The following is a 57,671-nucleotide window of genomic DNA, read 5'->3' on the forward strand; positions in this document are numbered from 1 at the left end:
CGCGGTATGGCTTTCAGTGAAGTGAGAGAATACCAATATGGTGATGATGTACGTGATATTGACTGGAATGTTACGGCACGTTTTCATCGTCCTTATGTGAAAGTGTTTGAGGAGGAACGCGAGCTGACAGTAATGCTGTTGGTGGATGTCAGTGGTTCACTCGACTTTGGAACAGTTCGTCAGACTAAACGTGAGCTGGTTACAGAGATAGCTGCTACGTTGGCTTTCAGTGCTATTCAGAACAATGATAAGATTGGTGTAATCTTCTTTTCTGACCGCGTAGAGAAGTATATTCCACCAAAGAAAGGGCGTCGTCACATTCTTTATATAATCAGGGAATTGCTGGATTTCAAGCCTGCGAGTGTTCGTACAGACATCGGTATGGCAGTTTCTTACCTCACACGAATAATGAAACGTCGTTGTACAGCATTCCTCTTAAGTGATTTTTACACGCGTGATGATTTCAGTCAAGCAATGCAGATTGCCAATTCTAAGCATGATATGGTTGCTGTCCAAGTGTATGATCCGCGTGCCAAGACTTTGCCTGATATTGGGCTGATGAAAGTACGTGATGCAGAAACGGGACATGAAATGATTATTGATACCGGTTCTGCTAAGTTACGTCAGGCACATACTCAATATTGGTTGGAGCGTGAAGATATGTTACGTAAATTGTTTGCTAAGAGTAAGATGGACTGGACTTCAGTGGGCACGGATGAGGATTTCACGAAAGCACTGATGCTGTTATTTAAGAAAAGAGCTTAAATGAAGTTGTTAAGGAATATAATCATTGTCGTTGGATTGATGTGTTCAACTATCGGTTGGGCACAGAAGGCTTTTGTGGAACAAAGTATAGATTCCGTTGCAATTCTGATTGGTCAACAGACACATATGACTTTATCGGTGACGGCGAAGCCTGGAGCAAGAATATCTTGGCCACGGCTGAAACCAGCGCAATATTTGATACCTGGCATTGAAATTGTAGAATTGCAGAAAGGCGATTCAACAGATGCCGATGGTATGATAAAAATCAGTCGTGTCTATACCTTGACGAGTTTTGACGAGAAACTTTATGCTATACCGGCACTGAAGGTAAAGGTTGATAATCAATCGTTCAGTGGTAGACAATTGGCATTAAAGGTGATGACTGTTCCTGTTGATACGCTGCACCCCAATCAATTCTTTCCAGCTAAAGATGTCCAGGATAATCCATTTCAATGGGAGGAGTGGCATTTGGTTTTTTGGCTGAGCATTATAGTTTTAGTGCTTTGCTTATTAATGATATATCTGTTTGTCAGGTTAAAGCAGAACAAGCCTATTGTAACACGTATTAGAATTGTGAAGCATGTGCCTGCACATCAGAAGGCTTTAAAGGCTATAGAAGATATCAAGGCCGCTCATATGGTGACTTCGGAAAATCAGAAAGAATATTATACCCGTCTGACTGATACTTTACGGCAATATATCAAGGAGCGTTTTGGTTTTAATGCTATGGAAATGACCAGCAGCGAAATTATCTATCGATTACGCGAGGCAGGTGATCAGAAAGGAATTGATGAACTGCGTGAACTCTTTACTACGGCCGATCTTGTGAAGTTTGCAAAGCATAATGCATTGATAAATGAAAATGATTTGAACTTGGTCAATGCTGCAAAGTTCATAGACGAAACTAAAACAGAAGCTCAGGAGGTAGAGGAACGAATTGTCCCTAAATTGAGTGAAGTTGAACAGCTCACACAAAAGAATCGTGTGTTCCTTAAGACTTTGATTTATGCTTCAATTGGTGTAATTATAGGGTTAGCTGTCTATATTGTATATCAGATAGCACAATTGTTAGGTTGAAGGTCATGGAATTTGCAAGTAAAGAATATTTCAGTTTATTGATATTGCTGATACCTTATATTCTATGGTATTTTCTTTATCGTAACAAGCGTGAGCCAACAATATTGATGAGTGACACGTTTGCCTATCGCTATGCACCGAAAAGTTGGCGAATGCGACTGATTCATCTACCGATGTGGTTGCGTTGTGTCGCCTTTGTGCTGATAGTCATAGTCATGGCTCGTCCACAGACTCATAACTCATGGGATAATAAACAGGTAGAAGGTATTGATATTATGCTGGCTATGGATGTTTCAACTTCAATGTTGGCCGAGGATTTGAAACCTAATCGGTTAGAAGCAGCTAAGAATGTAGCTTCAGAATTTATTGCAGACAGACCTAATGATAATATTGGCTTGACGATCTTTGCGGGGGAAGCTTTTACGCAATGTCCGATGACCACAGATCATGTATCGCTCATCAATCTGTTACAGAGTGTCAGAACGGATATCGCTGCTCGTGGTTTGATTTCTGATGGAACAGCTGTTGGTATGGGCTTGGCCAATGCGGTAAGCCGATTGAAAGATTCTAAGGCCAAGAGTAAGGTTGTTATTCTTTTGACCGATGGTAGTAATAATATGGGAGATATTTCACCAATGACCAGTGCGCAGATTGCCCGAAGTTTTGGAATACGTGTCTATACAATCGGTATTGGTACGAATAAGGTAGCACCTTATCCGATGCCTGTAGCAGGGGGAATACAATATGTGAATATTCCTGTAGAGATAGACAGTAAGACGCTGAAAGATATCGCTGCAACAACGGAAGGTAATTTTTATCGAGCAACAAATAATCGGCAGTTAAAACAAATCTATAAGGATATTGATCAGCTTGAAAAGAGCAAGATGGATGTAAAGAAATTCTCGAAACTTTATGAAGTTTATCAGCCGTTTGCCATTGGTGCATTATTGATTTTATTGTTGGAGGTAATCCTTCGAACAACAGTGTTGAGAAGAATTCCATAAAAAAGAAACAACATGTTGAGATTTGAAGACCCTACATATTTATGGTTATTGCTTGTCATTCCAATTCTGGCTATGATGAGATTTGGTGTCTGGCGACAGCGGAAAAAGAAATTACAGCGTTTTGGTAATCCGGTGTTATTGAAAGAAATGATGCCCGATGTATCCAAGTATCGGCCTACTATAAAGTTTTGGCTGTTGCTTTCAGCTATGGCTATTTTAATACTAATGATAGCTCGCCCGCAGGCAGGAACAAAGATTTCTCATGACAAACGAAATGGCATAGAGGTTATTATCGCTCTGGATATCAGTAATTCGATGCTGGCTGAAGATGTTACACCTTCGCGATTAGAGAAAAGCAAACTGTTAATAGAAAATCTTGTTGATCATTTTACAAATGACAAAGTTGGATTAGTGGTGTTTGCAGGTGATGCATTTGTTCAGCTTCCAATAACGAGTGATTATGTTTCTGCTAAAATGTTCTTGCAGAATATCAAACCTTCTTTGATTGCTACTCAAGGAACAGACTTGGCACGTGCTATTGAGTTGAGTCAGAATAGTTTTATGCAGAGGGATAATATTGGTAAGGCTATTATCGTCATCACAGATGGTGAAGACCATGAAGGAGGAGCGCTTGAGGCGGCAAAAGCTGCGCATAAGAAAGGCTCAAATGTCTTTATCCTTGGAATTGGTGATCCTAAAGGAACTCCAATTCCTGATGGAGAAGGTGGATATATGAAAGACAACAAAGGACAGACTGTGATGTCAGCACTCAATGAGCAGATGTGTCAACAGATTGCTCAGGCTGGCAGCGGTACTTATATTCATGTAGACAATACTAATGATGCGCAGGAAAAACTGAATGCAGAATTGTCGAAGTTGCAGTCGGGAATGACCGATGGTGTTATTTATAGTGAATATAGCGAACAGTTCCAAGCCTTTGGAATAATTTTGTTATTGCTATTAATAGTTGAAGTTATCTTGCAGGAATCGAAGAATCCAAAGTTCAAGAATATTAAATTATTTAGAAGAAGAGAGGCATGAAATATTATCAATATATGGTTCTGCTGATTGCCTGTATGCTGACTGGGATTACCTATGCACAGACTGACCGGCAGTTTATCCGAAATGGTAATAAACTGTTTCACAGTCAGAATTTTGTCAAGGCTGAAGTTGAATATCGTAAAGCAGTTTCTAAAAATCCTAAAAATTTCCAAGCACTTTATAATCTTGGTACAGCTTTGTTGATGCAGCAAAAAGACTCTGCTGCAACTGATATATTACAAAGAGCAGGAAAACAAGAAACGAGTAAAATACGTAAAGCACAGAGTTATCACAATATTGGTTATATTTGTCAGCATCACCAAATGTATGCAGAAGCTATTCAGGCTTATAAGGAAGCTTTGCGTAATAATCCGGCAGATAGTGAAACGCGTTATAATCTTGCCCTGTGTAAGAAGTTATTGAAGAATAAACCTCAAGATAAAAAGCAACAGAACAAAAAAGATAAAAACAAAAAGGAAGATAATAAGGACAAACAGCAAAAACAAAAGAAGCAAAGTAAGGAGGAACAACAAGATACTAAAGACCGCATGAGCAAAGAAAATGCAGAGCAGTTGCTCAAAGCTGCCATACAAGATGAGAAAGTAACACAGCAACGTATATCAAAAGCAATACAACAGTCTGGCAATCGTAAGTTGCAGAAAAATTGGTAATTATATAGTGTGATAGAGAATTCCTATGAATAGATATTTCAAATTCTTTGTATTCTTTTTATTGCTTGTTGTATGTAGCAATAAAGCGGTTGCCCAACGTGTGACAGTGGAAGTTCCAACGAAAGTTTCTGTTGGAGAAAATTTTAGGTTATCGTATATTGTCAATACACAAGATGTAGAAGATTTCAGGGCAGGTAATATTCCTTCGGGAATTGAAGTTATTGCAGGTCCTTATACGTCTCGGCAATCAAGTTATCAGATGGTAAATGGACACACAAGTTCGTCTTCATCTATAACTTTTACTTATACTTTGTATGCGACTAAACAAGGAACTTATACAATTCCTGCAGCCAATGCTATAATTAATGGTAGAAAAATTGCTTCACGTTCGGTATTGGTAACTGTTGTTGGTAATGCTCATGGAGCTAATAGAGTTGCTGGACAGAGTGGAGATGATGCAGGTCTTCGTTCTACAGGTTCACATATATCGGGCAATGATTTGTTTATCCGTGTCAGTGCAAACAAGCAGAGAGTACATGAGCAGGAACCGATAATGTTAACCTATAAAGTTTATACTTTGGTTGAATTGACACAGTTGAAGGGAGATATGCCAGAATTGACAGGTTTCCATACACAGGAAGTAAAGCTGCCTCAGCAAAAAAGTTTCCATGTCGAGCGCGTTAATGGACGAGCTTATCGTTGTGTTACATGGAGTCAGTATGTTATGTATCCTCAGATGACGGGCAAGTTAACTATTCCAAGTATTACTTTCAAGGGTATAGTAGTGCAACAAAACCGAAATATTGATCCTTTCGAAGCATTCTTTAATGGAGGTTCAGGTTATGTGGAGGTGAAAAAGGAGATTAAGGCACCAAGTCTGACAATACAAGTAGATCCTTTGCCTAATCGTCCTTTGAATTTCTCTGGTGGTGTAGGTATATTCAATATTTCAGCACAACTTAATAAGAAAGAAGTAAAGAGTGGTGAGCCATTGAACCTACGTATTGTTGTTGGTGGTATTGGTAACCTCAAATTAATAAAACAGCCTGAAGTTGTTTTCCCGAAAGATTTTGAGAAGTATGATGTGAAGATTACGGATAAAACGCATCTTACAGCCAATGGAGTTGAAGGTAATATCATCTATGACTTTCTTGTAGTTCCACAGAATCAAGGGGAATATAAAATACCAGAGGTGGCATTTACTTATTATGATACGTCTATTCATAGTTATAGGACAATTAAGACACAATCATTTCATATAGCAGTTGCTAAGGGTAATGGAAATCATAACAGTGAGGCTGATTATTCACAGAAGGACAATGATATCCATGATCTGATGGAGGGGGATATAGGACAGAGGAGTCTTAACGATTTCTTCTTTGGTTCGGTTGCCTACTATATGTTGCTGCTTTTACCGATGGTCTCTTTTGTTATTCTGCTTATAGTATTTCGTAAACGTGCATTGGAAATGACAGATATGGTCAAACAGCGCGGTAGGCGTGCAAATAAAGTTGCTGTTAAACGATTGCATTATGCAAATAAGCTTATGCAGGAGGGAAAATCAAATGATTTCTATGATGAAGTCCTACGGGCTTTGTGGGGATATGTAGGTGACAAACTTAATATGCCTGTAGAGAAGATTTCGCGTGATAACATTTCTGATAATTTGTCAGCACATACTGTTGATATACATACGATTCATACATTTATCGAAGCGCTTGATGAATGTGAATTTGAGCGTTATGCTCCAGGAGATGTTGCTGGCAATATGAATAAGACCTTTGAGTCTGCCATTATTGCCATTACAGAGATAGAACGTATTTTCAATAAGAGGAAATATTGATTGGAAAATAAAATGAAACATTATATAATACAAATCTTTTTGCTATTTACCTGTTGTTTTTTTGCCATCCCTGTTGAAGCTGTAACCAAGGCTGAAGCTGATAAAGCCTATCAGGAGAAGAAATATCAACAGGCAATCAAAGACTATGAAAGTCTGCTACATTCAGGTGTAAGTGCCTCACTTTATTATAATTTGGGTAATGCTTATTATCGAACAGATAATATTACGAAAGCTATTCTGAATTATGAACGAGCAGCTCTGCTTGAACCGGGAAACAGTGATATCAGGTTCAACCTGCAATTTGCTCGTAGTAAGACGATTGATAAGTTCTCTGAACCTGATGAGATGTTTTTTATTACCTGGTATAAGGCTATAGTGAATTTCACGAGTGTTGATGGTTGGGCAACTTTCAGTATTATCACAATTACTTTAGCTCTCATAGGGTTCTTGGTTTATTTGTTTGTCAACCGTATTGCATTGAGGAAAGTTGGATTTTTTGTGTCTTTGGTATGTTTATTACTCTTTGTTTTAAGCATTTTCTTTGCCATTCAACAAAGGGTGGCTTTTGAAAATCGTAATGGTGCTATTATTATTGTTCCAACAGTCAGCCTCAAGAAAACTCCAGTCAAAAATAGTGTAGATGTAGTTGTTGTTCATGAAGGAACGAAAGTCAATATAATAGATAGAGGTATAAGGGGCTGGTATAATGTTCGTTTATCTGATGGTCATGAAGGTTGGCTGTCTGTTTCAAGTGTGGAAAGAATTTAATCGTATTAGTTTTTAGTTTGGATATAGCAAGTCTTTTAGAGTTAGATAGACACATTCTGTTTGCAATCAATGGATGTGACAATCTGATGTTGAATGGTGTCATGGTCACGCTTACAAATGCTTGGCTTTGGCTCCCATTATATCTGGCATTATTTTATATCGTTGTTAAGAATAATGAAACGATGGGGCAGATTGTGCTTGTTGTGTCAGCTTGCCTTGTTGCTGTAGCTTTGGCAAGTGGTGTTGACAATCTTTTGGTAAAGCCATGGATTGCTCGTTTAAGACCTTGTAATGCTCCAGGGATAAAGTATTTCATCAATACAGTTATTTGGATGGGTAAGGAACAATACAGTTTTTTCTCTGCTCACGCTGCCAATACCTTTGCTGTAGCAATATTCTTTGCTTTCTTAGTGAGAAGTCGTCTATTAAATATCGGTCTGTTTTTATGGGCTTTATTAAATGGTTACACTCGGATTTATCTTGGAGTTCATTATCCATCAGATGTATTAGTCGGTGCACTTTGGGGCATCTTGTGTGGCTCTATAGCTTATTGGTTCTATAGTTATGTCTATTTTAAAAGTAATCCTCATGTGAATTATGTCTCCAGCCAGTATACATCAACAGGGTATAATCGTTCGGATATTGATGCTGTTTTAGTATATCTTACTCTGTTGTTAATTGTTAGCTGTATAGTAGGGACCTTTGTATATTTATAATTTTGGATAAATAAGAAAATGGAAACAAAACATATAAAGATTAGTGAATACGACTATGTATTGCCTGATGAGCGGATAGCAAAATTTCCTTTGCCACAGCGCGATCATAGTAAGCTGTTGATTTATGAACACGGAAAAGTGAGTGATGATGTTTTTTTCAACTTACCGAAATATCTGCCACAACATGCTTTGATGGTTTATAACAATACGCGGGTTATTCAGGCACGTATGCATTTTCGTAAGGAGACAGGAGCACTCATTGAGGTGTTTTTAATGGAACCTGCAGCTCCGACAGATTATGAATTAATGTTTCAAACGAAGGGACAATGTTCTTGGCTATGTATGATAGGGAATCTCAAGAAGTGGAAAGAAGGTTCTTTGAAACGGGACTTTGATATAAAAGGGGAGCATCTTACACTTTCTGTACTGTTGAACTATGAGAAGAGTGCACATAGTGCTACAGGAACTAACTATTGGGTAGACTTTTCTTGGGATAATGCAAATATCAACTTTGCTGAAATCCTTGAAGTTGTAGGTGAATTACCAATCCCTCCTTATTTGAATCGTGAAACCGAAGAAAGCGATAAGTTAACCTATCAAACGGTTTATAGCAAGATAAAGGGTAGTGTAGCTGCACCTACGGCTGGACTTCATTTCACGGATGATGTGTTACGGGCAATAGAGGCTCGTGGGATTGAGCGTGAGGAAGTTACCTTACATGTAGGGGCTGGAACTTTCAAGCCCGTTAAGAGCAAGGAAATTTATGGGCATGAAATGCATACCGAATATATTGTAGTTCACCGTCATACGTTGGTAAATCTTATTAAGTATGAGTGTAAAGCTATTGCTGTAGGAACAACGAGTGTGAGGACTTTGGAAAGTCTTTATTACATGGGAGTCAAGTTAGAGAATAATCCTGACGCTACAGAAGAAGAATTACATGTAAGCCAGTGGGAACCTTATGAGAAAGAGCGTGAAGGTGGGCTGATAAATGGTATTACACCAGTCCATGCCATTCAAAATCTTATCGATTGGCTTGACAAAGCAGGTGTAGATGTTTTACATAGTAGCACGCAGATACTCATAGCTCCAGGCTATGAATATAAGATTGTAAAGATGCTTGTTACTAATTTTCATCAACCTCAGAGCACATTGCTGCTTCTTGTAAGTGCTTTTGTTAAGGGAGATTGGAGAAAAATCTATGACTACGCCTTGGCTAATAACTTCCGATTCCTTAGTTATGGTGATAGCTCGTTGCTTATCCCCTAACTGGAATTATATGAAAAACGTTTGAAAAAGAAATAAAATGAAAAAGGGAGATACAGTAAGATTTCTAAGCGAGACTGGTGGAGGTAAGATCGTCGGTTTCCAAAGTAATAATATTGTACTTGTTGAAGATGAAGATGGTTTTCAGATTCCATTTCCTATCAACGATGTCGTTGTTGTAAGTAGTGATGACTACACATCTTCTAAACTTGTACAGGCTAAGTTCGACTCTGTAGGACAGAAACAAAATAAAGTCGTTAGCCAGCAGAATAATCGTAGCATAAAGTCGATGATGCATGAAGGACAAGATGAGATTATAGACGTCTTTGATGACAAGATAGACAATGATGTTGTTGATGACAATAAAGAAATCTCTTTCAAAAAGCCTGTTGAGGAACGTAAAGGAGGAAATTCTTTGACGGCTTATCTTGCATTTGTACCTCTTGATATAAAGGATGTTGCATCTACTCGTTTCGAAACTTATTTTGTCAATGATAGCAACTACTATATGCAGTTCTGCTATATGACGGCAGAAGGGAATAGCTGGAATTTGAAATTTCAGGGCGAGGTAGAGCCCAATACTAAGCTATATATAGAAGAATTTAGCCGTGAGGAGCTTAATGATATGGCTCATATTGCTGTGCAGCTGATAGCTTATAAGCGTGAAAAACACTTTGTTCTTAAGCCCGGTATTGATGTGCAGTTCCGTCTTGATCCTGTAAAGTTTTACAAATTACACACCTTCCAAGATAATGACTTTTTTGAGACGCCGGCGTTGTTGTATGGTATCGTTGTCAATGATATTCCTGTGAAACCACTTGTTGTTGATGCTAAGGCATTGAAACGCGAGATGTATGCTGATAATGCTACTTTGCAGCAAGAAACGGAGCAAGATAGTGTAGAAAGTTATGTTCGTCGCTATGAGAATGGTCAGAAGAAAGGCAATCCTTTTCTGATTAAACATCGCGATAATGGTGATATTGTTGTCATTGATCTGCACGCGGATGCATTACTTGATACTACGGCAGGTATGAGCTCAACCGATATTCTCAATTATCAATTAAAGAAATTTCGTGAAATACTCGCTGAATATGATGGCAAGAAAGGTCAGAAACTCATTTTCATCCATGGCAAAGGAGAAGGAGTTCTTCGCAGTGCTATTGTAAATGATTTGAAGTATAAATACAAAAAATACACCTATCAAGATGCCTCTTTCCAAGAATATGGTTATGGGGCAACTCAGGTTACAATCAGATAGATTATGAATTACGGATTTATCAAAGTTGCCAGTGCCATACCTTCCGTGAAGGTGGGCGATGTGAAATACAATACTTTGCAGATTGAAAATCTCATAGTACAGGCCGAAAGTCGTGGAGTTGAGATTATTGTTTTTCCAGAACTGTCTATAACAGGTTATACCTGTCAGGACCTCTTCCGTCAGACCCTTCTGCTTGATGCCACGGATACAGCAGTGATGATGCTTCTTGATTTCTCGCGTAAGCTGAATGTCATTTCCATTGTTGGTGCTCCAATCCTTGTCGGCAATCTGCTTTTGAATTGTGCTTTAGTTATTCAGCAAGGCGAAATCCTCGGCATTATTCCAAAGACTTATCTTCCAAACTATAATGAGTTCTATGAGAAACGATGGTTTACCTCATCACAGGATTTGCGTCCTACGGAAATTCGGTATGCAGGTCATAAGTTACTTGTCTCTGCAGATCCGAAACTCTTTGTTACCTCTCAGGGGGTAAAATTTGGTGTTGAAATTTGTGAAGATGTGTGGGCTCCTATTCCCCCAAGCAATCACCTGGCGCTTTCGGGGGCAGATATTATTTTTAACCTTTCGGCAACTAATGAACTGATTGGTAAGCACAAATATCTCAAGAGTCTGTTGGCCCAGCAGAGTGCACGGATGATGAGTGGCTATGTTTATAGCAGTTGCGGATTTGGCGAGAGCACTCAAGATGTGGTATATGGAGGTAATGCACTCATTTATGAAAATGGTGTGTTGTTAGCTGAAGGAGAGCGCTTTTCCCTTACTCCTCAGTTAGTAGTGTCGCAGATTGATGTGGAGCGTCTTCGTGTCGAACGTTCTAATAACACAACATTTGTCAATGCTCAGCGCCAGGGTATAATGAATGGCAGCGAAGTCTTGTGCCACGGCATTGATGCCAAGACCGATTTTTGTTTAGAACGCACCATTGAACCTTGTCCATTTATCCCCCAAGATGACGGATTGACGACTTCCTGTGAAGAGATATTCAATATCCAAGTGCTTGGCTTAGCTAAACGATTTGTGCATACCGGTTGCAAACATGTTGTATTGGGGATTAGCGGCGGACTTGATTCAACACTGGCCTTGTTGGTATGCATCCGTACATTTGATAAGTTGCAGATGGATCGCAAGGGAATCATTGGGGTCACGATGCCTGGCTTTGGAACAACAGATCGCACCTATCAGAATGCAATTCAATTAATGGAAAGCCTGAAGATCACAATTCGCGAAATTCCGATAGCCAAGAGTGTCACGCAGCATTTTGAGGATATCGGCCATGATATGACTGTTCATGATGTAACCTATGAGAATGGGCAAGCTCGCGAACGGACACAAATACTGATGGATTTAAGCAATCAGGTCGGTGGTATGGTGATTGGCACAGGCGATCTTTCGGAGTTAGCTTTAGGCTGGGCCACTTATAACGGTGACCATATGAGCATGTATGGAGTCAATGCAAGTGTGCCAAAAACATTGATACAGTATCTCATGCGTTATGTGGCGACAACAATGTCAAGTAGGGTTTCTGATATCCTTATGGATATAATCGACACCCCAATCAGCCCGGAACTGATACCTGCTGATGCGGGCAATACTATTTGTCAAAAGACAGAAGACCTTGTAGGCCCCTATGAACTGCATGACTTCTTTCTCTATTATTTCTTGCGTTTCGGTTTTCGTCCACGCAAAATATTTATGTTGGCACAGAAAGCCTTTGCAGGTCATTATGATGACGAGGTGATTAAGAAATGGCTGACAACATTCTGTCGTCGTTTTTTCAGCCAGCAGTTCAAGCGTAGTTGTCTGCCTGATGGCCCGAAAGTTGGCAGTGTCAGCCTTAGTCCGCGTGGTGATTGGCGCATGCCGAGCGATGCAACGAGTGCATTGTGGTTAAAGGAATGTGAGGAACTTTGATACATGTCAGGTTTTGCATATCATTATCTTGATGTGTAGTTCGGGTAAAGAAACAAAATAAAAAAACGTATATCCCATGAAAGATATACGTTTTTTATATTCAAGTATGTCTGTAATCTTACGGCTATTTGACAATACCTTTCTCCAAATATTCAGCCAAATTTGTTCTTACTTTTTCAGCTGCACCTTCAGAAGCAACCTTGGCCATGTCGCTGTCTACCATAAGATTGACTAATTCCTCGAAGCTGGTTTTGCTAGGGTTCCAGCCCAACTCTGCCTTTGCCTTGGTGGGATCACCCCACAAGTTTACTACATCTGTAGGGCGATAGAAGTCGGGACTGACTTCTATCAGCACTTTACCCGTTGCTTTGTCAATGCCTTTTTCGTCCATACCTTCACCTGTGAACTCTAATTCTATGCCTACACGTTTGAAAGCATAGTAGCAGAAATCTCGTACGCTATGTTGTACTCCTGTTGCTATGACAAAGTCCTCCGGCTTATCATTTTGCAGAATAAGCCACATGCACTCTACGTAATCTTTGGCATATCCCCAGTCACGCAATGAACTTAGATTTCCTAAATAGAGTTTCTCTTGCTTACCTTGTTTTATCCGGGCAGCTGCTAATGTAATCTTTCTGGTAACGAAAGTTTCTCCACGGCGTTCACTTTCATGGTTGAACAGGATGCCTGAACAGCAGAACATGTTGTATGCATCACGGTATTCACGTACAATCCAGAAACCATATTGTTTGGCAACAGCGTATGGACTGTAGGGATGGAATGGTGTGTTTTCATTCTGTGGAACTTCTTCTACCTTACCATAAAGTTCTGATGTACTTGCTTGATAGATGCGACAGCTGTCTGTAAGTCCTAATTGGCGCACGGCTTCCAGCACACGTAATACGCCAACTGCATCCACATCAGCAGTGAATTCCGGTGAGTCAAAGCTTACCTGTACATGGCTTTGTGCAGCCAGATTATAAATTTCTGTAGGTTGAACTTTACCGATTACTCCAAGTATACTCATAGAATCTCCTAAGTCTGCATAGTGCAAATGGAAATGGGGGCGGCCTTCAAGGTGGGCGATACGTTCGCGATAGTCTACTGATGATCGGCGAATTGTGCCATGAACTTCATAACCTTTCTCCAAAAGGAATTCGGCCAAAAAGGAACCGTCCTGTCCTGTAATTCCTGTTATAAGTGCTACTTTTCTATTCATTTTGCTTTTATTTTTGCTCAGAAAACTGCTTGATGCGTTGCTCTTCTGAAAGTTTGCAGATTAATAAACGGTTGTCATTCTCGGCAATGATATAGCCATCAAGCCCTTGTATAATAACTTGTTTTTCGTTCATCGTGTGGACAATGCAATTGTGAGAATCATATAAACGAATGTCATTGCCAATCAAGCTGTTTCCATAAAGATCTTTTTTACTTTGTTCAACTAAGCTTCCCCAAGTGCCAAGATCGCTCCAGCCAAAGTCAGCAGGGCATACGAATATCTCTTCAGCCTTCTCCATAATGGCATAGTCTACAGAGATGTTCTCACATTCCGGATAGCATTTATCAATGTTTTCCTGTTCTTCTGGAGTGCCATAGATATGTTCCATGCCCTCAAAAACCTTGGATATCGCAGGCTGATATACTCTGAAAGCATTGACTATTGTACTGACACTCCAGATAAATACACCTGCATTCCAGAAGAAATTATTCTGTTGAACATACTTCTTTGCTGTTTCAATATCTGGTTTTTCCCGGAAAGAATCTACACGGAAAATCTCTTTGTTGCGTGGAGAGGATACCGATAAATCAGCCTGTATATAGCCATAGCCCGTCTCCGGACGATTAGGTTTCATACCCAATGTTACGATAGCATCGGTTTCGCCAGTGAATTTCAGACATGAAGTGATGACACGCTGAAATTCAACGGTGTCAGTAACAATATGGTCGCTGGGCGTTACAACAACATTGGCTTTGGGATTCTTTGATTTAATTCGCCAGCTGACGTATGCAATACATGGAGCCGTATTGCGCCGACATGGTTCTAACAAAATATTTTCTGTAGGAACATCCGGCAACTGCTCACGACAGAGTTCTAAGTATTTTTTATTGGTTACTATCCATATGTTTTCAGGTAAACATATGCCTTGAAAGCGGTCATAGGTCAATTGGAGCAGAGAACGGCCTACTCCAAGCACATCAATAAACTGCTTGGGGCATTCTGTTGTACTCATGGGCCAGAAGCGACTGCCTATGCCTCCGGCCATGATAACTATGTGATTTCTTTTATCTGTCATTTTATTCATAATATTATTCTGCCTCAAAATTACATAATTTCTTTAAAATATACAAATGATATTGATTGAAATTAGCTGCGACTTAGACTTGGCATATTGCACATGGCGTATTAAACTTCATTTTATGTGCACGTTATCTGCATTTCTAATCTGCATCAGATTATCGGGTAATCTATGTCATTTTAGAACGCAATCTGCGTCAAATCATGAGACGATTTGACGCAGATTGAAAACTTATATGCGATAGATTGATTATCAATATGATATATTGCTTTATTCAACTATCTTCACCATGTTGAATGAACTGATTTTATCATCGGGACTGACTTTGGCATTAATACGGAAAAGACTCTTCCCATTCTTTGATGTATCCTCGAATTCCTTTGTCTGAACCGCAGAGAATTTTACCGTATATTCATATTCTCCTTCGCCCACTTCTTTCTTGTCAATGGCATAATCATTATTGATGTGCCAATTCATGTTGGTCATATCGTCTTTCCATATCTTGTCAAGGAAAGTCGCAACGTCATTCTTTGTAGCGTCAGTTTTACCTAAGAAAGAAGTCATAAGAGTCTCACATGTATTTGTCAGTGCTATTTCATCACGTGAGTTTATGCTCTGGAAGAAATGGCGGAACAAGCTACTCAGCATCTGCTTCTCCTCCGGTTGGATAGTCTTGGCATTCAGACTTTTAATACCGTCTTTAGCCTCGTCCACGTGCTCTCCGTTGGGATGTTCCTGCAGATAGGTGTTGTAAGCATCCAATGTGTTGGTTGTTGATACGGTAGCCCAGTCGATAGAGTCTATCTTATGCTCGGCTTCAGCCTTGTGAGGAGAGTCAGGATGGTTGGCAATATAAGCTTCAAGAAGCGATTTTGAATTGCTCACCAAGGCGTTGGTCCAGTCTTTATCGCCCTGCTGTAGCATAAACAGGTGGGCCTGTATGCTGTCGACATGAGCTTTAGGTGCATCGGTGAAAGTGTCAAGATAGGCCTGCAACACGGCTGGATCGGCCGATTTCATGGCGTATTCATATTCACTTTGTTCTTTACTGACCTGTGCATCACGATAGAAATAGAAGATTAGTCCACCGGCAATCAAAGCAATCACAAGACAGATAATAAGTACGTTTTTCGTGCCATTTTTCTTGTTTTCTTCGTTGGAAGATTGCGGGTTGTCGGTCTTCTCTGTGGGTGGGATAGGGGGAGGTGGCGTTGCTGCAGGTTTTATTTTCCCAGCAATTTCCACACCACATTTAGGACAAAATGGAGCCTTGTCACTGACAGGGTTTCCACATTCCGGGCATTTTATTATAGCCATATTGTTCAGTTTGTTATTTGTTATGATTAGTGTTTGAATTTAATTTCACGCAGGCTGTGCTTATCCATAAAGCGACTTTTGTCCACATATCCATTGACGCCATTGATTCTTCCTTTACCGGTGTATTGCCATATGGTGTAGTCGCGATCATCTGCTAATACGGGTATGCGTTGCGTATATTGTGCAATCATCAGCTTGTAATCGTCAATTTTCCCTAATAGATAGTTGTTGTAGAAGTTGACAAAGGTGTAGAGTAACGGCTTCTGGTTATAAGCTTTCTCGACCATATGAAGGAACTTGAACAGAGAATCGCAGAATTCTTCAGTGCCAAGTCCGCTCTTCGTCTCAATATCTATCATAGGAATTAAATCCTGTTCGCTTGGACGACACTGTGTCATGAAATTGAGTAATTGTTTGTTGAGATCGGTTTTGGGGCGGAAGAAATGGTATGAACCCACTTTTAGCCCATATTTATGAGCCAGTTCGATATTGCTTTCGTATTTATGGTCAATGCGGTCACCGCCCTCGGTTGCTTTCAAATAGACATAAGCCATCTTTGAATTGTCTCCCACAGTCTCCCAGAAAACATCTCCTTGATAGTGGCTTAAATCAATCCCATGTACGTGGGTGCATGTGTCTTCACACTGAATGTAGTTTTGAGCATTCATGACCATGGATGTGAAAAAAGTAAAGAAGGCTATTGAATATAATTTTTTTAATCTCATATTTGCAAAATTACAGCAAAAGCCTATAATGACAAAATAAATTAATTATATTTTGCTTATTCTTCAATCTCAGAAAGACTGCGTGAGAAATTCAACAGAAAATTACTGGTTGTTTCAAGAGGGGCATAATCCATATAGCGCATACTACGTCGCAGGTTTCGCCGTAATAGCTTCTGGTTGTTATGTACAAAGACACTGTTCCCTTGTCTGAAGTGCCATTCTTCTGTGTCTTGTTCAATGTTGCAGATAGAGCGAAGCGTCAGTTTTATAGCCTTTCTCTCTATTTGTTTTACGAATGGTAGTTCTTCTTTGTCAAAGCCGAATAGGGCTATCAGAATATTCCCCTGCAGTTGTGCAAAGCGTGAAATATGCAGTTTGGAAAGCCAACGCTCCAATTTGATAAAGTCAACTTTGTCCCCACGGGAGCGGAGATATTGTCCCAATTGTATGATGCCACGCACAGGAATGCCATGGTTCATTGTTGCGTTGACATTGGCAATGATGATGCGGAGCAGATAGACGGTCTCAATAGAGGAGTCTGCAGCTTGTGATTCCGCTTTTTGAATTTTCTTCAATCTCTTGTTCAGCAGCGGATTTGATAATGTCACTTCTCCCGCTGGCATGTCGGCAATATTCTTCATTAATGCCATAAGCTTCTTCATTTTGAACCTTGACATGGGTTCCTGTTCTTCCTTGGTTTGGAAGTTATCAATTCTAAGTTTTGTAAAGAGATTGCGTTGAATGATATTCATAGTGTAGTGACCTGTTATTTAAGAAAATCTCTTGGGGTATCGTAACATGATTGACATGAAGGCAGCAAAGCCTATTGCCATGGGATAATAAAGATAAGGAAGAATTTGGATAGGGCTTACTCCTGACAGACCGGCAGCCAACAACATCTGCACACCATAGGGGATAAGACCTTGAACACAGCAGGAGAATGTGTCAAGAATACTGGCAGCCTTCCGATTGTCAACGCCATATCTGTCGCCTATTTTCTTGGCAATGGAGCCTACGGTCAATATGGCAACTGTATTGTTTGCGGTGCAGATATTGACAAAGGAGACAAGAGTCGCTATGGCAAGTTCGGCACCACGTTTTCCATTTACCTTATTGGTAATCTTGTTGATGATGTAATCAATGCCTCCATTCTCGCGGATAATCTCAAGCATACCGCCAGCCATCATCGCTATAATGACGAGTTCACCCATGCCTAATACACCGTCGCCCATTGCAGCAAACCATCCATATATGCTGTAAGTACCGGTGGCTATGCCAATGACTCCACAAAGAAAAAGACCTAAGGTCAATACAGCCATGACGTTCATTCCGGCAATTGCTGCTATCAGAACAAGGAGATAGGGGAGTATCTTGACGTATTCTACGGGTGGCACTGTTGCCGGTGTACTGACGTTGGCTCCTAAAAAGAAATAGATGACAAGGATAATCAGGGCAGCAGGAGCTACAATCATTGAGTTTACATGAAACTTATCCTTCATCAAACAGCCTTGTGTCTGCGTTGCAACAACTGTAGTGTCGGAGATAAATGACAGATTATCGCCGAAATATGCGCCTCCGACAATCACTGCAGTCATCATAGCTACATTGAAATCTGTTGAGTGTGCCACGCCCGCTGCTATTGGAACAAGTGCAACAACAGTGCCGACACTCGTGCCGATAGATATGGAAATAAAGCAAGCTGCAAGAAAAAGACCAGGCAAGAGCATTGTACTTGGCAGGTAATTCAGCGTGAAATTGACTGTAGCATCAATGGCTCCCATACTTTTAGCCGATGCAGCAAAAGCACCGGCTAATACATAAATCCAGAGCATGAGCATAAGGTTACTGGCACCGGCACCACGACTGAAGGTATCAATCCTTTTCTTTATTGGCAGTCCTCCCGATATAATGATAGCATAGATGCTTGACAGCATGAAAGCTACAGAGAGAGAAAGGTTGGGTTCGTTCTTCTCTTTGTCAACCGAATAGATTGTAAACATCAGGATGAATACAATCAATACAAATAGTGGCGATAGTGCCAGAAGTCCTTTTTTCGTGCTCAATTTTAATTGTTATAATGTTACACCATTCTTGAATATGGCGATTTCTCTGTATCCATTCATCTCGTTTTTCACTTTCTCTCCATTTGCAGTAGCGATAACCTTGTCTATGAAATCATTTCGAAGAGTCAGCATGTCGACACCTTCCACAAGTTTTCCCGCATTAAAGTCAATCCAGTTCTGCTTTGATTTGAAGATTTGTGAGTTGGTACTTATTTTCATTGTGGGCACGAAAGTGCCGAATGGAGTACCGCGTCCTGTTGTGAATAAAACCATTTGGCAGCCTGAAGCAGCCAATGCTGTTGATGCAACCAAGTCATTTCCTGGTGCAGAAAGCAGGTTAAGCCCATTAGTTTTCAAACGTTCTGCATACTCAAGCACACCGCTGACAGGTGCATGTCCGCATTTCTGTGTACAGCCTAAAGCCTTATCTTCAAGTGTTGATATACCACCTGCCTTGTTTCCCGGGGAAGGGTTTTCACCTACAGGCTCACCATGACTGAGGAAATATTCTTTGAAATTATTAATCAGATGAACCGTTTTTTGAAATAAATCAGCTGTCTGACAACGGTTCATGAGAATGGTTTCGGCCCCAAACATTTCCGGTACTTCAGTGAGGATCGTTGTTCCTCCCTGTGCTATCAACCAGTCAGAGAACTCTCCTACGAGTGGGTTTGCTGTTATTCCACTGAAGCCGTCACTGCCACCGCACTTCAAACCGATGCGGAGTTTGCTGACAGGGACTTCTTCACGTTTGTCTTGAGCTGCTGTGTTATATAGCTTTCTCAAGATTTTCATGCCTTCTTCAACCTCATCTCCCTCCACACGTTGGGTCACAAGAAGCTGTATTCGTTCTCTGTCATAATTGCCCAACATCTTCATAAAGTCCTCGGGCTGATTGTTTTCACATCCCAATGACAGCACTAAAACAGCTCCGGCATTAGGATGTAGGCAGATATCGCGAAGCACTTTACGTGTGTTTTCGTGGTCGGCTCCTAATTGTGAACAGCCATAATTATGGTGCCAGGCATGTATGGCATTAACACCTTTGAGCTGAGTTTCCTGTTCAAGTTGACGGGCAAGGCGTTCTGCAATGCCATTTACACAGCCTACAGTCGGTACAATCCATATTTCATTTCGAATGCCAACCTCACCGTTCTTACGCATAAATCCTTTGAAAGATTTATCTTCCTGTTCTATAGAAAGTGGCTTTATCGCAGGATGATATTCATATTCCAGCGTACCGGAAAGGTTCGTTTGTATATTGTTCTCATTCACCCATTCACCGGCTTTCAAATTCTCTTTGGCACGACCAATAGGATATCCGTATTTGATAATCGGTTTATCTTTGGGCGTATCACATAGAAGGATTTTGTGACCGGCAGGAGTATTCCTAAGTGCTTGAACAGCATGGTTGCCGATTTTGATTTCTTCGCCCGCATTTATTGGTCGCAGACAGACAACAACGTTGTCGCCTTTGTTCATTTGTAAATAAGCAGTTTGTTTCATGTAGATTGTTATTAATGAGTTTGTTTTATAATTGTGTACGTCTGTAAAAATCGATATTCTCTTTCATGATCAACTCTATGGGCATGTAATTCACCGGCTGAATCTTTTTCTTAAGCACAATAACTCTGAACAGCGCATCAATACAAGAGTAGCCCTGCATATAAGCATGCTGTGCAATCAGAAACGAAATATTCCCTTTGCGCAGACTCTCTGCATTTCTGGCTACCATGTCATATCCCATAATCTGGATGTCATTGCGATGGGTTTGCAAAAGAAATTCACCAACGAGATATGCTTTGGAATTAAATGTTATGCAATGGTGTGTGTGTGGATGATGCGTGAAATAATCCTCCAAGATAGCAGAATGTTCCTCTTTGCTGCAATCGAGTGGGAGATTGACTTCTATGATCTTAACCTGCGGAAAGAACTTTTTCATGTAGTTGCGGAAGCCTACTTCGCGGTTAGCCTGCTGCGTACTGGTGACATGTCCATTCTTGATTTGCTTCATCAGCATGATTTCCTGTTGGTCGAAAGCTTTCATCATCAGCACTTTTGCAGCGAAAAATCCACTGCTGAAAGAGTCTTGCCCATAGAATGAAAGCGGCTTGAGCTCCGGCATGTAAGAGTCCAACATGATGAAAGGAATGTTGTTTTCGTGTAGGGCTGTCGTAAAATCACGTGTGATTTCAAGTTCTGCAGGAACGACAACCACACCGTCCGGATGTTGGTTAAGGCATTCTTCGCTTTTCGCCTTGAACGAAGCATCATTGAAACGCTCGTAATAAATGATTTTCATGTCAATGTGGAAGTCGCGTCTGTACTCCACAGCCTTGGCTGCACCTTCCTCAATTTCTTCCCAATAAGTCTCCTCTTTATGACCTGGAATGAAAAGATAGAAAGTATAAGATTTGTTATACGCCAGGGCACTTGCATACATATTAGGCTAATAGTTCATTTCCTCAAGGGCCTTTTCAACCTTTTCCCGGGCAGGTGCAGATACGTTGGGACGATCGTGAAGCACACGGTCTACAGTACCGACCGATACTCCTGCTCTTTCAGCAATGTCTTTTATTCTGATTTTTTCAGTCATAGTTTTATTTTGTTTTGAAAGATGAATAGTTCACTTATCATAGAGATTATATAATGCAAAGAGCCACTTTTTTTCTTTGCAAATATAGTAATTAAAGTTGAATTGTGCGAACACACAGCAAGATTTTTCTTGAGAAAGTTTGCTTGTTTTGAGTAGGTGTTAATAAAAAAGTGTATAATTCATATCTATTTCAATAACATCCTAAAAAAAAGACTTTTTTTCTTATTTTATTCATTTGTATAGAGTTTTATTGTTCCTGTCATACTATGACTTAAGTATACCTATTTACACAAAAACCTCTAATGAGATACGTATGTGATATGGTCAATTTCGTTTGAACCCAAAAGCGCAATTTTAATAGTTTCAAACCGGTAAATCTTCTTTGGATAGAAGGGATAAGTTGAATGGCTTTTCCATAGATGACGAAAACCCATACAAGACCTAAAGGCCGTTGATGATACAGAACTGTACAAAAAGTTATTATGGGTGTTTGCATGTGTTCAGACTATAAAAAGGAGTCTGTTGTCACCCTTTTATAATATTCAAAGAGATAATTATAGCTTAAAAGAAGAAAGTTTTGTATCTTTGCAATCAACTTAAGAATATAAACCACGTATGAAATACATTGTTATAAAGACCTATGGATACAGAAACAATCTTAAAGTTTAAAAAGGTTTTAGAGTACTTTGTTGCACATTTAAGTTATATGCAGTCTGGTAAATCTCAGGATATTCCCGGATATGCTCAATATATTAAACCTTATGAGGATAAGGGAAACTTTGCACAGACAGGACAGGGGTATAACGGCGAGGCCATTCAGAACCAGATAAAAGACTGGGATATGATAGATGGTGAAAAATTGTGTATTAATGTTCAGCCTAATTATGGTTCTTACAAGTCAAAAAAATGCTACTTGAACTGGATACGAACTGGTATTAATATTTTTGCCCAATGGAGTGACGATCAGATCAACGAGGTTAGTATAGGTTTTTCATACTGGTGGAAGAGGCCTATAGACTTTAAGGTTGTTAAGCGTGAATCGCTTGACAGGCTTGGTTTGTATGACAATAGTGACCAGCTAAACAGCGAACTCATTAACTTCTTCGACTATTTTATGAATGAAATAAAGGAGTTTCACCGAGGGACAAGCGAATACTATAAAGCAGTTTCTGAGTATTACCGTGATCAAGAAAATAAAACAAAGCTTTTAGAGAATAATGACATTATAAACACAATCCTTGCGAATAGAAATGTTATTTTTACAGGTGCTCCCGGTACTGGTAAGACTTATTGGACAAAAGAATTAGCTGCTCAGATTATACTTAATGATAGTTATGATGAAGGAAATCCAGCACAGAAGAGTATAATGGATGAGCAGTATGATTTTGTACAGTTCCATCCTTCTTATGACTATACGGACTTCGTAGAAGGCTTACGTCCTATAGATGACGGAAATGGAAATATCTCTTTCAGACGTGAGGACGGTATCTTTATGGCTTTTTGCAGAAAGGCTTTAAAGGCATTTAACGAGGTGGAGGATAAACAAGATGCGCCAAAGTATGTCTTTGTCATTGACGAGATTAATCGAGGTGAGCTTTCAAAGATTTTAGGAGAGCTATTCTTTAGTATCGATCCCGGCTACAGAGGAGTAAAAGGAAAGGTCAAGACACAATATCATAACCTGTGGAAGAATTCAGTAGACGAGACACAGAAGAGGTTCGGTGACACAGATTTTTTCTATATTCCAGAGAATGTCTATATCATTGGTACGATGAATGATATTGACCGCAGTGTAGAAAGTATGGATTTCGCTATGCGTCGTCGTTTTGCCTTCAAAGAAGTGTCAGTTTCTGACCGTCTTGATATGATTCGCAAGGATAAAATCCTTGGCAAGTCACCTGATGAGATCTTAAGGCGATTGGAAAATCTGAATCTTTGTATCCTCCCTATCCAAGGGCTTTCAAGTGCCTATCAGATCGGTGCAGCTTATTTCTTAAAACTGAAGAACTATCTGAAAGACGATAATTCAATTGCCCCCGAATCTTGGGAGAGCCTGTGGAAAAATCATATTTATGGTTTGTTGTTCGAGTATCTTCGTGGCTTCCCAGATGCACAAGAAAGCCTACATCTGCTTTATGAGGCTTTTCAACTGAAGAGTATATACAGCCAAACGGGTGGTAAGATTATAAAGGTGGATAACAATGGGTAGGATTATTCATCTTACAGATAACAACATAGAGGGTTCCTATATTGATGATGGGGTGCTTGATATTCTGAAGATTGCCAATATCAGCAAGCTACGAGACAATCCTGACCTTTTAATTTTCCCCTATTCGCTTGTAGAATCGAACTATAGTATCGGTGATTTATCGATATTGACTACGTCTGATCATCACTATGATAAGGAGGGAAAGTGTCTTTCATTAAGGGTGCATACAGGAAATCTTATGGGGTTTATCGGAGTGAATGAAACTTCTATTAGTATTCATTCTAGATTTACCCATAAGAATCAACAAGGTGTTACTGATGAAGGAGGAAAAGATTTTTTCCTTTATTATATGCTTCAGAAGATATTATCAATCAATTTGTTAGACCTTAAACACACGACAAATCAGGAAGATAGAGCATTTGATTTTCTGCTGTTTTTGTTTCCTATTTTACTGAAAAAGGCTATGTCACAAGGAGTCTATAAGGAATATCAATGCAGATATTATGATGATGCTAAAGTGAAAGGACCTGTTGATATTTCGCGCTTTATCAGAAATGATATCCCTTTCAAAGGGCGTGTTAGCTATAAGTTACGTGAACATACTTATGACAATTCTATTACGCAGCTAATCAGACATACGATAGAGTATATAAAACAGAATTCTATCGGTGCTGAAATTTTAAGAAACGACCAAGAGACGATGGATAATGTTGCCCAAATTGTTATGGTAACGCCAAGCTATGACTGGCATAGCAGAGAGCGTGTCTTAAATGAAAACAGGAAACCAAAGGTTCATCCGTATTTTCTAAACTATCAGATGCTTCAGCAGTTGTGTATAAGAATCCTAAGACATGAGTCGCTCAAATATGGTAAAAGTGAGGATAAAGTATACGGAATATTGTTTGATGGAGCTTGGCTATGGGAAGAATATCTGAATACCGTACTCTCTAAGATAGGATTCACACATCCGAGAAACAAGGAACGTGAGGGAGGGGTAAGGATATTTTCCAGTCCAACTGATAAGGATAGTTTTGATAATAATGGTAGGCGTATCTATCCTGATTTTTATCGTCAAGATTATATTTTGGATGCTAAGTATAAGTGTCTAAACGGGACTGTAGGGCGTGAGGACCTTTATCAGGTTATTTCTTATATGTATTGTATGGATAAGCCTTATGGTGGTTATGTTTATCCCGATGATTCCGACCAAAAAACGACAAGGTTAAAACTTGCGGGTAAGGGACTTGAATATAAGGGAGATACGGGTGGTATCTTGTCTACTATCCCGTTTAAAATACCTCAAAAAGCAGAGCATTGGAAGGGATTTCTGCAAGCCATAAATCAGTCAGAGAGCATGTTAAAAGATTTATTGAGCCTTTCTCATTAAGGCTACATATGGAAAGGCCATTCAACTTTGTCCCTTTTGGGAAAAGAAGAATTTATCACTTAAAGCATACATGAGTTCGGTTTAAGAAAGTACTTGTGCAAGTTGGTAATCTCGTTAGTTTCTTGTGACTTTATAGTTAAGAAGCTATAAATTACAAAATAACTAAGCGATGACTACCAGGGACAAAGTTACAGAAATATTCTGCATTATCGATGAGTTTGGCAGGAAGTTGAATGTTGAACTGAGTAAAAACCTATGTTTACCGCCCTATAGCAGTAATGGAGAATATAGCAGGAATTGTAAGAGAAGGCTTTCTGAAAGTGAATTCATGACGATACTCGTGTACTGTCACTTCTGTACATATCGTAATTTCAAGGAGTAATACCAGAACTGTATCCGTAGAAGGCTCAGGCATGAATTTCCTGTAGCCGTTTCCTATAATCGTTTTGTAGAATTCATGCCCCGTATGTTCTTCAATATGATGATATCCATGAAGCTTTATGCTTTCGGCAAGTGTACTGGTATAACGTCCGTTGACAGTACGGTGATTCCTGTTTGTCACAATGTAAGACGGTATTTTAACAAGGTCTTTGCTGGACTTGCCAGGAGTGGCAAGGGTACTATGGGTTGGTGTCATGGATTCAAGCTTCATCTTCTTTGTAATGATTTAGGTGAAGTAATAACATTCTGTCTTACAGGAGCAAATGTTGATGACAGGGATCGTAGAGTCTGGACGGTATTTGCAAAGGTACTCTATGGAAAGGTTTTTGCAGACAGAGGGTTACATCAAGCAGGAACTCTTTGGAAGTCTGTTTAGTCAAGGTATTCAACTTGTTCATGGTCTTAAAGCAAATATGAAGAATAAGATTATGCCCATATGGGATAAGATTATGCAAAGAAAAGATATATCATCGAGTGCATTAATGAACTGCTAAAGAACAAAGCGAACATCGTACACTCACGACATCGATCGATACATAACTTTATCATGAACTTATGTTCAGCCCTTACAGCATATTGTTTTTATGAGAATAAACCTAAAGCACTGGAAAGATCAAGGCAGTTAGAATTATTTGCATACTAAACTTAACCCGAACTGGCGTATATCTTCAAGATAGGCCTTGTAACGGAATGCCGCATTCCTGGTAAGCCAAGCCGTGCTATGGCAGTCTGGGCACGATGGTCCCATTCCCGTGCAAGAAGCATGGAAAGGAAAATGTCCACCGTCATGGACTGCGGCGTGGTGCCGGCAAGGCTTTCCCTGAAAGCCTCCGCCATACCATGCAGCTTCATGCGGTTCATCAAATCAAGCGATATAGTATTCTGATCCAGCTGTCCTGTAACAGGAGCTGTCTTGTTGTTTGTTTCCATAAATCCGAACTTTATAATTCTTGTTTGTCTTTTCTGTAATATTCACGTCCGCGTATGTTCTTGTGGGGCGGTGGCGCAGGGGAAGCCCCGAGGGGCTGTGCCCTTCCGTCCTCATCGGGAAGGAAATCCGCGTCTTCTCCCAGTTCAAGCACCTCTCGTAAGGCCTGATATCCGTATTGCAGCTTCTGGTTTGCGCAGGCGCAGGCCGCGACCAGACGGTCACGCCCGTACTTTTTCTCCAGCGTCAGTATGCCCCGGCAGGCTCTGAACGCTTTTGGAGGATACTGCATGAGCCGCTCCACTTCCCGAAGATAGTTCGATACGATGTTGTCCATTTCCAAGGCACGCAGGAAGAGTTCCTCCAAGTCCTTGTCATAAGGGCGGTAATGTCCCGGCAGATTGTACTCCTTTTTCCATGAATAAGCGTAGGGGACGTCACTGTGGTCATGGGCGGCGACAAGGTTCATGCCACACAGTAGATTTCCACCGTGTCGGCATCGTAGAGGATCGTCACGCGTTTCCCCACATGTTCCTTGGAAACACTGTAATGGTGATTGAACAGCGATACATAGGAGTTCCTGCCGACAGTCATCAGCTTTTTCTCTTTCATGACGTAGCGTTTCTGTGGAAGCGGGCGGAGGCAGTCCTTCTCACCGCGCAGGAACATCTCCTTGCATGACGCCTCCCGGCCGGCCATCACCTTTTCATTGAAATCGTGCAGGGAAACATGGATGGCGGCATTGAGACCGTCCGGACCGGAGAAAGTCATTCCCTCCATGTCCGGGTAAACGGAACGGTAGAGAAGCTTCACTGCGTTTTCAACAAGGGCCTTGTCCTTGGGGTGGCGTACACGGGCGGGACAGACCGCACAGCCGTAATGCTCGGCAAAAGCGGCGAAATCGTCATTGATGACGGGCTCGTTGCGGTCGCTTCGTGTGACGGCCGCCTTCAGATTGTCGGGGACTATCGCCGCCGGAGCCCCTTCGAAATACAGCATGGCATTCTCGCATTCCTTGATCAGGTCTTCCTTGCGCTGCGACCATACGGCCTCACAGTAGGTGTAATGACTGAACGGAAGGATGGCAGCAAAGACTTCGGCCTTCTTCGTCTCGCCTGTCATCTCATCGACAACTTCAAGCCTGTCACCGGCAAAATCAACATACATCTGGTCTGCGGCATAGTGCTCGACACATGGCCGACGACCTTGATGTGGAACTTGTACTGGCGGACTACCCGCTTGAAGGAAGACAGCTGAAGACCGTCAGGATTCTCGGAATGATACTCATTGAAAGGTTTCCTGACACTCATCCCTTTGCGTGTCAGGCGGGATACATATCCGGGAAGCAAAGCCTCCAATTCAATCCTTTTGGAAGAAGGTTCCCGACGTCGGGATTCCCTACCGCCAAACATCTCATGCAACTGCTCCTCGGAAAGGGAGAGAAGCTGATCGATGCTTTTCCCACTTGAAAGGAACAGGCGGACATACTTGCGAACAGTGTTATGGGAAGTATGGAACGTGGATGACGTTTCCTTGATACCCATCCCTGCCGCATAACATCTTAAAATGTTCTTGATTCTTTTATTCATTTGCATAGATTTTATTATTACCCCTTACACCAGGACTCGGGTTCTCAAATCTACACAAAAAACTCTAACGACACTTGTACTAAGTGGTTAATATTATTTTGGCCAAAAGGGGCAATCATATTATGGCCAAGGTGAGCAATCCTGTTTGGCCAAAAGGGTCAAAGTAGAGTGGCTTTTCCAGTAGGTACGAATACCAATTCCCCCAATTTCCTCTGCTCTCAGCCCCAAGCCGTTTCTCACATAGGGAACGGTAATAGTCGAAAAAATGGGTATTGGAGGCAAACTGTGATTGGAAGCCATATTGTCCGTTACGGAGTTCCACGACACGCTTTGCTCGGATAGCGTCGGCGAGTAGGAGAGTTTACTTATTTTTCTCTTTATCCGCCCGTGTCCGTTCAGGAACAAGATACATTTTCAAATACTCATACGACCGCTTACCATTCAAGTAGATGTCGAGATACAGGCTTATCATCCCCGATGATGTTCGTCTTTGACACAAGCGAATAGGCTCTTTTGATTTTCCCATAAATTTTGTTGCTCATTTTGTTGCTTTATCATTTCCAGCGACAAAGTAGCAACAAAGTAACAACAAATAAACGACAAATCGGATATAAATCGTGCAAAAATTTCGATTTATTTTCCGATGCTTATTCCGCTGAAACTCCTTTTGTAATCTCGCATTGGTTTATCGGTCTTATACCTGATTTAATACACTCCAAATAAGGCTTATTTTCCGATGCAGAAGTGTTTGAAGATATTCTCAAGAACTTCATTTGTCGTAATCTGACCACCGGTAATCTCGGCTAATTGTTCAAGACAGAGGCGAAGGTCTTCACTGATTAAATCGCCACTAAGCCCTGTATCCATGGCTTCAATGACACGGAGTATGCTGTCATTGGCGTGGACTAAGGCTTCATAATGTCGGGCATTAGTTACAATAATGCTGTTTTCTGTTATTTCAGGGATATCGGCCATTTCATAAATTGCAGTCTCCAGTTCTGCCATGTTCTGTTTATGTTTAGCTGAAATATAGATGACATGGAATTTACTGTTTATCGTGATAGGCTTAAAGTCCTTACGGTCCATCTTATTAAAAACCAGGAGCAGTTTCTTTTCTGCTGTGAGCTGCTGTATTTCTGTGTATTCTTCTGTTGTTGGCTGCTCGTCAACTACCCATAAGACAATGGTTGCTTCGCCGATTTTCTTGTAGGCACGTTCTATGCCTAACTGTTCCACTACATCTTTAGTCTCCCTGATACCTGCTGTATCAATAAAGCGGAAGGTAACTCCTTTAATCTCTGTCGTGTCTTCTATGACATCGCGGGTTGTACCATGTATGTTACTTACTATGGCTTTATCTTCATGCAGCAGGCAGTTAAGTAGTGTGCTTTTTCCGACATTAGTCTTTCCAATGATTGCAACAGGAATGCCTTTTTTCAAAGCATTACCTGTTTCAAACGAGTGGATGAGAGTAGCTATTCGCCCATGAATCTTTTCTGCAAGCGTCTTTAACTCACTTCTGTCAGCAAACTCTAATTCTTCATGATCCGAGAAATCAAGCTCAAGTTCCAATAGAGATGTTATCTTCAACAGCTGTTCGCGAAGTCGGGATAACTCACTACTGAAATGCCCTTTCAATTGACTTAAGGCAAGTTTGTGTGATGCTTTGTTAGTGGATGCTATAAGATCGGCTACCGCTTCAGCTTGACTTAAGTCCATCTTACCATTCAGATAAGCTCGCTTGGTGAATTCTCCCGGGGCAGCTTGCCGGCATCCGGCATCAATGAGCACTTTTACTACTTGGCTGAGTACATAGGTAGAACCATGACATGAAATCTCTGTGCAATCTTCTCCAGTATAGCTGTGTGGGGCACGGAAGACACTGACAAGAACCTCATCTATGATGTTTCCTTGCTGATCATGTATTTCTCCATAATGCACCGTGTTGCCTTTGGCTTCAAGCAGACTCTTCTTCCCAATGCCACTGAAGACTCTGTCGGTTATCTCAATTGCCTTGTCACCACTTACTCGCACGATGCCGATTGCCCCTCCTGCTGAAGTTGCTAATGCACAAATGGTGTTACTGTTCATCAAATACGCTCCAATACCTTTTCAATCAGTCCGTCAATGGTATTCTTGTAGCCCGTATTGGCCTTTTGTGCCAATCGGTTGGCGATTACCATACAGCAGGTCATTGCCTTGTGTCCCATTAATGCAGAAAGCCCTGCGAGAGCAGAACTCTCCATTTCAAAGTTGGTGATATGCAGCCCCTGATATTCGAAACTCTCAACTTTTTTATTTTGATCAGGGTCAGCTAAAGGCACGCGGAGTTCCCGTCCTTGCGGTCCGAAGAAACCACCGCTGGCAATTGTAATGCCACGTACCATATCATTTTGGGCAATACGGTCAATCAATTCCTTGTCGGCGTCAATTACATAGGGAGCACAAAGCAGTGGATTCCAATGCATATGCTTTTTGAAAGCCTCTTCAAGGCCTAAGTCACACACTTCGTTCCGCCCTGCATAAAAGTTTAGCAAACCGTCGAAGCCTATGCTCTTCACACTGGCTACATATGTTCCCGATGGCGTTTCGGGTTGCAGACCGCCACATGTGCCGATACGTACCAGAGTTAATGTGCGATGTGCATCTTTCTCTGTGCGTGTCTTGAAATCTATATTTGCTAATGCATCCAGTTCGTTAACAACAATGTCGATATTGTCACAGCCAATACCTGTACTTAGCACAGTGATGCGTTTGCCTTGAAAGGTTCCTGTTATCGTATGGAACTCACGACTTTGAACTTCACATTCTTTGGTTTCAAAATGGCTTGCTACCAAGGCCACTCGTCCTGGGTCACCCACCAAAATTACTCTGTCGGCCAACTGCTCCGGTTTCAGATGCAGGTGGAAAATGCTGCCGTCTTCATTGATAATCAATTCTGATTCGGCAAAGAATTTCTTTTCATTCATTTTTATGTTCATTTAAGGTTTTCGTTGTTGCGAATTTCTTTTTCAAGTTTTGCTATGTCAATCTGCAGCTGTTCAAGGGTTTTCTCTCGTTCAACAATCGTTTTACGGAGTGCCTGCTTCTGCGTACCTGTGGCGCTCTCATAGTTGTCACGGAGGCGAAGCAGTTCTGTATCTCGTTTGTTATAATCTACCTGAAGCGCTAAAAAACGGGACACCTTTTCTTGATTTTCAGCCTTAAAATCATTGATATTTCTAAATGTTATGTTATCATTGATGACGAAATTCAGTTTCTTTGGCGAGTTCTTTACAGACTTGTTGTGCGAAATAAGCTGTTTCAACCGATTGAGTGCAGCCTGTCGATCTCCGTTTTGCCAGGTCAGGGCTATAGAAGCAATCTGTGCCTGGGCCTCAAGTTGTTTCGTCGTCAAGTTGTCTTTCTCATAGGAAAAACGCTGCTTGGTTGGAACGAAAGTATAGATACACACCTTTCCTTCAGGCATATTTCGGTCTGTGACCAACCAGCCTAATTCGTTTATATCATCAGTAATCAGCAGATAATCATTAGCTGTCGAATTGTAGGGCAACCCCATGTTTTCCGGCTGGTAGAAGCTGTGCTGTTCGTTGTTGTATCGTGTCATGAATAGATCATAGCCGCCTATACTGTGACTTCCCTTAGCTGCAAAATATAGCGTCATGCCATCTGACAGCATGAAAGGATAGTTCGGCTGCAGGTATGTATCATCTATGGCTGTAATTCGTGTAGGCTGTGCCCATTTTTTTCCAAATTTGTCAGCGCTGTAGATAGTCGTCTTTAACGTATCTCCTTCAGCCAGGAAAGCTTGATCCCCCATGCCGTTGATAAAGGTTAAAGCTTCAGGGGCTTGTGAGTTTCCTAAGAATTCCTTTGTTGGAATTATTTCTCCAATCTCTCTGTCTGTTGGAATTTGTTTCAGGAAGTCTTTTTTATCAACGATGATGCTGTCTGCAAATATCAGCTTGGCCGTGGCAGGCAGCATTTCACGAAACAGAGCGTTACTTGGACTGCTAAGCTTCGTCTGTGCATGTTGTGCCTTAGCTGTCACTTTCTTTCCTTTTAATCGGTTTTGTGCACAGAGTGGGAGAGAAAGCGACAAACAGGCTATCCAAAAGTATATTGCAGTTTTCTTAATTGTCATTTCTTTTTTGAATCTAGGAGTTACAAATATAAGAAAAAAAAGAGAATAATGAAAATTTTAATGGATTTTTAAGTATGGGCAGATGGCCAAATGCGAATTTACTTGGGTCTTCTGTAAAAAAACAAAATTTGGTGTTCCCAAAGTCAAGTCTCTCCCGGGGACTGTCATTTCGTTCAGCTTCTGTTGCGACAATATACACTGCCATGCATTAAAATTAATGGATGATAGATTTTCGGCCGTGGCCGAAAGTCAGCTTTTGTCGTTTTTCGTTCATCGGCCGTGGCCGAAGACCTGTTTTTCTCATTTTCTGCATTTCGGCCGTGGCCGAAATGCTGTTTTTACTGTTTTTCACCCGTCGGCCATGGCCGAAAGTCATTTTTCGGCGTTTTTGGTTCGTCGGCCGCGGCCGAAACGCAGAATTTGCCTGTTTTTGATTTTCCGCCGCGGCTGAAAACCAATTTTCGCCGTTTTCTTGATTTCATCCACGGATGACGAGCGATTTTTTGCGTTTTCTGCGTTTCGCTTATGAGCGAAATGCTGTTTTCAGTGTTTTTCGCTCGTCGCTTGCAAGCGAAACGCTGTTTTTGGCAATTTCTACGTTTCGCTCATGAGCGAAATGCTGTTTTCAATGTTTTTCGCTCGTCGCTTGCAAGCGAAACGCTGTTTTTGGCAATTTCTGCATTTCGCTCACGAGCGACGAATGATTTTCTGCATTTTTTGGCTTTCCAAGGGGTCGGAAATGCAGCCTGTGGCATTTTTTGATTTTCCCAAGTTTGGGAAAGCCATTTTTCGCTGTTTTTTGATTTTCCCAATGTTGGGAAAGTCATTTTTCGCTGTTTTTCAGTTTTCCCAATGTTGGGACGGCCGTTTTCTTCCGTTTTTCGTTCTTTCCAAGTTTGGGAAAGCCGATTTTCGCTGTTTTTCAGTTTTCCTAAGTTTGGAGCTGTAGAACATCATCTGTTTTTCCATGGAACAAATGAAAATGTATTTGATTTTAAGGCATTGGGTATCGGGTATGCTGTTTTTATTCGTCGAAGTCATCGGTATCATCAAAGCCGAATAAGATAGGGTCGGCAAAGGAATCGAGTGCACGGCGCTCTTTCTTGGTAGGTCTGCCGGTTCCACGTGCACGGTCAATAAAACCACTGATGCGGCTCATTTCGAGTAATTCGTATTGCTTAGCATCAGTTACGTTCTCATAAATCTCAGGAATGAACTTCGCCCCAACACGTTGTTCTATACATTTTAACACCTTATACGAATAGATGATTGGCGATTTCTTGACGCAGATGATTTCACCGGCCTTAATTGTATGGCTTGGTTTAACATTTACGCCATTGATAGTCACGCGATTGTTTTTACAGGCATCTGCAGCAAGAGAACGTGTTTTGAACACGCGTGCTGCCCAAAGCCATTTGTCTATTCTTGCTGTATCTGCCATGTCTTATTTCTTACCAAGCTTGTTAAATTGGTTCATCGTTATGTTTATGCCTGCCAGTGCAAAGCTCTTGATGATTTCACAAGCGATGTCAATACTTGGCTGCAGACGCTTCATTTCGTCAGCGTCATATTTGCCAAGCACCCAATCGACTTGTCCGCCCTTAGGATATTCGTTGCCTATACCCATGCGTAAACGGGCATAATCCTGCCCGATAAGTTGTTGGATATTTCCTAAGCCATTGTGTCCGCCATTGCTCCCATTTGCCTTAAGACGGAATGCGCCTAAAGGAAGAGCTATGTCATCACTGATGACAAGCAGATGGCTTTGAACAATGTTTTCCTTGTTGAGCCAATATCTTACAGCGCTGCCGCTGAGATTCATAAAAGTGGTAGGCTTCAACAGGATGAGTTTGCGCCCTTTTATGGTTGTTTCTGCAATGTAGCCATAGCGCTTGTCTTCAAAATGAATATTGGACGCTTTTGCAAAAGCGTCCAATACCATAAATCCTGTATTGTGGCGAGTATCCTGATATTCATCTCCCGGATTCCCTAATCCACAAATAAGAAACTTGTCCATTCCTGATTATTCTGCTTCAGTTGGAGCTTCGTCTTCTGCGGCAGCAGCCTGCTGTGCCTGACGAGTCATCTTGACAGAGCAAACAACAACATCCTTGCTCGTTGTAATCTCAAGACCCTCGAATGAAAGTTCGCCAACCTTGATGCTCTTACCAATCTTCAAAGCAGTTACATCAATGTCAAGATGCTCTGGGATTTGTTGGTAAGGAGCTGTTACGTTAATCTTGCGGATGGAAAGGTTCATGCGACCACCATCGCGAACACCTTGAGCCAAGCCTGTCAACTTAACAGGAATGCCGATATTGATAGGTTTCTGATCGTTTACCTCGTAGAAGTCAACGTGCAGAGGTGCGTCTGTAACTGGGTGGAACTGAATTTCTTTCAAAATTGCAGTGTGATGCTCTCCATCAATGTTCAGATTGATAACATAGATGTGTGGAGTGTAGATGATTTTACGAAGTTCACAGAAAGAAACTGTAAATGCATGTGCCTCTGGCCTGCCGTCAGCATCTTTCTTCTCACCATAGAGGTTACATGGAATAAATCCTTGTTTGCGGAGTTCTTTGGAAGCTTTTTTGCCAAGGTCTGTACGCTTCTGACCTGATACGTTAATCTCTTTCATAATTTGTGTTACTCTAAATTAAATTGTTATGAATTAATTCGCCATCACACGAGATTGCTCTCGGAAAAGCGATGCAAAGGTAGTTTTTTTTCGTTTACTGTGCAAATTTCTACTAAAAAATATTGAAAAACAAGGGGTATTGCTTGCATATTCAGTTGAAAAAGTCTAATTTTGTGGCATCATATAAACGATAGGGGAAACCATTAAATTATTAGAGAATGATTAATAGGGAACTTATAAGGATTAAGATCGTTCAGTTAACCTATGCGTACTATCAAAATGGTAACAAGAGTATTGATACTGCCGAAAAGGAATTGTTTTTCAGTCTTTCTAAGGCGTATGATTTATATAACTATTTACTGCTTTTGATAGTTGCTGTTACTCGTGAAGAACGTCATCGTGTGGAAATTGCAACACAGCGGGCACAACGTGAAGGACTTGAGGTACCTTCACAGAAGTTTGCTTATAATAAATTTGCCGTCCAGTTAGAAGAAAACAAGATGCTTAATGATTTCATGGAAGCACACAAGATTTCATGGAATGATGATATAGAGTTCATTCGTAAGATGTGTAATCTCATAGAAAGCTGTTCTATATATGCAGACTACATGGCTTCTGAGGACGATACCTATGAGGCAGACCGCGAAGTATGGCGAAAACTCTATAAGCAGCTGATTCAGAACAATGCCGATCTTGATGCGTTGCTTGAAGAAAAGAGCCTCTATTGGAATGATGATAAAGAGGTGGTCGATACATTTGTACTGAAAACTATCAAGCGTTTTGAGCAGGAAAATACGAGTATGCAGGAACTGCTTCCTGAATATAAGGATGAAGAAGATAAAGACTTCGCCCGTAAACTATTCCGTGCAACAATCCTCAATGCAGATCAGTACCAGCGCTATATGAGTGAGGCCAGTCGCAATTGGGATTTTGGCCGATTGGCTTATATGGATGTTGTCATTATGCAAATTGCCATTGCAGAGATGCTCACATTCCCAAATATTCCAATCAGTGTTACTATTAATGAATATGTAGATTTAGCCAAACTCTACAGTACCCCGAAAAGTGGCGGTTATATTAACGGGATGCTTGATTCTATTGCTCATTTTCTTGTAGACAATGGGATGGTATTTAAGGCACTGAAAGTGCATGAAGCTAAAGAAAAAGAAAACAACTAATCAATTAATATCTTATCTAAATGAATGCAATGTTATTAGCTGCTCAGGCAGCGCAAGGTGGTGGAATGGGCGTTTTTATCATGATGGGTGCTATTCTCGTCATTTTCTGGTTGTTCATGGTTCGCCCACAACAGAAGAAGCAAAAGAAGATACGTAACTTTCAGAATTCACTTCAGGAGGGCGCTAAGATCGTAACAGGCGGAGGTATCTATGGAACGATTAAACGCGTAGATGTAAGTGCAGATACAGTTGATGTAGAGATTGCACGCGGTGTAGTTATTACGGTCAGCAGAGGTTATGTCTTTGAAGACGCATCATCTCAGACACCTAATGCATAAGATACTCAAGTTAGCTAAGACTGTCAGGAACTTTCTGTTCAGTACGTTGAATAGGGAGTTTCTGATTTTTTTGTTCTTTCTCGGGCTGAGTGGAACATTCTGGCTTTTGATGGCTCTTAACGAAACTTATGACAGAGACATTCCTGTGCCTGTCAAATTAGTAAATGTCCCCAAGAATGTGGTTATCACTCAGAATATCAGTGATACGATAGATGTGATGATACGTGACAAAGGTTTTACGCTACTTGCTTATACTTATGCAAACAGGATACAACCGGTTACGATTGATTTTGAAAGTTATGCCAACAAAAGCACGGGGACAGGAAAGGTTTCTTTAGCTGATTTGCAGCGTTTGATATATCTTCGTCTCTATAGCTCTTCCAAGATATCGGCTATCAAGTCAGACCTGCTGACTTTCTATTTCAACTATGGTCAATCACGACAGTTCCCTATTCGTATAACCGGACTTGTTGAAGCAGGGAAGAGTTATTATATCTCCAGAATTAAGTTTCAACCTTCCAAGGTTACCGTTTATGCAAGTAAGCGCGTGCTTGATAGTATTCAATGGGTTACAACCGAAACCTTATCCTTGCGGCATATAGAGGATACTATCAGTCGTGACATATTGCTGCATACCATTAAAGGTGCCAAGATTATGCCGCAGAAAGTTCGGATGACAATCTATCCGGATATTTTGACCGAAGAAAGTATTGAGGTGCCGATTGTGGCTGTTAACATGCCAACTGGTAAGATGTTGCGTACATTTCCCTCCAAGGTGAAGCTTTCTTTCACGGTAGGGGGGAGCAGATTCCGTAATATTCGTCCAGAACAGTTCATGGTTGTTGCCGATTATAACGACATTGCCAACCATCCTTCTGACAAATGTCCTGTCAAGTTGCGTCAGTTTCCCGATGGCATTCTCCGCCCAAAGCTACAGATGTCACAGGTAGACTATCTCGTAGAGCAACAATAAAGAACGTGAACTTAATGGAAAGAGCATTACAACGGTTTGCAATAACAGGGGGAATTGGCTCGGGCAAGAGTTATGTCTGTCACTTGTTGGAAAAGCGGGGGCTCTCTGTCTATGATTGCGATGAGGCAGCTAAACGGTTGATGTGTTCAGACGAGAGCCTGCAGATGATGTTGCAACATCTGATAGGTGGTGATGTTTGTCAAAATGGAATTATACAGAAGAGGGTGCTTGCTGCATTTCTACTTGAAAACGATGCCCATAAGCAAGCGGTTAATGATATCGTGCATCCAGCTGTGGCAACCGATTTTATGCTAAGCAATCTTCAATGGCTTGAGAGTGCTATCCTTTTCGAAAGCGGTTTCAATCACAGAGTGAAATTCAATCATGTTGTCTGTGTGTCTGCTCCATTAGAAATGAGAGTCCGGCGCATCATGGAGCGCGACTCAATCACTCGTGAAAGCGCTTTGCAATGGATTGGCCGCCAGATGCCACAGGAAGAAATAGAAAAACGGGTTGATTTTGTCATTGTGAATGACGGATATGCCAGTCTCGAAACACAGATAGATAAGATGTTTGTAGATTTCAATTGGGAAATATAGAATATTAATCAGAAATATAAAACAATTTAAGAAAATGGAAACAATCCTTTCAATCGCAGGTAAACCTGGACTTTATAAACTGGTTTCTCGTGGTAAAATGAATCTCATTGTTGAGTCACTTGATGAAACTCATAAACGTATCCCGGCTTTTGCTTCTGACCGTGTGACGAGCCTTGGTGACATTGCCATGTACACTGATGCCGATGATATTCCATTGTGGAATGTACTCGAAAATGTTTGCAAGAAGGAAGGCGGTAAAGAGGTTTCTGTAAACTATAGGAAGTTGAGTCCTAAAGAACTTCGTGCTTATTTCGCTGAAGTGCTGCCTAATTTCGACCAGGATCGTGTGCACGACAGTGATATCAAGAAGTTGCTTCAGTGGTATGACATCCTTGTAAAGGCAGGTATTACCGATTTCGAAAAGACGCTTGCACCGACACAGGGAGATAATATTGACGATCGCAAGGACGCTGAATAATCCCATAAATCGGCTTTGCTTTTTACAAAAATAAGGAGCAATTGCCTCGTAAACTTCCGTGTTTACGAGGCCTTCTTGTATAGCTTTGTGTGGCGTATAGTATATTCTTCAGCTCGCAAATTGGCGTCAGTTTTTGGAGAAATCAAGCATTCTGTCTCCTTGATAGGATTATTGCATGGACTAAATATCTGATAAACGATTTATATGTTAATTTGCTTCAATGATATCTACAAAAGCATTCGTGTAGCTCGCGTATTTGAAATGAAAGCTTTCCTTGTATTCAATAATCCTCCTTTTCTTTAGAGTTATAATATGTTGATTATCTGTATATTGTGAATTTCAGAGCAAAAATAAAAGTGAAGTCATGTGAAAATACATTGCAACTCGCCTCAAGTTACGCGCTGATTTGCATCAGATTATTGCGTGTTTTGACTCAATTCACGTGGCAGTTTGCGTCAAATTGCAACATTTGATGAATGAATTTGTATACTAAAGAGTTCAAATTCATGAAATAATACCATATTTTTTGTTCTTTTTTCTATAGTTCGTCTTACTCAGAAGTGTTAAAAAGCAACAATAATATTTACAGCAAATCAGTATTCTTCTAATGTTGAAGCAGTATATAAAGATAGAGAGAAAAGACCCAGCCAAGCGTATAGCATTGTGTTTTCTTTGGGTTGAATGACTTATCAACAAGATTGCATAAGCGACATAAACTCTAAAGGAAACAATGTAAAACGTTGGGAGGAATGTTTGATAATGCCATTTAACCACAGATATTTCGATATGGGCAATATTGGCATTGCTTTGTTTTCTCAGTGGGATTGAACGAAATATCGGGGTTGAAAATATCTTCAATCAACACTTTGAGTCGGTCCATAAATTCTCTTTGATAATTGGCTACATCTGTAATCGGTTGCTTGTCGAGCTGTAATGTTGGGTCGTAATCCTTTCCTGTGGCATGCTGGATGAACAGCAATGCTGGGCTTATGGGGTGGTTTGCTGCATTGATTGGATGTTCGTTGCGCAATATAAGCGAATAGAGAATAGCCTGAAGATAGTAATCAGTGTGGTTGTCTATCTTTTCAGGATTAAATATGTCATCTATATTCTTGACGTTCATGCTATTGTTGCTCCCGGTCTTGTAGTCTACAACGCGTATGAATGCGCCATGGTTATCTTGGATTTCGTCAATACGGTCAATGTTTCCAAAGAGATAAATCTGCTTGGGACCCTGTGGCGTATCTATTTCGAAAGCCTTTTCGACCGACTCTTCCAAGCCGAGAATGGAGAATGGAGTAAGCTTTTGGTCAATCTGCAATAGTCTTTTCAAATAGTCGATAATAACCTGTCGATTGATGAGTTGCAGACCATTATATTTAATGTCTCGCGTTTCGTTTACTTCAAAAAGCTTTTCTCTGAAGGCTCTTTCTACGAGTCGTGTCAATAGCGATTTGTCTTTCAGCGCATCTTCTATGTCGCTTTCATGAATAATACCTCCGTGGTTTTTATCCTGATAGAACAACTCTGCTGCACGGTGGAAGATGTTACCAAAGATGCGGTTGTCGATTTCATCTTCTTCGTTGTCAGGTTCTTTGATGCCGGCAACATAGCGATGGTAGAATCTCATCTGACAGCGTAGGTAAGTGGTCAAGGCAGTGGGAGATATGCGTTCAATGCCGTTGATTACCTCCATGACTTTTGGATTCTTGACGATTGCTTTCTTGATATTTTGCATCGGAACCTGTTGTGCATTGAGGTTTCTGAATTGTATTTTCTGCTGACTTTCCACCATCATTTGGAGCATGAAACGACTCATTTCGCCAGTGGCAGTCTTACTGGTAGCTTTGTTGTAGGTGAGGGTTACGTCTTGAGCACGTTGTAAAAGACTGTGGAAATAATAGGCATAAATAGCCACTTTATTGTCGATTGTTGTCAGTCCAAAGGCCTTTCTAATGGCATAGGGAATGAAGGAGGTGTCGTTGACGCCCTTCGGCATATTGCCTTCATTACATGAGAGAATGAGAATGTGGTCGAAATCGAGGTTGCGAGTTTCCAACACTCCCATGATTTGAAGGCCTATTACAGGTTCTCCATGGAAAGGAACCGAGGTAGAAGAAATGAGTTGATTGATGAGTCTGTTGTATATGTTGAAGTCAGCTTCAAGATCTCCTGCTGTAATCAGTGCCTCTAAACGATTGAAGAGTGTGTACATTCTGAAGATAGACTCCTGTACAAATGGGTCTTCTTCGCCCTCTGCAGTATAGTTATGGCCCACTTCTTGCAGGATATCAACAATCCATGTGTTGATAGAAACCACGTCAGTATGGACTTTCCCAAATACAGTTTCTTGGTTTTCAATATATTTCATGTAGGGATGTCGCATGAGCATTGTACGCCATTTCTTGCTGAAAGAATGCCTGTTGGCGCTATAACCCATGGTGTGCAGATTGATGAGTAGCCGCACGAAAGATGCTATTGGCGCATGTTGGAGTGGGTAACCTGTTGTGATATTGACATGTTTCAGTTCTGGAGGAAGACAATGAATGACTGTTGGCAGCAGGTTTTCATCGGCCAGTACAATGGCCGTGCGGCGTCCGTCATCGATGCGTCCATTCTGTTTGAGCCATGTACTGATATAGCGTGCCTGGATGTTTTCAGTCGTAGCACTGAGATAGGTAATGTTCTTGGGCTGTTCAAAGTTAGCGTAAATCTGCTTGTTGGTAATGTCAAGTTCGTTAGGAAAATACTTCAAATATTGACGGATATACGTGCCTGCTTCATGCTTGATTCCATACTGATTCTTCATGTAGTAATCATCAAAATCCCAGTAGAAGTGCGCTTTTCCCAGTTTCTGTAAACGCTCGCAGAGTTTCTGCTCGACAATCTGCATCATGTTGAAGCCAACAAAAATGTAGTTGTCGTTCTGGAAATCGATTTCTGTTTTCTCTACAACCTCTCTGTAAAGTGCACCTTCATAGGCTAATCCCTGCTGTGCAAGGCATTCATTGAAGCGTGTATAGATTTCTTCAAAGTTGCTCCAAAGGTTGACGAACCGCTCTTTGAGTTTCGATGCAATGTCATCAGAGAAATTGCCAAAAAACTTCTTCAACAGTTCCTTTTGCTCTTCGGTAAGATAAGATGCGTCGTCAAGTTCGTGTATGTTCTTTAGGTTGGTGAATATCTGATGCGCATCTCCCATATTCTTGTCTATATCGTCAAAGTCGGTCAATAACACCTGTCCCCAGCCGTAGAAGTGGTCAAGTGTCTCGCAACTTCCTGTGCATGCATTGAAAATCTTATGCAGGTCGCATATCAGTTTTATCTGATCGCCAACAGTTTTGTCTGAATGTTCACGAAAAAGTTCACTGATGGTGATATAAGTTGGGCTCCAGATTGGTTGGTTAGCCATGCGCGCTAATTCTTCATTCAGAAACAAAGAGGCACGCTTGTTAGGGAAAACGATTGTGATGTGCGACAGATTAGTCCCGTTTTTATGTAGGATATCCTCAGCTACATATTGTAGAAAGCTCTTCATTATAGTTTGATAATTTTGTTAGAGAACAGATACCATAAGTATCCAGTGATATTATGATGTCCCATTTCATGTAGCAGGTCCATGTATTCTTTCACTTGTGCCTTGTGTTCTTCTTTGGGACTACCAAATTTATAGTCTACAACTATCATCTCTTTTCCGTCGGTCATGACGCGGTCTGGGCGTCGTTCTTCGACTTTATCTGTCAGGGGATTGACTTTTAAAATACTGCATTCGTTGAAAAGACTCCACCGTTCGGAGAACCATGAAGACACTCTGGGATCGTTCAGACGCTCTGTAATTGTCTTGCGGAGTTTGTCTTGTGTGATTACCTTGTTATATAAGATGCCTTCTTCTTCAAGATTCCTCAGGGCTGTGCCAATGTCTTTTTTAGTCTTAATGGTCGAGAATATGGCATGGATGATGCTGCCTAATTGAATATAACTCTTCTTTTTCAAAGTTTCTTCATTCTCTTCCATTCCAGCATTTACAAAGTCTTTACTCTTGTTGCTCTGCTTGAATTGCACCTTGCGTTCGTAGTTTTCTACGGTGATTTCAATGTTTTGAGCAGACTGATTAAATATGTTCTCTGATTGCTTTTTGACTTTGCTGGGAGCAATAGAAAGGCCTTCTCCAAATGCAAAGTGGATGCTTTCTTCTTTATTCCCTGTATCTTCATAGTGGGCATTTAAGTCTGTTGCGACAGCTTGTAGGCAGTTCTCAATAATCCAAGAGCGTCCACCACCTTTGTCACCTCTTTTCCCATAAATGTATAAACCACGGCTAGCACGGGTGAATGCAACGTAGAGGAGGTTGAGATTATCAACTATATTTTGGAAATGTTCATCGGCATAATCATTCTCATAGATAGAGTTTTTCATCTGCTTTTTGTTGAAATCTATAGGAACAATCGGCAGAGCAGAGAATGGTTCTTCCTGTGGCTTACACCATATCGTATTGCTTTTTTCAAGTTTCCAATCACAGAAAGGCACGATGACATGGTCGAATTCCAGTCCTTTACTCTTGTGGATAGTCACAAGTGACACGCCTTCATTATTGCTGCTTTGTATGGAACTGCTATGAATATTATCGGTCCATTGTTCTAAAAAGCTGTGTAAATCAGGAACACCATCTTGCATAAACTCATTGAGTTTGTCGTAGAAGGTGCATATATAGGCTGTTTGTCCAGTGAGAGTTTGTAGGTCGAAGATATGGTAAAGCGCTTCTGCCATATCTATTAAAGATAGTCCCAACAGATATTCTCTTTGGTTAAGGAATAGCTTGGGAAGATAATCTTCCAAGGAATTATTCTTTAATAGTATGTCACTATCTAACAGACTATTGTCTTTAATAGACTTCATGTAAAGTTTAGTAAGGGTAGCTTTGGCGATATCGTCTTCGGGATTGTTGAGCACCATCATGCCACTGATGATGATATTCACGGCTTGTGATGCATCAAGATGAAATGCTTCTTCTGACACAAGATGAACATCGGGCATGTTTCGCATGAAGTAATCTCCAATCTCTTGTATGGTTGCATTGTACCTTACCAGGATAGCAATGTCGTTTTCTTTAACTCCTGCGTCGATGAGTGCCTGCACTTTATCAGCTACAAGCGCAAATGTTTGTTTTTCATATTCATCGTCATTAGGAAGCAATTCAACTTCTACCGTTCCGCATTCTTCCTTTTCTGCTGGAATATCCTGTATGACATCTTCGTATGCTTTTTGCAGTTGTTCCGCATTGTTCTCGGCCTCTTTCTTTAATTGGAGATATTCCTGGCGGGCTGCTTTCTCGAAAAAAGCATTGTTGAATGTGATGATATTCTTTTCAGAACGGCGGTTGATTTTCAGGGGTTTGATATTAATCTCCTGTGCTCCAAACTCATTTTCTATGTCATTTAGCAGTCGCCAATCGCCTGAACGCCAACGATAAATGCTCTGTTTCACGTCACCAACAATGAGATTATTACTGTCGTGACTCATGGTTTCAAGTAGCAATACCTTGAAATTTTCCCATTGAACAGTGCTTGTATCTTGGAATTCATCAATCATGATGTTGCGTAATTGAGTTCCAATCTTTTCGAAAATAAAAGGAGAATCATTCTCTCCAATCATCGAACGCAGTAAAGTCTGGGTATCACTCAGCATGAACCGGTTCAGTTCTCGGTTCAGTTCTTCCACCTTATCCCCAATACTGTCGAGCAATCTCAACTGGTTAAGATGCCTCAAAGTAAGGTCGGCACTCTTGTACAGACGGCATTGTTGTCTTCGAATTCTTTCTGATTGAACCAACATTGGCATCAGTTGGTCGCATACAAGGTCGTAGATAGGTTCGCCTGCATGGGCTTTTTTCTTGATAATCCATTTTGCAGGATCGGTCGATGCATCATCAGCTGTCTTGTTATAGACCTTTTCGTCGTCTGTATAATTGCCTGATTGGAGTTTCAGGAAATAACCACATACTCCGCGGACTCCATTGGAGAAGTCGCTGACGGAATACCCTTTGGCATCAAGAAGCTCAAAAAAATCATCTCCACATTTCTTGATCTGTTCGTCAGCATGTTTGCGGATAGCCCGCAACTGCCCAGTATAATGTTTGAAAAAATCCTTTTCTTCAAAGATCTCCTTAATTTTTTGGCGGTTTTTTTTGTAGTAATCTTTAAAGATGTTCATGCCGAAATGCTTAATTTGGGCAATGACATTCCATGATTTATCATCGTCCATATTCTCATGGATATAGTCTAAAATCCAGGAGAGTAGGAGGGAGGAATCGTTCAAGTCCTCAATAAGTTGGTCCACAGCTTGTTGTTCAACTTGCTGGTCGTTTAGTTCAATACGCAAGTTGGCTGTTAGTTCAAGTTCTCGCGCAAGGTTTCTCAATACCGTTTGAAAAAAGGCATCAATGGTTTCTACTCGGAAGTAACTGTAATTATGAATAAGTTCACTCAGTGCATAGCTTGCATTGTTGATAATAGTTGTTTCATCTAAAGAAGTTTGCTGTTTGACGCTTTCCAAATACGGTTTGCTCTCTTTCAGTCCTCTTGAAATACCATAAAGCTGGCTCAGAATTCGCATTTTCATTTCTTCTGTGGCCTTGTTAGTGAAGGTTACAGCTAAGGTGTGCCGATAGGCATGAGGGTTTTCAACCAGCAGTTTGATATATTGTACGGCAAGTGTAAAGGTCTTTCCCGAGCCGGCGCTTGCTCTGTATACAGTTAAGTTGTTCATTACCAATGTCTAAAAAGTTCAAAACCAAATTTGCATCCGAATTCTTTTATCTTTCCACTATCGTTACTAAGGAATAAGCCCATAGAGAAAAGGCGGGTTGTAAAGCCATAGCCTAATTCAAGATAAGGACGACAGTCTTTAGAAGAAAGGATGCTTGCATAGAGTCGTTCCATTTCTATGAAATGACCAACCCATGGTAAATGTGATGTGGCCAATAAGGGACTCTCATAAGTTATGTTACCTCGGGCATACCAACGTGATGCATTATATTTGTTAGAATTCAGCAGTTCAAACTCTCCACTCCAATCATCATTCCAGCCTCCCGGTACATGATTCTCTCGGAAATTCGTATAATCAAGGAAGAATGTATGCCCATCCTGCAATGTATAGCCGCCGGTACCAATACGCATCTGTAGGCTTTTGAGTTGTCTCAGCTTGAGTTTCCACTGTGCATCAAGCTCCCAACGTTCGTAGTCAATATTTCCCTTAAGCAGATGTTTGATGCCTCTTTCATAGTCAAGTGCTATATATGGCCCTTGCCAACCCAATGGACGCCATTGCAATTCAACGAGCGGAGCAACGGAAGTGTACTGTGACGGAAGGTTAGCTTTTCTGTACACGTCCTTTTCTACAGCTGTTCTTCGGTGGAAAATCACACCGGCCTGAAAGCCCCAATGTGCGTTGAAGTCATAGTTGTTCAATAACTTGGCATAGCTATCCCTGAAAAAATGAGCTCTCGGGTACTTCTTGATGATAGAATCTCCGATTTGTTTTCGAGCATAGTCTACAGCTATTCCGTTTGCAATCCAATTGCCATTACCTACTTCCAACTCAATATATCCGTTATGATTTTTGTTATACCAGAACATCGTTGGCAGGGTAAAATAGAGTTGTTTCTGCTTGAACGAATAGCCAGACTTAATACGTGTGGTCAACATTATATTCGGAGTGAACATGTAGTTGAACCGAACATCAAACTTATAGGTAAATCCTCGCTTGTTGTCATAGCCCATATAAAGTGGGTTCAGAATAGGATTGATGCGCAGATAGCCCTCATTCTTCTTGCCGATATTACTTTTAATTCTGTTGACAAGATTATTCCCGATGATATCCCAGAAGATTGTTTTCCAGGCATTCCTTTTCTTTTCAGGTTCGTTTTGGCTTATGGAATCTCTTTCTTCACGGGCCTTTTGTTCATCTTGATACAGTTGTTCTTCCTGTATGGTCAAAGGAATTGGGCGAACAAGAGATATACTATTAATGCTGTCTCTGACCACACTGTCAGGTAATACGGCTTTTAATCCATAGAGAGTACGATACTTTCCCTCGGTGACATTCCCCAGAAATTTGAATTTACAGTAAAGTCTTGCATCGGTTGGTAATAGAGATTTAGCACCGGATTGTCCCAAAGAGAGACCTAAAGAGAAGTCGACCATGTCATATTCTCCATCTAATTTCAGGCTGATGATACGTCCGTCACTATAATTGACTAACGCTTGTCCACGCACCAATTGCGTGTTGTCGGCCCGCGGACGAAACTTAATACGCGCAGTTCCGTTTAATAAAAACGTGACTTGATAATGGTAATAAGGTCGATTTTTCAGATGAAATGGGGAGAGGATATCGTTCTGGAAAATGGTGGGTTGGTACACATGGGGTGTCAGATACCTTAATACGGTCGTGAGGCTACTGCGGTTTGAGGGTATGGTTGATAAATGAGTGAGGCGTTGTATATCATAGTTATCTTTTCCTTGCGTTTCAATTCGCTCGTAGTTTTCACCTAAATAGTGCCGTTTTCTGCCGTGTGCAACTGCCCACATCGTGGGTACTGCCAATAAGGTAATATTACGTTTACGAATGAAAAGAGAATATTTGGTATATGCATAAGTCGTATCCGGCTTCACTTCTTCGCCCTCAACAGACTGTGCATAAGCGAAAACACGCTCCAATAAAGCTTGATCCGGTCGAAGCTTGTCTGCCGCATCTGCATGAAAAGAGCAATGCAACAACAGAATAGTCACTGCAAGACACATGGGAGAGATATATGATAAACGTGCTTTCATCACATTTTATGAGTCACAAAAATATAAAAAAGGCATCAATTCTCCAAATTAATCTATCTTTTTAAGGATTTGGAATTATATTCTTTCTTTTTTTAGTATTTTTGCCAAAGTAAAATAAATTAAAGATGAATCGCAAGTTATTTATACTGTTCTTTTTGTTATTTTTAGCAGGTATTCATAAGTCTCTGGCGCAGAAAAAGCGTGAGTTTCGTGGCGCATGGATACAGTGTGTGAATGGTCAATTCCTCGGGTTAGGGAAAGACCGAATGCAACAGATGCTTACAAGTCAACTCAACGAAATGCAGAAAGATGGTGTCAATGCCGTTATTTTCCAGGTAAGGCCCGAGTGTGACGCTTTATATGCCAGTGCTTATGAGCCTTGGAGCCGATTTCTGACCGGTCAGCAAGGCGTGGCTCCTCAGCCTTATTGGGACCCATTGGCATGGATGATAGACGAGTGTCACAAGCGGGGAATGGAACTTCACGCTTGGATTAACCCATTCAGAGCAAAGACAAAGACTACCAACGACTTATCTTTCAATCATATAGCCATAAGGAAACCAGGTTCAGTATTTGCATATGATGGCCAGTTAATCCTTAATCCGGGCCAGCCGGAGAACCGAGAATATATCTGTAAGATAGCAAGTGACATTGTGCGTCGGTATGATGTAGACGGCTTCCACATAGATGATTACTTCTATCCTTACCCTGCTGCCGGCCAGACCATTGCCGATGACCGTGAGTACTCACTTTATAACAACGGCATTAAAGACCGTGGAGATTGGCGGAGATACAATGTAAATCTTTTCATGAAGCAGCTTTCTGACAGTATTCATGCCATTAAACCTTGGGTGAAGTTTGGCGTGTCACCGTTCGGTATCTATCGTAACAAGAGCAATTCTCCGGCAGGAAGCAATACAAAGGGGTTGCAGAATTATGATGATCTCTATGCTGATGTGCTGTTATGGGTCAATAACGGTTGGGTAGACTATTGCGTTCCGCAGCTCTATTGGCAGATAGGTCACCCCACAGCTGACTATGATGAACTTATCCGTTGGTGGAACAGACATGCCGGCAACCGTCCTCTTTACATAGGTGAAGACGTGGAACGCACCGTGAAATTTGCCGACCCACAGAACCCCAATAGTCATCAGTTGGCAGCTAAGCGCCGTCTTCACAACGAACTTAATCATGTCAATGGCACCGTTCTGTGGTATGCGAAGTCATTTTGTGATAATATCGGCAACTATGCTGCAGCTATGCGCGATGGTTATTGGAAATATCCTGCCTTGCAACCTAAGATGTCTTTCATTGACGATAAAGCGCCCAAGAAGCCTAAGCACGTGAAACCCGTATGGACGAGTGACGGCTATCTGCTTTTCTGGACAGCTCCTCGTGCACGCAAATGGAATGATGAAGCGGTGAAATATGTAGTCTATCATTTTGAAAAAGGAGAACACATCAACATTGAAAATCCATCGAATATAGTTGCTGTTACTGCTAAAAACTATTATAAGTTGCCTTATGAGGACGGACGCACAAAGTATGTCTATGCTGTTACCTCGCTCGACCGCATGAGCAACGAGAGTAAAATCGCCAAGAAGAAAGTAAAATTATGAAGCCTCATAACAGTTATAACAAGCCGGGAGATTACGACCATTTCGTGGTCGATCGGGCGGGAACACTCTTGGAATGGTTGCTTGAAAACGTAAAAGGACTAAGCAGGTCGAAGATTAAACAGACGCTCCAAGGACGTGGAATAAGGGTAGGCAGTAAGGTTGTCACGCAATTTGACTACCCCGTTTCAGTCGGAACGAAAATCGCACTCAGTAAGACAAAGCGTAATAATGACATCTTCAAGAGTCGCTATGTGAAGATAGTCTATGAGGACAGACACTTGGTGGTCGTTGAAAAGAATATTGGAATATTGTCTATGGCAGCCGGACATTCATCGCTGAATGTAAAGGCTGTGTTGGATGATTACTTCAAGAAGTCACGTCAGAAGTGCATGGCTCACGTGGTACATCGACTTGATCGGGAAACGAGTGGACTGATGCTCTATGCCAAGGACAAGGAGACTGAATTGCTGTTGGAGCGTGATTGGCATCACATTGTGTTCGACCGTCGCTATGTTGCGGTTGTTTCGGGCGAGATGGAACAAAGAGAAGGTACGATAGCTAATTGGCTGAAGGACAACAAAGCCTATATCACTTATTCCTCTCCAGTGGACAATGGCGGCAAATATGCCGTGACCCATTTCCATGTTCTCAACCGAAACGACAATTATTCCTTAGTAGAATATAAGTTGGAAACAGGCCGTAAGAACCAAATCCGTGTGCATTCGGCCGATATGGGGCACCCTGTTTGTGGGGACACCAAATATGGAAACGGCGATGATCCGATAGGACGTCTCTGTCTGCATGCTTATGTTCTGTGTTTCTATCATCCCATAACACATGTTCCCATGACGTTCGAAACTCCAATTCCTGCATCTTTCCATAAAATCATTAAATAAAAATCATGAATAATTTCTTATTTTATGTCCTCATATTGTTGGCCGTTGTTACAGGTGTTATCATTGTGAAGAAAGTGACCAGTTGTCTTTTCAAGCTTCTTGTTGCCGTGGTAGTCATAGCGCTTGTAGTATGGCTCTATTCCATGGGAAGGTAGCAGATGCGGTTTGAAAGCATCGCTTTCTGCACTTCTCTTTTGTAAAGATTACAGCTTGTTTTTAACACTTCTGAGCAGCATCATATAGAGAAAAAAAGACGGAAAAACGGGTATGGTCTTGTGATTTCTGAATGTTTATCTTGTATTTTAAGGCATCATGCGTTGTAATTTGATGCAGAATGCACGGCCTCTTGAGTCAAAATGCGCGATAAAGTGAGGCAGATTACGCTGTAACATGATGCAAGTTACAATGCTTTTTAGCGTAATTTCATATTCTGTTTTCCATTGAATTTTGTAATCTTTTGATAGTCATTGCGTTATGAAATATTGAAAAACGGGCATCATTCGGAGTGAAGAAGCGTTGCGTTTTGAATATGCGAGGCCTGCAAGAACAATTGTAAAGATACTTGAAAGGAATTAACATATAATTCGTTTCCTAAGTTAATGCCTCCAAAGAGATGTCACATGGTCTTTCATTTTCCAGAACCATTGGTGCAGCATACATAGGCCTTTAAGTCCTAAAAGATGATATAAGGTCAGCTTTATTCCACCTCTATAAGGGAGATAATCAGTTAAAATCAGACTGCCGTTCATTCTGTACACATCCAATTGAATATTGAGTACGTGTCTGAAATATTCCTTGTCAACGCATTGTTTCATGATTTTGCAATGGGTATGGAGCATAGATTCCAAGGCTTGCCCATTGGCATTTGCCGTAATTCCCAGTGGATTGAACGTGTAATGATAATAACCATGCGAGGTTATCATGATGTTTTTGCAATGCTTCAGCAGGCGCGACATCAGTTCGATGTCTTCAAAAATCAGGTTCGCCTTGAACTGTTCACGAGCGAAGAGAGCCTTTCTGAAGATTTTATTCCAGGCATAAGCATGCTTGTAAGCCTTTGTCTTAAGCCAATAGCTCTGCCAGTTGGTAAACAATCTGTCGGGCAGTTGCAGTCGCGTATGATGTTTCCCGCCTATGCGTTCATCAACAGAATATTCAAGAATGTCTATGTTTTCATGCTTTTTCAACCTGTTCATCAGCCCCTTATAAGTATGTGGTTCGAGATAATCGTCACAGTCTATAAAGGTCACATAATCAGCTTTGGCAACTTCAAGTGCAGCGTTTCGCGCCTCACTCAACCCTTTGTTGGTCTGGTGAATAACAGTTATTGCGGCATGTTTTTCTGCATATTGGGTGCAGATTTGCAGGCTGTTGTCTGTAGATCCGTCATCAACCAAGATGATTTCCATGCCCTCAATTTGCTGTCCTATGACTGAGTCGAGACATCTTCGCAAGGTGTCTGCACCATTGAATACAGGTATGATGACCGATAGTTCCATGGATACAAAAGTAATAAAAAAAAGTAACTCTTTTGTGTTTTCATATTATTTTGCTACTTTTGCAATAAACAAATCTTTTTATGAAAGAGGTAAAAATCAAAGACCAAATGTTGCAGAAAGCTGCTGCTGAAGGCATGGATGAATTTGTCAAAGTGTTTGTCGATGCGATATCAGAGGCTGTCAATGGCAGTCTCAACAGCGACAATATGGCTGAGCTGAATGCTGATCAGATAACGTTGTTGGCCTATCATTATTTGCACGAAGAAGTGATGTCTGGTGGCTTTGTGCAGCTCATTCACAATGGATATGGTGCTTTTATCTATAAGAACCCAACGGCAAAAGCCTTTCGTGAATGGGGCATTCACGAGCTCTACAGACTTATCAGAAAGAGTCATCCTCTCTATTCGAAACATCATGAAGCCATAGAGCGCGACTGCACTGATGATGAGTTCATGGCCTTGTTTGAGCAATTTGCGGAGTTTGATGATTTTGATGATGCTTTCATTGAAAATGAAGAGATGTTCACAAGTAAGATTGCTCATTACATTGATGAGCACATTGAAAATTTTGCAACGATAGAAAATGAATAAAGAAGAACAGGAAATCAGGCGGAAAAGTCCTGTCCAGATAAGGAACAAGAAAGCCTCATTTGAATATTTCTTTGTTGATACCTATACGGCAGGTATCGTGTTGACGGGAACTGAAATCAAGAGTATTCGCAATGGAAAAGCTTCTTTGGTAGACTCTTTCTGCGTGCTGTATAAAGGTGAACTTTGGGTGAAGGGCATGAACATCAGCCCTTATTTCTATGGCTCTTACAGTAATCATGTGGCGAAACGTGACCGTAAACTCTTGCTGACGAAGCGCGAACTCCACAGGTTGGAAGAGGATTCCAAGCAGGTTGGCTTTACGATTGTGCCTACATTATTATTTATTGATCGTCATGGAAGGGCTAAGATAGACATTGCATTAGCACGAGGAAAGAAGGAGTTTGATAAGCGTCAGACCTTACGGGAGAAGCAAGACAAACGGGAAATGGATCGCGCATTGAAGCATTTCTGACAGTTGCCGGAAGTGCCATTAGCAGCTATCCTGTTTCCTCTGTTGGTCTGAATTGTTCATTTGGGGCATGCCATATGAAACCTTATCTGAAAGAGTTGGTCGGGAAAACACCTTAATTACATTTCAGTTTATCCTAATACCGGACTTCTAAATGCAATGGGGCTGTATGATGAAACGGCTGAAAGTATGTCGTCACAGCTTGCAGAATTCATGACTGAAGGATTGGTAAATATCGTCGGAGGCTATTGTGGAACAACCGATAAACTCGTTCGTTGCTGTGCAAACAGGTTAAAGGCAAGCGTCCTCATCAGCCGATGAAGAGGCTAAATAGCTTGTGATTGGATGGTTTTGATTTGTTGGAAGTATGTCAGGAAAGCCTTTTATCAAAGTAATTTATAGTGGGGTAATATTGTAAAATAAAGAAGAAACTTTCAGTTAATAAGTCTTCTTTTCTTGTCTAATTGCTATTTTTGTAGTAAATTCGCGCTTGCAATTGGTTCATATTAGTGATTGATTAAAAAGGGAACAAGGTGGAATTCCTTGACAGTCCCGCTGCTGTGAGCGATGTTGTTGAAAGGGAAATATACCACTGACCATTAGTGTTGGGAAGGTTTTCTTTCGTGAGTCGCATAGTCAGAAGACCTGCCATTGCGAGTTTATGTTTGGTTGCTTCGAGGAGAGTAGGCCAAGTATTGTTTATAGTTTATTTGAGAATGAAACGTCGCAGACAGAAGATTGCAATAGGATTATGCTTTCATTTGATGGCCTGTAGCCCGCTTGCAGCCCAACAGTCTGTGGATAGTGTACGTGTATACGACTTAAAAGAGGTCGATGTACATGGCATACGTGGACGTCGCGGGCTTGTTGATGTTGTGCCTGTAAGTGTAGTCAATCGCCGGGATATACTCAATATGGGCATCACAGACATTGCTGATGCCTTGCATCGTATGCCTGGAGTGAACCTACGTGATTACGGAGGAGCTGGTGGTGTGAAGACAATCGGCGTGCGAGGTTTTGGTGCTCAGCATACAGGAGTAAGCTATGACGGTATTCTCTTGAGTGATATTCAGAGTGGAGCTGTAGATGTTTCGCGCTACGCTTTGGATAATGTTGCATCGTTGAATTTGGCAGTAGGTGGAAACAGTGATGTGTTTATTTCGGCTCGTGAGGCTGCTTCTGCAGCGGTATTTTCCATAGAAACGCTGAAAGAACTGCCACAGGATCGACGTGTTCACATGACAACTCAACTCAAGTTTGGCTCGTTTGGCTACATCAGTCCTTTCATCTATTATCTTCAGTCGATTAGTAAAGGGGTGACGTTATCAGCTAATGGAGAATATATCTATGCCGAGAACAACTATCCTTTTGTGCTGCGTAATGGTATTTACAAGACGCGTGAACATCGTAATAACAGTCGTATGAACAGTGGACACGGGGAATTGAATGTTTATGTTCAAATGGGTAGAAACGGCAAGGTGGAGGGAAAAGTCTATTATTATGATAATGATCGTCTTTTGCCTGGTATCGTTAAGCTTTATAACAAGATTAATGGGGAGTCGTTACATGACCGTAACGCCTTTGCACAGATAGGGTGGCAGCAGCATACTTCTGATGAATTGTGGAGTTGGAAGGCAAAGGGTAAGTTTAATTGGAGCAGTTCAAGCTACCGGGATAAGTATTATCCAAATGCCGTGATGGATGCAGACTATTGGCAACGTGAGGCATATGGTTCATTAACTCTGTTGTTCTGTCCTTCCGATAAGGTGTCAGTATCTTATGCAGGTGACTATATCTTCAACAGTCTCAACAGCAGTTTGGATACTGATGTACGTCCATTTCGACATACATTCTTGCAGACTTTGTCTGTAAAATATACCGTCCCGCATCTTGTTTTGTTGGGACGTACTTTATATTCTCTTTATTTGAACAGTGCAAAAAGAGGCGAACATGCGAAGAATTTGCGTAGGTTTTCTCCTTCTTTATCAATATCCTACCAGCCATTTTCTTCAGAACAACTTTATATAAGAGCCTCATATAAGAACATTTTCCGTGCTCCTACTTTCAATGAAAGCTATTTCTTTCATTATGGAAGCACCAACTTGCAACCCGAACTTACCGATCAATTTAATCTTGGTCTGACGTGGCAAAGCATGTTATGGAACAGATTAAACATGCAAATGACACTTGATGGCTATCTCAATCATGTGAAAGATAAGATAGTTGCAGTGCCTTATAACATGTTTGTTTGGACCAATGTGAATGTTGGAAAGGTGGATGCCAAGGGCTACGAACTATCGTTGCGGGGTGATTATCGTATGAATGCAAAACATCATCTCGGCTTTGTTGGCAGTTATAGTTATCAACGTGTGAGCAATCGTACTGACAAATTATTGCCTGATTATGGCAAACAAATCGCCTATCTTCCTCTGCATACCCTATCGACATCTTTGAAATGGGGAAATCCTTGGATAGATGTTGTTGTTCATGGAGAAGGATGTAGCAGTAGGTGGGCAACCAATTCGCATTATGAGGGAACTCAATTAAAGGGGTATTGGGATATGGGGCTTACGCTCAGTCGTGCTTTTCAGTTATGTCGTGGGCAGGTGTTATTGCGTGGAGATATCAAGAATTTGTTGGATCAGCAATATGAAATTGTTGGTAATTATCCTATGCCCGGCATCAGTTATCAGTTTGCAATTAATTATAAATTCTAATAAGTAAGATATGAAAAAGATTTTATTAAGTTTATCTGCCCTGTTGATGGGTGTAGTTTTATTTACGTCGTGTGATGATGATGATACTCCACAGCTACGTCCTGTGCCAACGACTGAAGGTGCATTTGTTATGTGTTCGGGAAACATAGGAAAGAAAATTCCTGGCTCAGTGAGCTATTGGGATTATTCAAAGAATAGCATCTCAAACAACGCTTTCAGTCAGGCGAATGGGCGTGGATTGGGTAGTACGCCTAATGATGGAGTCTGCTATGGCAGTAAGATCTATTATGTCGTTGATGGTGAAAATACTATCGAGGTGGTAGACAAGAACCAAAAGTCTATTAAACAGATAAAAACGACAGATTTGTTAGGCAAAGAAGAGGGGAAAAGTCCACGCCATATCATTGCTTCTTATGGTGCTGTTTGGGTGACGACATACGGTGGATATGTTGCAGCCATAGATACAACGACGTTCGCGTTACGCAAGAGCTACAAGGTGGGTTCCTATCCGGAAGGGCTCACAGTGGCTAATGGAAGACTCTATGTTGCAAATAGTGATTACAGTAAGGGCAACGGTTCTATCTCTGAAATCAATTTGGCTACAGACAAAGTAACAGAACACAAGGTTGAAGGAAGTAAGAATCCACAGGCTATTTTTATTGACAGAACAGGATTTTACATATTAGATTGGGGTGGTTATGATGAAAATTGGAAGCAAATAGGTGCCGGATTGAAAGTTCTCAAGGTAAAGAATGGAAAGGATATAGCTGAAGATGTTGTAGCCAATGCAACGAGTGCAACTTATTATAACGGTGTATTCTATACGGTAAATGCACCTTCTGGAGCTGCTTCTGTAAGCTATAGTAAATACAATACCTCTAATCATACAACATCTTCCATGAAGTATAGCTATGATGAAACGAAGTTCTCACCTTCTTATATCGCTGCAGATCCCGTGACAGGTCGCTTATTTTTATCTTTCTATGAGAAGGTTGGAGGTTATGCAAGCTATGCAACAGCAGGCTATCTCAAGGAGTTTGATGCAAGCGGAAAGGAGCTTCATTCAGCCAAGATAGGTGTAGGCCCTTGTGCAATCTTCTTTAATACCAAGATTAATTGGAAGTAAATGAAAAAGAGTTTCATAGCTTTTTTAATACTGATTATCGGTGTTTTCACTTCTTGTTCCCATTCCCAAATAGGGCAGGGAACAGGTGGTGGAGACACCGTTTACTTGGATAATGCCCGTCATCTGACGATTGTCAAATATAAAGGCTATACTGTTGTCAAACTGACAAATCCGTGGAAGCAGGGTAAAACGCTGCATACTTATGTGCTTGTTCCAAAAGGGAAAGCCGGCGACAGGGTATGCAAAGCGCTTCCCTCCTTGGTTGGTCAGGCGGCAACGATAGTCAGAACGCCCGTCAGAAAATCGGTAGTATTTTCGACGGTATATTGTGCATTGCTTTATGAGCTTAAGGCAGATGAAGCTATTAATGGCGTCTGTGATCTGCAATATATTTCTATTCCGGATGTGCAGAAGCGTGCACGGATGAAACCAACAGATGCTCGTTACATCGTTGATTGTGGGAATAGCATGGGTGCAGATATAGAGAAGATTATCGATTTAAAGCCAGAAGTGATGCTGATTTCACCTTTTGAAAACAGTGGAGGATATGGAAAATTAGAGAGTATTCATATTCCAATCATTGAAACTGCTGACTATATGGAGACTTCTGCTTTAGGAAGAGCCGAGTGGATGAAGTTCTATGGACTGCTTTATGGGCGTGAGGAAGAAGCCTTTACCTTATATAATGAGGTGAAAGACAGTTATGAAAAACTGAAGCAAAAAGCCCGTAAAGCGAAGATGGCTCTATCTGTTCTCACAGAAAAGAAGACCGGAAGTGTGTGGTATGTCCCTGGGGGGCGTAGCGTGATTGGGAGTCTGTTACATGATGCAGGGGCACATTATGCATTTGCCAATGACACGCAGGCGGGGAGTCTCGCCCTGCCTTTTGAAACGGTTTTGGATAGGGCTGGTTCAAGTGATGTATGGCTGTTCAAGTACAATGAGCATCCGGCTACATTACAGGAATTGTCAGATGAATATGTCGGTTATCGCCAGTTTAAGGCTTTCCAGACTCAAAATGTCTTTGCTTGTGACTGTACACGCAGGCCATATTTTGAAGAAGTAAGCTTTCATCCAGACAGATTGTTGAGTGACATCATCCAAATTGTTCACCCTGATATTGCCGGTTTTGCTCCTATGTACTATTATGAGCGATTAAAATAGACTGTAGAGAAAAGATGTCTAAAGGTATAAGATATTGCATGTTGATGTGTGCGGGGATTGTGATTTTATTCGCATTAAACCTGATTGTGGGCAGTGTAAAGATACCCATAGCGGCGACTGTGCAATTTCTTTTCCCGTTTTTGAGTAGTGATGGAGCCATGTCTTTGCAGGCATCTCATCCTTCATGGCACTTCATTATCATGGATTCGAGACTTCCACAAGCCTTGACTGCGCTTCTGTCGGGTGCTTCCTTGGCTGTATGTGGCCTGTTGTTACAGACTGCTTTTCGCAATCCTTTGGCCGGTCCCGGCATCTTTGGTATCAACAGTGGAGCAGGATTAGGTGTGGCTTTGGTCATGCTGTTGATGGGGGGAAGCGTAACAACAGCAGCCTTTTCGATGAGTGGTTTTATGGCTATTCTGCTGTCTGCATTCATTGGAGCCATGGTAGTTACTCTGCTGCTCTTTTTCTTTTCATCAATGGTCAGAAGCAGTGTGATGCTTCTTATCATAGGAATTATGA

General features: G+C 41.2%; 48 protein-coding genes, 4 pseudogenes and 1 riboswitch (2 of these 53 running past the window's edge). Of the genes and pseudogenes, 29 read left to right on the top strand and 23 right to left on the bottom strand.

Annotated features, from left to right (window positions below; all coding sequences use genetic code 11):
* The 11 genes in view from EL210_RS06480 to EL210_RS06530 are tightly spaced (at most 37 nt apart) and all read left to right on the top strand, a layout consistent with a single transcriptional unit that may run on beyond the window.
* Window positions 1-765, top strand: the 3' portion of a protein-coding gene (locus EL210_RS06480) for a DUF58 domain-containing protein (RefSeq protein WP_018920799.1). It extends 105 nt beyond the left edge of the window; the window shows 765 of its 870 coding nt (coding positions 106-870); the start codon falls outside the window, past its left edge; the stop codon is at window positions 763-765.
* Complete coding sequence (locus tag EL210_RS06485) at window positions 766-1,842, top strand: hypothetical protein (RefSeq protein ID WP_025879777.1); 1,077 nt, start codon at window positions 766-768, stop codon at window positions 1,840-1,842.
* Between the two features lie 5 nt (window positions 1,843-1,847).
* Window positions 1,848-2,846 (top strand): vWA domain-containing protein, encoded by a 999-nt coding sequence (locus EL210_RS06490; RefSeq protein ID WP_018920801.1) that lies wholly within the window; start codon window positions 1,848-1,850, stop codon window positions 2,844-2,846.
* 12 nt (window positions 2,847-2,858) lie between these two features.
* Window positions 2,859-3,887 (top strand): vWA domain-containing protein, encoded by a 1,029-nt coding sequence (locus EL210_RS06495; protein ID WP_025879778.1) that lies wholly within the window; start codon window positions 2,859-2,861, stop codon window positions 3,885-3,887.
* Window positions 3,884-4,558 (top strand): tetratricopeptide repeat protein, encoded by a 675-nt coding sequence (locus EL210_RS06500; protein ID WP_018920803.1) that lies wholly within the window; start codon window positions 3,884-3,886, stop codon window positions 4,556-4,558. Before EL210_RS06495 ends, EL210_RS06500 begins: the two co-directional genes overlap by 4 nt.
* Before the next feature lie 25 nt (window positions 4,559-4,583).
* Window positions 4,584-6,401, top strand: a complete 1,818-nt coding sequence (locus tag EL210_RS06505) for a BatD family protein (protein ID WP_025879779.1) — start codon at window positions 4,584-4,586, stop codon at window positions 6,399-6,401.
* Window positions 6,402-7,169: a tetratricopeptide repeat protein gene (locus EL210_RS13935; RefSeq protein ID WP_025879780.1), complete on the top strand. Its 768-nt coding sequence runs from the start codon at window positions 6,402-6,404 to the stop codon at window positions 7,167-7,169.
* Window positions 7,170-7,186: 17 nt separating this feature from the next.
* The gene (locus tag EL210_RS06515; protein WP_025879781.1) at window positions 7,187-7,885 is read left to right on the top strand and encodes a phosphatase PAP2 family protein; all 699 of its coding nucleotides are present in this window, start codon (window positions 7,187-7,189) and stop codon (window positions 7,883-7,885) included.
* Between the two features lie 18 nt (window positions 7,886-7,903).
* Entirely contained in the window at window positions 7,904-9,154 is a 1,251-nt protein-coding gene (locus tag EL210_RS06520) for an S-adenosylmethionine:tRNA ribosyltransferase-isomerase (protein WP_018920807.1), read from the top strand.
* Window positions 9,155-9,191: 37 nt separating this feature from the next.
* Window positions 9,192-10,409, top strand: a complete 1,218-nt coding sequence (locus EL210_RS06525) for a DUF2027 domain-containing protein (RefSeq protein WP_018920808.1) — start codon at window positions 9,192-9,194, stop codon at window positions 10,407-10,409.
* Window positions 10,410-10,412: 3 nt separating this feature from the next.
* Complete coding sequence (locus EL210_RS06530) at window positions 10,413-12,341, top strand: NAD(+) synthase (protein WP_018920809.1); 1,929 nt, start codon at window positions 10,413-10,415, stop codon at window positions 12,339-12,341.
* A gap of 124 nt (window positions 12,342-12,465) precedes the next feature.
* Here the strand turns inward: EL210_RS06530 and gmd are convergent, their stop codons facing one another.
* The 8 genes and pseudogenes from gmd to EL210_RS06570 all read right to left on the bottom strand — a co-directional run bounded on the left by gmd (window position 12,466) and on the right by EL210_RS06570 (window position 21,339).
* Window positions 12,466-13,560, bottom strand: a complete 1,095-nt coding sequence (gmd, locus tag EL210_RS06535) for a GDP-mannose 4,6-dehydratase (RefSeq protein WP_018920810.1) — start codon at window positions 13,558-13,560, stop codon at window positions 12,466-12,468.
* Between the two features lie 7 nt (window positions 13,561-13,567).
* Window positions 13,568-14,635, bottom strand: a complete 1,068-nt coding sequence (locus tag EL210_RS06540) for a mannose-1-phosphate guanylyltransferase (RefSeq protein ID WP_018920811.1) — start codon at window positions 14,633-14,635, stop codon at window positions 13,568-13,570.
* A 273-nt stretch (window positions 14,636-14,908) separates the two neighbouring features.
* Window positions 14,909-15,955 (bottom strand): zinc ribbon domain-containing protein, encoded by a 1,047-nt coding sequence (locus EL210_RS06545; protein WP_025879782.1) that lies wholly within the window; start codon window positions 15,953-15,955, stop codon window positions 14,909-14,911.
* 26 nt (window positions 15,956-15,981) lie between these two features.
* On the bottom strand, window positions 15,982-16,680 hold the full coding sequence (locus tag EL210_RS06550; RefSeq protein ID WP_026285982.1) for a glycoside hydrolase family 25 protein: 699 nt from the start codon (window positions 16,678-16,680) through the stop codon (window positions 15,982-15,984).
* Window positions 16,681-16,736: 56 nt separating this feature from the next.
* Complete coding sequence (locus tag EL210_RS06555) at window positions 16,737-17,432, bottom strand: hypothetical protein (RefSeq protein WP_004371033.1); 696 nt, start codon at window positions 17,430-17,432, stop codon at window positions 16,737-16,739.
* Between the two features lie 18 nt (window positions 17,433-17,450).
* Window positions 17,451-18,743: a Na+/H+ antiporter NhaC family protein gene (locus EL210_RS06560; protein ID WP_025879783.1), complete on the bottom strand. Its 1,293-nt coding sequence runs from the start codon at window positions 18,741-18,743 to the stop codon at window positions 17,451-17,453.
* A gap of 9 nt (window positions 18,744-18,752) precedes the next feature.
* Window positions 18,753-20,249 carry a UxaA family hydrolase gene (locus EL210_RS06565; RefSeq protein ID WP_025879784.1) on the bottom strand — a complete coding sequence of 499 codons (1,497 nt, stop codon included), beginning with the start codon at window positions 20,247-20,249 and terminating at the stop codon, window positions 18,753-18,755.
* A gap of 25 nt (window positions 20,250-20,274) precedes the next feature.
* Window positions 20,275-21,339, bottom strand: a pseudogene (locus tag EL210_RS06570) (substrate-binding domain-containing protein).
* 640 nt (window positions 21,340-21,979) lie between these two features.
* Between EL210_RS06570 and EL210_RS06575 the strand changes: the two are divergent.
* The 3 genes and pseudogenes from EL210_RS06575 to EL210_RS06585 all read left to right on the top strand — a co-directional run bounded on the left by EL210_RS06575 (window position 21,980) and on the right by EL210_RS06585 (window position 26,019).
* Window positions 21,980-23,548 carry an McrB family protein gene (locus tag EL210_RS06575; protein WP_018920817.1) on the top strand — a complete coding sequence of 523 codons (1,569 nt, stop codon included), beginning with the start codon at window positions 21,980-21,982 and terminating at the stop codon, window positions 23,546-23,548.
* Window positions 23,541-24,935, top strand: a complete 1,395-nt coding sequence (locus EL210_RS06580) for a 5-methylcytosine restriction system specificity protein McrC (RefSeq protein ID WP_018920818.1) — start codon at window positions 23,541-23,543, stop codon at window positions 24,933-24,935. The genes EL210_RS06575 and EL210_RS06580 overlap by 8 nt, the downstream gene beginning before the upstream one ends.
* Before the next feature lie 169 nt (window positions 24,936-25,104).
* Window positions 25,105-26,019: pseudogene (locus tag EL210_RS06585) on the top strand (IS982 family transposase).
* Window positions 26,020-26,037: 18 nt separating this feature from the next.
* On the opposite strand, the pseudogene EL210_RS06590 reads toward EL210_RS06585, so the two are convergent.
* From EL210_RS06590 to EL210_RS06645, 11 genes and pseudogenes are all read right to left on the bottom strand, one after another.
* Window positions 26,038-26,306: pseudogene (locus tag EL210_RS06590) on the bottom strand (ATP-binding protein); the annotation flags it as partial.
* Window positions 26,307-26,317: 11 nt separating this feature from the next.
* A pseudogene (gene istA / locus EL210_RS13540) lies at window positions 26,318-27,893 on the bottom strand (IS21 family transposase).
* A gap of 361 nt (window positions 27,894-28,254) precedes the next feature.
* Window positions 28,255-28,365 (bottom strand): hypothetical protein, encoded by a 111-nt coding sequence (locus EL210_RS13785; RefSeq protein ID WP_232000465.1) that lies wholly within the window; start codon window positions 28,363-28,365, stop codon window positions 28,255-28,257.
* A gap of 254 nt (window positions 28,366-28,619) precedes the next feature.
* Window positions 28,620-29,984: a tRNA uridine-5-carboxymethylaminomethyl(34) synthesis GTPase MnmE gene (gene mnmE, locus EL210_RS06615; RefSeq protein WP_018920821.1), complete on the bottom strand. Its 1,365-nt coding sequence runs from the start codon at window positions 29,982-29,984 to the stop codon at window positions 28,620-28,622.
* Window positions 29,984-30,862 (bottom strand): nucleoside phosphorylase, encoded by an 879-nt coding sequence (locus EL210_RS06620; protein ID WP_025879787.1) that lies wholly within the window; start codon window positions 30,860-30,862, stop codon window positions 29,984-29,986. The genes mnmE and EL210_RS06620 overlap by 1 nt, the downstream gene beginning before the upstream one ends.
* A gap of 8 nt (window positions 30,863-30,870) precedes the next feature.
* Window positions 30,871-32,037, bottom strand: a complete 1,167-nt coding sequence (locus EL210_RS06625; protein ID WP_018920823.1) for a hypothetical protein — start codon at window positions 32,035-32,037, stop codon at window positions 30,871-30,873.
* A 214-nt stretch (window positions 32,038-32,251) separates the two neighbouring features.
* Entirely contained in the window at window positions 32,252-32,413 is a 162-nt protein-coding gene (locus EL210_RS13545; protein ID WP_154649975.1) for a hypothetical protein, read from the bottom strand.
* 229 nt (window positions 32,414-32,642) lie between these two features.
* A complete protein-coding gene (locus EL210_RS06630; protein WP_018920825.1) occupies window positions 32,643-32,864 on the bottom strand; it encodes a hypothetical protein in 222 nt (73 codons plus the stop codon).
* 197 nt (window positions 32,865-33,061) lie between these two features.
* Window positions 33,062-33,478 carry an RNA-binding S4 domain-containing protein gene (locus tag EL210_RS06635; RefSeq protein ID WP_018920827.1) on the bottom strand — a complete coding sequence of 139 codons (417 nt, stop codon included), beginning with the start codon at window positions 33,476-33,478 and terminating at the stop codon, window positions 33,062-33,064.
* Between the two features lie 3 nt (window positions 33,479-33,481).
* Window positions 33,482-34,054 carry an aminoacyl-tRNA hydrolase gene (pth, locus tag EL210_RS06640; RefSeq protein ID WP_018920828.1) on the bottom strand — a complete coding sequence of 191 codons (573 nt, stop codon included), beginning with the start codon at window positions 34,052-34,054 and terminating at the stop codon, window positions 33,482-33,484.
* 6 nt (window positions 34,055-34,060) lie between these two features.
* Window positions 34,061-34,675, bottom strand: a complete 615-nt coding sequence (locus EL210_RS06645; protein ID WP_004371021.1) for a 50S ribosomal protein L25/general stress protein Ctc — start codon at window positions 34,673-34,675, stop codon at window positions 34,061-34,063.
* Window positions 34,676-34,893: 218 nt separating this feature from the next.
* Between EL210_RS06645 and nusB the strand changes: the two genes are divergently transcribed.
* The 5 genes from nusB to EL210_RS06670 are packed head-to-tail and all read left to right on the top strand — an operon-like array spanning window position 34,894 to window position 38,241.
* Window positions 34,894-35,853, top strand: coding sequence for a transcription antitermination factor NusB (gene nusB / locus EL210_RS06650; RefSeq protein WP_018920829.1), 960 nt, complete (start codon window positions 34,894-34,896; stop codon window positions 35,851-35,853).
* A gap of 20 nt (window positions 35,854-35,873) precedes the next feature.
* A complete protein-coding gene (yajC, locus tag EL210_RS06655) occupies window positions 35,874-36,191 on the top strand; it encodes a preprotein translocase subunit YajC (protein WP_004371019.1) in 318 nt (105 codons plus the stop codon).
* On the top strand, window positions 36,184-37,164 hold the full coding sequence (locus tag EL210_RS06660) for a CdaR family protein (protein WP_018920830.1): 981 nt from the start codon (window positions 36,184-36,186) through the stop codon (window positions 37,162-37,164). The genes yajC and EL210_RS06660 overlap by 8 nt, the downstream gene beginning before the upstream one ends.
* A gap of 14 nt (window positions 37,165-37,178) precedes the next feature.
* Window positions 37,179-37,763 (top strand): dephospho-CoA kinase, encoded by a 585-nt coding sequence (coaE, locus tag EL210_RS06665; RefSeq protein WP_026285983.1) that lies wholly within the window; start codon window positions 37,179-37,181, stop codon window positions 37,761-37,763.
* Between the two features lie 34 nt (window positions 37,764-37,797).
* Window positions 37,798-38,241, top strand: a complete 444-nt coding sequence (locus EL210_RS06670) for a DUF5606 family protein (RefSeq protein WP_018920832.1) — start codon at window positions 37,798-37,800, stop codon at window positions 38,239-38,241.
* Between the two features lie 766 nt (window positions 38,242-39,007).
* On the opposite strand, the gene EL210_RS06675 is transcribed toward EL210_RS06670, so the two are convergent.
* Genes EL210_RS06675 through EL210_RS06685 form a run of 3 tightly spaced genes read right to left on the bottom strand, consistent with a single transcriptional unit; the run spans window position 39,008 to window position 47,069 of the window.
* Complete coding sequence (locus tag EL210_RS06675) at window positions 39,008-41,779, bottom strand: PD-(D/E)XK nuclease family protein (RefSeq protein ID WP_018920834.1); 2,772 nt, start codon at window positions 41,777-41,779, stop codon at window positions 39,008-39,010.
* Window positions 41,779-45,006: a UvrD-helicase domain-containing protein gene (locus EL210_RS06680; RefSeq protein ID WP_018920835.1), complete on the bottom strand. Its 3,228-nt coding sequence runs from the start codon at window positions 45,004-45,006 to the stop codon at window positions 41,779-41,781. Before EL210_RS06680 ends, EL210_RS06675 begins: the two co-directional genes overlap by 1 nt.
* Window positions 45,006-47,069, bottom strand: a complete 2,064-nt coding sequence (locus EL210_RS06685) for a DUF5686 family protein (protein ID WP_018920836.1) — start codon at window positions 47,067-47,069, stop codon at window positions 45,006-45,008. Before EL210_RS06685 ends, EL210_RS06680 begins: the two co-directional genes overlap by 1 nt.
* A gap of 125 nt (window positions 47,070-47,194) precedes the next feature.
* On the opposite strand from EL210_RS06685, the gene EL210_RS06690 reads away from it, so the two are divergent.
* From EL210_RS06690 to EL210_RS13550, 3 genes are read left to right on the top strand one after another with little or no spacing between them, the layout of a single operon-like run.
* Window positions 47,195-48,688 (top strand): glycoside hydrolase family 10 protein, encoded by a 1,494-nt coding sequence (locus tag EL210_RS06690; protein WP_018920837.1) that lies wholly within the window; start codon window positions 47,195-47,197, stop codon window positions 48,686-48,688.
* Window positions 48,685-49,584, top strand: a complete 900-nt coding sequence (locus EL210_RS06695; RefSeq protein WP_004371008.1) for an RluA family pseudouridine synthase — start codon at window positions 48,685-48,687, stop codon at window positions 49,582-49,584. The genes EL210_RS06690 and EL210_RS06695 overlap by 4 nt, the downstream gene beginning before the upstream one ends.
* Window positions 49,585-49,589: 5 nt before the next feature.
* A complete protein-coding gene (locus EL210_RS13550; protein ID WP_018920838.1) occupies window positions 49,590-49,739 on the top strand; it encodes a hypothetical protein in 150 nt (49 codons plus the stop codon).
* Between the two features lie 441 nt (window positions 49,740-50,180).
* Here EL210_RS13550 and EL210_RS06700 read toward each other — a convergent pair whose 3' ends face one another.
* Window positions 50,181-51,083: a glycosyltransferase family 2 protein gene (locus EL210_RS06700; RefSeq protein WP_018920839.1), complete on the bottom strand. Its 903-nt coding sequence runs from the start codon at window positions 51,081-51,083 to the stop codon at window positions 50,181-50,183.
* Between the two features lie 80 nt (window positions 51,084-51,163).
* On the opposite strand from EL210_RS06700, the gene EL210_RS06705 reads away from it, so the two are divergent.
* The 7 genes from EL210_RS06705 to EL210_RS06735 form a co-directional block, all read left to right on the top strand.
* Window positions 51,164-51,673 carry a DMP19 family protein gene (locus EL210_RS06705; protein ID WP_018920840.1) on the top strand — a complete coding sequence of 170 codons (510 nt, stop codon included), beginning with the start codon at window positions 51,164-51,166 and terminating at the stop codon, window positions 51,671-51,673.
* On the top strand, window positions 51,666-52,145 hold the full coding sequence (gene smpB / locus EL210_RS06710) for an SsrA-binding protein SmpB (protein WP_004376052.1): 480 nt from the start codon (window positions 51,666-51,668) through the stop codon (window positions 52,143-52,145). The genes EL210_RS06705 and smpB overlap by 8 nt, the downstream gene beginning before the upstream one ends.
* Before the next feature lie 156 nt (window positions 52,146-52,301).
* Window positions 52,302-52,463, top strand: a complete 162-nt coding sequence (locus EL210_RS13790) for a homocysteine S-methyltransferase family protein (RefSeq protein ID WP_232000297.1) — start codon at window positions 52,302-52,304, stop codon at window positions 52,461-52,463.
* A 158-nt stretch (window positions 52,464-52,621) separates the two neighbouring features.
* Window positions 52,622-52,809, top strand: a riboswitch (cobalamin riboswitch).
* Between the two features lie 49 nt (window positions 52,810-52,858).
* Entirely contained in the window at window positions 52,859-54,859 is a 2,001-nt protein-coding gene (locus tag EL210_RS06720; protein ID WP_018920841.1) for a TonB-dependent receptor plug domain-containing protein, read from the top strand.
* A gap of 10 nt (window positions 54,860-54,869) precedes the next feature.
* Window positions 54,870-55,985, top strand: coding sequence for a YncE family protein (locus EL210_RS06725; protein WP_018920842.1), 1,116 nt, complete (start codon window positions 54,870-54,872; stop codon window positions 55,983-55,985).
* Window positions 55,986-57,149, top strand: a complete 1,164-nt coding sequence (locus tag EL210_RS06730) for an ABC transporter substrate-binding protein (protein WP_018920843.1) — start codon at window positions 55,986-55,988, stop codon at window positions 57,147-57,149. It abuts the gene before it with no gap.
* Window positions 57,150-57,163: 14 nt separating this feature from the next.
* Window positions 57,164-57,671: the 5' end (the start) of an iron ABC transporter permease gene (locus tag EL210_RS06735; protein ID WP_025879822.1), read on the top strand. The gene runs 530 nt beyond the window's last position; only the first 508 of its 1,038 coding nucleotides appear in the window; the start codon lies at window positions 57,164-57,166; its stop codon lies off the right edge, out of view.

Origin of the sequence: Segatella oris (assembly GCF_900637655.1) — a bacterium.
GTDB lineage: Bacteria > Bacteroidota > Bacteroidia > Bacteroidales > Bacteroidaceae > Prevotella > Prevotella oris.

Bases quoted from the DNA above. Each gene is read 5' to 3' on its own strand.
- EL210_RS06545 (WP_025879782.1), bottom strand. From the start codon at position 15,955: ATGGCTATAATAAAATGCCCGGAATGTGGAAACCCTGTCAGTGACAAG.
- EL210_RS06575 (WP_018920817.1), top strand. From the start codon at position 21,980: ATGGATACAGAAACAATCTTAAAGTTTAAAAAGGTTTTAGAGTACTTT.
- EL210_RS06505 (WP_025879779.1), top strand. From the start codon at position 4,584: ATGAATAGATATTTCAAATTCTTTGTATTCTTTTTATTGCTTGTTGTA.
- coaE (WP_026285983.1), top strand. From the start codon at position 37,179: ATGGAAAGAGCATTACAACGGTTTGCAATAACAGGGGGAATTGGCTCG.
- EL210_RS13790 (WP_232000297.1), top strand. From the start codon at position 52,302: ATGGGGCTGTATGATGAAACGGCTGAAAGTATGTCGTCACAGCTTGCA.
- EL210_RS06675 (WP_018920834.1), bottom strand. From the start codon at position 41,779: ATGAAGAGCTTTCTACAATATGTAGCTGAGGATATCCTACATAAAAAC.
- EL210_RS06725 (WP_018920842.1), top strand. From the start codon at position 54,870: ATGAAAAAGATTTTATTAAGTTTATCTGCCCTGTTGATGGGTGTAGTT.
- EL210_RS06580 (WP_018920818.1), top strand. From the start codon at position 23,541: ATGGGTAGGATTATTCATCTTACAGATAACAACATAGAGGGTTCCTAT.
- EL210_RS06530 (WP_018920809.1), top strand. From the start codon at position 10,413: ATGAATTACGGATTTATCAAAGTTGCCAGTGCCATACCTTCCGTGAAG.
- pth (WP_018920828.1), bottom strand. From the start codon at position 34,054: ATGGACAAGTTTCTTATTTGTGGATTAGGGAATCCGGGAGATGAATAT.
- EL210_RS06540 (WP_018920811.1), bottom strand. From the start codon at position 14,635: ATGACAGATAAAAGAAATCACATAGTTATCATGGCCGGAGGCATAGGC.
- EL210_RS13785 (WP_232000465.1), bottom strand. From the start codon at position 28,365: ATGATAAGCCTGTATCTCGACATCTACTTGAATGGTAAGCGGTCGTAT.
- EL210_RS06565 (WP_025879784.1), bottom strand. From the start codon at position 20,249: ATGAAACAAACTGCTTATTTACAAATGAACAAAGGCGACAACGTTGTT.
- EL210_RS06630 (WP_018920825.1), bottom strand. From the start codon at position 32,864: ATGACTTTCCCAACATTGGGAAAATCAAAAAACAGCGAAAAATGGCTT.
- EL210_RS13550 (WP_018920838.1), top strand. From the start codon at position 49,590: ATGAATAATTTCTTATTTTATGTCCTCATATTGTTGGCCGTTGTTACA.
- mnmE (WP_018920821.1), bottom strand. From the start codon at position 29,984: ATGAACAGTAACACCATTTGTGCATTAGCAACTTCAGCAGGAGGGGCA.
- EL210_RS06660 (WP_018920830.1), top strand. From the start codon at position 36,184: ATGCATAAGATACTCAAGTTAGCTAAGACTGTCAGGAACTTTCTGTTC.
- yajC (WP_004371019.1), top strand. From the start codon at position 35,874: ATGAATGCAATGTTATTAGCTGCTCAGGCAGCGCAAGGTGGTGGAATG.
- EL210_RS06500 (WP_018920803.1), top strand. From the start codon at position 3,884: ATGAAATATTATCAATATATGGTTCTGCTGATTGCCTGTATGCTGACT.
- EL210_RS06495 (WP_025879778.1), top strand. From the start codon at position 2,859: ATGTTGAGATTTGAAGACCCTACATATTTATGGTTATTGCTTGTCATT.
- EL210_RS06685 (WP_018920836.1), bottom strand. From the start codon at position 47,069: ATGAAAGCACGTTTATCATATATCTCTCCCATGTGTCTTGCAGTGACT.
- EL210_RS06695 (WP_004371008.1), top strand. From the start codon at position 48,685: ATGAAGCCTCATAACAGTTATAACAAGCCGGGAGATTACGACCATTTC.
- nusB (WP_018920829.1), top strand. From the start codon at position 34,894: ATGATTAATAGGGAACTTATAAGGATTAAGATCGTTCAGTTAACCTAT.
- EL210_RS06670 (WP_018920832.1), top strand. From the start codon at position 37,798: ATGGAAACAATCCTTTCAATCGCAGGTAAACCTGGACTTTATAAACTG.
- EL210_RS06555 (WP_004371033.1), bottom strand. From the start codon at position 17,432: ATGAATATCATTCAACGCAATCTCTTTACAAAACTTAGAATTGATAAC.
- EL210_RS06625 (WP_018920823.1), bottom strand. From the start codon at position 32,037: ATGACAATTAAGAAAACTGCAATATACTTTTGGATAGCCTGTTTGTCG.
- EL210_RS06730 (WP_018920843.1), top strand. From the start codon at position 55,986: ATGAAAAAGAGTTTCATAGCTTTTTTAATACTGATTATCGGTGTTTTC.
- smpB (WP_004376052.1), top strand. From the start codon at position 51,666: ATGAATAAAGAAGAACAGGAAATCAGGCGGAAAAGTCCTGTCCAGATA.
- gmd (WP_018920810.1), bottom strand. From the start codon at position 13,560: ATGAATAGAAAAGTAGCACTTATAACAGGAATTACAGGACAGGACGGT.
- EL210_RS06645 (WP_004371021.1), bottom strand. From the start codon at position 34,675: ATGAAAGAGATTAACGTATCAGGTCAGAAGCGTACAGACCTTGGCAAA.
- EL210_RS06525 (WP_018920808.1), top strand. From the start codon at position 9,192: ATGAAAAAGGGAGATACAGTAAGATTTCTAAGCGAGACTGGTGGAGGT.
- EL210_RS06550 (WP_026285982.1), bottom strand. From the start codon at position 16,680: ATGAGATTAAAAAAATTATATTCAATAGCCTTCTTTACTTTTTTCACA.
- EL210_RS06720 (WP_018920841.1), top strand. From the start codon at position 52,859: ATGAAACGTCGCAGACAGAAGATTGCAATAGGATTATGCTTTCATTTG.
- EL210_RS06705 (WP_018920840.1), top strand. From the start codon at position 51,164: ATGAAAGAGGTAAAAATCAAAGACCAAATGTTGCAGAAAGCTGCTGCT.
- EL210_RS06635 (WP_018920827.1), bottom strand. From the start codon at position 33,478: ATGGCAGATACAGCAAGAATAGACAAATGGCTTTGGGCAGCACGCGTG.
- EL210_RS06520 (WP_018920807.1), top strand. From the start codon at position 7,904: ATGGAAACAAAACATATAAAGATTAGTGAATACGACTATGTATTGCCT.
- EL210_RS13545 (WP_154649975.1), bottom strand. From the start codon at position 32,413: ATGACTTTCGGCCATGGCCGACGGGTGAAAAACAGTAAAAACAGCATT.
- EL210_RS06700 (WP_018920839.1), bottom strand. From the start codon at position 51,083: ATGGAACTATCGGTCATCATACCTGTATTCAATGGTGCAGACACCTTG.
- EL210_RS06690 (WP_018920837.1), top strand. From the start codon at position 47,195: ATGAATCGCAAGTTATTTATACTGTTCTTTTTGTTATTTTTAGCAGGT.
- EL210_RS06485 (WP_025879777.1), top strand. From the start codon at position 766: ATGAAGTTGTTAAGGAATATAATCATTGTCGTTGGATTGATGTGTTCA.
- EL210_RS06620 (WP_025879787.1), bottom strand. From the start codon at position 30,862: ATGAATGAAAAGAAATTCTTTGCCGAATCAGAATTGATTATCAATGAA.
- EL210_RS06490 (WP_018920801.1), top strand. From the start codon at position 1,848: ATGGAATTTGCAAGTAAAGAATATTTCAGTTTATTGATATTGCTGATA.
- EL210_RS06680 (WP_018920835.1), bottom strand. From the start codon at position 45,006: ATGAACAACTTAACTGTATACAGAGCAAGCGCCGGCTCGGGAAAGACC.